Source organism: Hymenobacter elongatus (assembly GCF_004745955.1).
Taxonomy (GTDB): Bacteria; Bacteroidota; Bacteroidia; order Cytophagales; family Hymenobacteraceae; genus Hymenobacter; species Hymenobacter elongatus.
Window position 1 is genome coordinate 1 of the sequence record NZ_SRLD01000032.1, and the last position, 57671, is coordinate 57671.

Sequence of the window (57671 nt, forward strand, 5' to 3'; positions counted from 1 at the left end):
TGTGTGGCGGAACGCAACGCCCGGGGAGCAACAGTCAACTGGCAATTCGCGCTCGATAAGGCGCGGGAGAAACTCACCCGCCACTACCAAAAGGTTTGTTCGAAAAACTCTCCTGACTAAGCACTAGTATGAAAAAGCTTCTCGTGTCCACTGTAGTGCTGGGCGTTGTTGCGCTGTTGGTTTTCTTCTGGTTTCGGGTGGCGGCCCCGGTCCGCCCGCGTTCCGCTGCATCCATCCCCGACGCCGTGATGATGGCCTTTGAGCAAACCTACCCCAACGCCCGCGCCGTGCGGTGGACACGGGAAAGCGGGCAGTTTGAAGCAGAGTTTAACGACGGGGCGACTGAGAAAAAAACCTGGCTCATGTTTACGGCCGCGGGTGCGGTTACCGAGACCGAAGTCGAGATTGACCCGGCCCAGCTGCCGGCCCCGATTGGCACCCGCCTGAATACCTACTACAAAGGCTACGCCGTCACCGAAGCAGCCATCATCAAGCCCGACAGCGGCGGCACGATTTACGAGGCCGAGATTACGCAGGGCACCACCAAGCGCGACGTCGACGTGTACCTGCGGGCCGACGGCACCGAGGTAAGCAACACCGAAACCAAAAAAGCCGACGGCTCGGGTCTGTAGCGCACCTCCCTTAGCTGAGCCGGCTGTCCAAGCTGTGTTGTGGCCTTTTTGTCGGATTAAAGCTGCGCTTAACACGCCCCCAGGGCTCATTCAGAATTGCTTCAGAAACGTCCCGTAACCTTGTGCGTATTGCCGCTTCATGCCTTCTTCATCTCTGTGTTTAGTGCTATTCACCGGAGATTAAAAAGGCATCAAAAATGAGTTGAGCCCGGCACCTGAATCAACAGTCCTATCTCCTGGCCCATGATACAGCAGCCGCACGCACTTTTTTCGTTGCACCAACACCCGTTGCCGTGACCGTTACCCCCCCGAATCACCCCCTTGTTCCCCTGACCATCCTGCCCCGCTGGCGTGGCCTCTGGCTGCTGGCGCTGCCCCTGCTGCTGGCCGGATGCGTGAGCACCAAATCCTCCTACACCCGCGACCAGGTGGCCCGGCGTCTCAAGGCGCGCAGCGGCTATGAGATGGGCGCGGCCCGCGCCGCCAACGCACCTTCTCCCGCGCTGCCCAACCTGCAGGATGGCCTGAGCGAGGACGAAACCGTGAACCTGGCCCTCACCCGCAACCCCGCCTTTCAGGCCGACCTGAGTACGTTGGCCCTGGCCCAGGCCGACTTGCAGGACGCCGGCCTGCTGGCCAACCCCGTGCTGACGGGCGTGACGGCCTACGGTACCTCGCCCGTGTTCCTGGCCCTGAACTTTGCCTCCGACCTGCTCTGGCAGCGCCCCGGCCGGGTGGGCGCCGCCCAGCTCGAAACCCAGCGCGTGGCCGAAAGCTTGGTGAGCCGCGGCCTGCTCGTGAGCCGCGACGCCCAGCTGTCCTACGCTGATATTACGCTGGCCGATGAGCGGCTGCGCATCGCCCGCGAGGGCATTACGATGCGGGCCGAGGTGGCGCGCATCGTGCGCGACCGTTACCGGGTGGGCGAGGCCAGCGAGCTGGAAACCGTGGCCCCCAGCGCCGACTCGCTGCGCGCCGTGGACGACTTCTACCGCGCCCGGCGCGACGACCAAGTGGCCCGCCTGCGCCTGCTGGCCACGCTCGGGTTGGATTCGGTTAATGCCGATTCGCTGCGGTTTGCGCCCGCGCCCGCCGCGGCCGTTTCCGTGCCGCCGCTGCGCACGCTGCTGGATTCGGCCTACGCCGCCCGGCCCGATTTGTGGGCCGCCCGCATCGGCATCGAGGGCATCGGCAAGCGGCTGAAGTGGGAACGGAGCCGGGTGTTTTCGTTCGTGCTCTCGCTGAATGCCCGCCTTAATGACCCCAACCCGGTGCACCTGGCGCCGGGAGCGGCTATCGGCCTGCCCATCTTCAACCGCAACCAGGGCCGCATCTCGCGGGTGAAAGCGGAACTGGAACAGGCCTCCTGGCAGTACCTGGCTTTGCGCCAGACCGTGAACCTGGACGTGCGCGAAGCCTTCGCTCAGTACGAGCAGGCCACCCAGAGCGTGGCCTTGTGGGAGCGCAGCTACCTGCCCAGCCTGAGCGACGCGCTGCGTCGCTCCACCAACGCCTTCATCAACGGCGACTTTCCCTACGTGCAGGTGGCCGAAACCACCCGCCAGCTGCTCGACGCCCAGCAGCGCGCCGCCGACGCCCGCGCCGACCAGCGCCGGGCCCTGGCCCGGCTGCGCTACGCCGTGGGCGGCCGCTTCTAATCCTCTTTCGCCTTCTTAGCTATGCACCCACCCAAGTTTATCGCAACCCTGCTGGCCGCTTCCCGCCCCCTTTCGCTGGTCGGGCTGCTCGGCCTGGCCGCCTGCGGCAAAGAAGAAAAGCCGAAGGCCATCAGCCCTGCCGAGGTCGAAAACCCGGTCAAGGAATCGGAGCTCACCACCGTGACCATCACCGCCGACGCGGAAAAGCGCCTGGGCATCAAAACCGTGGCCATCAAAACCGACAACGTGCAGGCCACCCGCGAAGTAGGCGGCGAAATCCAGGCCGTGCCGGGCCAGGCCGTGACCATTGTGGCGCCCGTGCAGGGCACGCTGCGCGGCGGGGCCGGCATTACCGCCGGCCAGCGCGTGCGCCAGGGCCAGACGCTGTATAGCTTGGTGCCGCTGCCGGCCGAGCGCGACCTGCTCACCCTCGACCAGGGCACGGCCCAGTCGCGCACTCAGCTGCAGGTAGCCCAGGCCCGCTTGAGCCGCGCCGAGGAGCTGCTGGCCGACCGCGCCGGCAGCGTACGGGCCCGCGACGATGCCCGCGCCGACGTGGCCCTGGCCCAACGCGCCCTGGCCGACGCCCGCGCCCGGCAGGGAGCCCTGAACGGCAACACCGGCGGCGGCCAGGCCCTGCCCATCAAAGCCCCGCTCAGCGGGGTGGTGCAGCGCGTCACCGTGGCCCCCGGCTCGGTGGTAACGGCCAATACGGTGCTGGTGGAACTGGCCGCACTCAACAAGGTGTGGGTGCGCGTGCCCCTGTTCGTGGGCGACTTGCGCCGCCTGGGTAAGGACCAAGCGGTAACCGTGCGCCCGCTTAACGGCGGGGCCTCGCGCCAGGGTCGGCCGGTGGAAGCGCCCTTACTCGGAGCCACCGCCGGCACGGGCACGGCCGATGTGTTCTTTGAAATTGATAACGCCGACGAAGCCTTCCGCCCCGGCGAGCGGGTGGCCGTGGACGTGACGCTGGGCAACGCGGCCAGCGGCGCTACGAATGGCGCCACAGGAGCCGCGGCCAGCACGCCGGCGTTGACCATCCCGGCTGCCGCGCTGCTCTACGATGCCTCGGGCGGGCAGTGGGTGTACGTGCGCACCAAGCCCTTGCAGTACACCCGCCTGCGGGTGGAAGTGCAGCGGGCGGTGGGCGACCAAATCGTCATCTCCCGGGGCGTGAAAGCCGGCGCGGAAGTCGTGACCGACGGCGCGGCGGAATTATTCGGAACTGAATTTGGCGGTAGCCACTAATCCAATGGGTGAATGAGCGAATGGCTGAATGGGTGAATGCTCTACTGGAGGCATTTCCCCATTCGCCCATTCGCCCATTCGCTCATTCACCCATTGACTTATGAAGTGGATAATAGAATCGGCGCTGCGGCTGCGGCTGGTAGTCGTCATCCTGTTCGGGGTGCTGCTGGTAGCGGGCCTGCAGGTGGTGCGCAACACGCCGCTGGACGTGTTTCCGGAGTTTGCGCCGCCCTACGTGGAAGTGCAGACCGAAGCGCCCGGCCTGAGCACGGCCGAGGTGGAAGCCCTGGTGAGCGTGCCGCTGGAAAACGCGCTGAACGGCACGCCCGACGTCAAGAAAATCCGGTCCAAGTCGGTACTGGGGCTTTCGTCGGTGGTGCTGTATTTTCCGCAGGGCATCGACATTAACAACGCCCGGCAGGCGGTGCAGGAGCGGCTGGCGCGGGTGGCGCCCACGCTGCCCGGCGTGGCCCGCCCCCCGGTGATGCTCTCGCCGCTCTCGTCCACGAGCCGGGTGCTGAAAATCGGCATTACGTCGGACAGCCTCACGCAGGTGGAAATGACGACGCTGGCCCGCTGGAGCATCCGCCCGCGCCTGATGGCCGTGCCCGGTGTGGCCAACGTGGCCATCTGGGGCCAGCGCGACCGGCAATTACAAGTACTGGTAAACCCCGAGCAGCTGCGTACGCTGGGCCTCACGCTGGCCGAGGTAGAGAAGGCTGCGGCCGACGCCACCACGCTGGCCGGCGGCGGGTTCATCGACTCGCCCAACCAGCGCCTGGCCGTGTCGCAAAGCTCGGCCATCCAGACCGCCGCCGATTTGGCCCAAATGCCCGTGACGTTTCGCAACGGCGTGAGCCTCAAGCTGGGCGAGGTGGCGCAGGTAGTGGAAGGCTTCCCCGCGCCCATCGGCGATGCCGTCATCAACGACGTCCCGGGCCTGCTGCTCATCGTGGAAAAGCAGCCCGGCGCCAACACCCTGGAGGTGACGCGGCAGGTGGAAGCTGCGCTGAACGCCATGCGCCCCGGCTTGAAAGGGCTGGAAATCGACTCGACCATCTTCCGCCCCGCGACCTTCATCGAAATGTCGCTGAGCAACCTCAACAAGTCGCTGCTTATCGGCTGCGTGCTGGTGGTGCTGGTGCTGCTGTTCTTCCTCTACGAGTGGCGCACGGCGCTTATAAGTGCGCTGGCCTTGCCGACTTCCCTCATCGCGGCGGCACTGGCGCTGCGCTACTCCGGCAAAACCATCGACACGATGGTGCTGGCCGGCCTCATTATCGCCCTGGGCGAAGTGGTGGACGACGCCATCATCGACGTGGAAAACATCATGCGCCGGCTGCGGCTGAATAAGGAAGCGGGCTCGCCCAAAACGGCGTTTGCGGTGGTGTACGAGGCCAGCATGGAGGTGCGCTCGGCCGTGATTTACGGCTCGGTTATCGTGGCGCTGGTACTGCTGCCTATTTTTCTGTTGCCGGGTTTGTCGGGGGCATTTTTCCAGCCGCTGGCCTTTGCCTACGTGCTGGCTATTCTGGCTTCCCTGTTCGTGGCCCTTACGCTCACGCCCGCGCTGGCGCTGCTGCTGCTGCCCAAGGCCGCCGAAAAGGCATCGAAGGATGCGCCGGTGGTGGCCTGGCTCAAGCGGCACTACGCCCGGCTGCTGCCCGGCCTGCTGGCCCGGCCCAAGCGCGTGGCCTGGTCGCTGACTACGGTGGCGGTAGTATCGATGCTGCTGGTGCCGTTTTTCGGCCAGGAATTCCTGCCCAACTTCAAGGAATACGACTTCCTGATGCACTGGGTGGAGAAGCCCGGCACCTCGCTGCAGGCCATGTCGCGCATCACGGTGCGGGCCAGCAAGGAGCTGCGCGCCATTCCGGGTGTACGCAACTTCGGCGCCCACATCGGCCGGGCCGAGGTTGCCGATGAGGTGGTGGGCCCGAACTTCACCGAGCTGTGGATTTCCGTCGACCCTAAAGTAGACTACGAGGCCACGGTGGCCAAAATCCAGACCGTGGTGGACGGCTACCCCGGCCTCTACCGCGACCTGCTGACCTACCTGCGCGAGCGAATCAAAGAGGTGCTCACCGGCACGTCGGCCACCATCGTGGTGCGCATCTTCGGCCCCGACCTTGACCAGCTTTACACCAAAGCCAAGGAAGTAGGCAGTAAGCTTGAAGGCGTGGAGGGCGTGGTCGACCTGAAGGTGCAGCAGCAAACCCTGGTGCCGCAGATTCAGGTGAAAATCAAGCCCGAGGCTGCCGCCCGCTTCGGCCTGAACCCCGGCACCGTGCTCCAGGCCATCAGCACGCTGGTAAAGGGCCGCAAGGTGGGCGAAATCTACCAGGAGCAGAAGATTTTCGACGTGGCCGTGTGGGGTCAGCCGGCGGTGCGCTCCGACTTCGGGGCCGTGCGCGAGCTGCTCATCGGCCTGCCCGGCGGCGGGGCCGTGCCGCTCAAAGAGGTGGCCGACGTGCGCATCGTGCCCACGCCCAACGAAATCACCCGCGAAGCCTCCTCCCGCCGCATCGACGTGACACTGAACGTGCGCGGCCGCGACCTGGGCTCGGTGGCCCGCGACGTGCAGGCGCAGGTCGACGGCGTGGCCTTCGGCAACGGCTACCACCCCGAAATCCTGGGCGAATACGCCGAGCGGCAGGCCTCCCAAAACCGCATGCTGAGTTTGGTGCTGCTCTCGCTCGTCGGCATCTTCCTGGTACTCTACACCGACTTTGGCACCGTGCGGCTGGCCGTGCTGGGGCTGCTGAGCTTGTTCTTTGCCGTGTCGGGCTGCCTGCTGGCGGCGTTTCTCACGGGTGGCGTGCTGTCGCTGGGCTCCATCGTGGGCTTTATCACGGTGCTGGGCGTGGCGGCCCGCAACAGCATCATGCTCGTCAGCCACTACCAGCATTTGGAGCGCGAGGAGGGGATGCCGTTCAGCAAAGAGCTGATTATCCGCGGCTCGCTGGAGCGGGTGTCGCCCATCATCATGACGGCCCTGACGTCGGTACTGGCGCTGCTGCCCATCATCCTGGCCGGCAACGAGCCAGGCTCGGAAATCGAGCACCCCATGTCGGTGGTGATTCTGGGCGGCGTCATCACCTCCACGGTGTTGAATTTGCTGGGGATGCCAGCCTTGTACTGGGCGTTCGGGCGCAAGGCGGGCGCGGGGCCAGAGGCGGCTGAACCAGCTATTGCCTAGCTGACCGAACTGTAACGCCACTGCCTGCAGTACGAAAAGAGCGGGCTCTATACGGTTGCGCGCCGGCCAGAGGGACTGTCGGCCCGTTTGAGTAGAAGGGTTCACTTTATTCACTCGTACCATGTGGTGGCACTACGCCTTGCTTTCCGCCCTGTTTGCGGCCCTGACCGCCGTGCTGGCCAAGATTGGCATCAAAGGCGTCGACTCTAACCTGGCTACGGCCGTGCGCACGGCCGTGGTGCTGGTGCTGGCTTGGGGCATTGTGTATTTTAGGGGTGGGCTGGCCGACCTGCATACCCTCACCCGCACTAACCTGGTGTTTCTGGGCTTGTCGGGACTGGCAACTGGTTTGTCGTGGATATTCTATTTCAAGGCCCTGCAAATGGGCACCGTTTCGCAGGTAGCGCCGGTAGACAAGCTCAGCGTGGCGCTGGCCATTGGCCTTTCGGTGGTATTTCTGGGCGAGCGGCTGACCTGGCAGACCGGCGTGGGCGCGGGGCTCATCATCGCCGGCACGCTGGTGCTTATCTGGAAATAGAATACCTGCCCTTGCACTGGTGGTGGCGGCAAGAAGCAAAAAGCATTCATCAGATTTTCCACAGAATCTGGTGGCTTCTTTGTTCTTCGCTGCCCTTAAACTTACCCCATGAAGCTGCTGCTGGTAGAAGACGAAGAAGCCCTGCGACTCACCCTGGTCGATTCGCTGCGGCAGGGCGGGTACGTGGTGGAGGTGGCCGCTAACTTCACTCAGGCCTATGAGAAAATCAAGCTCTACCAGTACGACTGTGTGCTGGTGGATTTGACGCTGCCCGACGGCGACGGGCTGGACCTGGTGCGCACGCTTAAAGCCGACGGTTCGCCGGCCGGGGTGCTGGTGCTCACCGCCCGCGACGGCCTCGACGACCGGGTGCAGGGCCTGGACCTGGGCGCCGACGACTACCTGGTCAAGCCGTTTCACCTCTCCGAACTCAACGCCCGGCTGCGGGCGCTGCTCCGGCGGCGGCAGTTCCAGGGCCAGCACCACATCGTATTCCGCGACCTGCTGGTATGGCCCGAGCTGGCCGAAGTATACGTGAGCGGGGCGCCGCTTACGCTCACCCGCAAAGAGTACGATTTGCTGCTGTATTTTCTGGCCAATCCCGGGCGCCTGCTCACCAAGGAGGCCGTGGCCGAGCACCTGTGCGGCGACCAGGTAGACGCGGCCGACTCGTTCGACTTTATCTACACCCACATGAAAAACCTGCGCAAAAAGCTACAGGAGAAAGGCGCCGACGGGTATATCCGCACCCTATACGGGGTGGGCTACAAGCTCAGCACCGAATAATACTTACCCTGCCTGTTCCTACTGCATGAAGCTGCTCGCCGCCACTACCCGCTACTACCTGCGCCTCACGGTGGGCCTGTTTGCGCTGGCCAGCGGGCTGCTCTACCTGGGCTTCGACTGGGCGCTGCGCAACGAGGTGGAGGAGCTGCTCTATAACCGCCAGCTGCATATCCAAAAGCAGGTGGCCCGCGGCCTGGCGCTGCCCGCGCCCGCGTTTGCCGACAACCTCGACCGCAGCCGGCGGCCCCAGCCGCTGGGCTTCTCCGATACCCTGCTGCTGGACCCGGTAGAGGACGAGCTGGTCCCTTACCGCCAGCTCACTTTCCGGCTGCCACCGGCCAAGGCGGCCAGCGCGCCGGAGTGGGTGACGCTGCGCAAGTCGCTCGTCGAAACCGAGGACGTGCTGGGCGTGGTGGTGGGCGTGCTGGTGGTGGTGCTGGCGCTGCTGCTGGGCGGGGTGGTGGCCCTCAACCACTGGCTGGCCCGCCGCCTCTGGGCCCCGTTTCAGCACACCCTGGCCACGCTGCGGGGCTACGATTTGCAGCGCCACCAGCCCCTGGCGTTGCCCACGCCCACCATCGACGAGTTTGGGGAGTTGAACCAGGCTCTTAACACCCTGAGCGAGCGGCTGGTGCGCGACTACGAGAGCCTGCGCCAGTTCACGGAAAACGCGGCCCACGAAACCCAGACCCCGCTGGCCATCATCCAGGCCAAGCTGGAGCAGCTGCTGCAGGCCCCGGCGCTGCAGGACGACGAGCAGCTGGCCACCCTAGTCGGCGACGCCTGGAGCGGCACCCAGCGCCTCTCGCGCCTGCACCAGTCGCTGACCTTGCTCACCCGCCTCGAAAACCACCAGTTTGCCCCCGCCCAGGCCGTGCCCGTGCAGCTGGACCAGCTGTTGCGCGACCGGGTGGCGCTGCTGGAGCCGCTGCTCGAAGCCCGCCAGGTGCTGCTGACCCTGCACGCGGACCCGCCGCTGCCGCCGCTCGTCCTGCACCCCGGCCTAGCCGACTCGCTGCTGCAGAACCTGCTGCATAACGCCATCAAGCACAACCACCCCGGCGGCCGGGTGGACGTGCTGCTCAACCGCCGGATGCTGGAAATCAGCAATACCGGGCCGGCGTTAACGGGGGACCCGGCGCAGTTTTTCGAGCGGTTCCGCAAGCACAACGCCGCCTCCGACTCGCCGGGCCTGGGCCTGAGCATCGCCCAGCATATTTGCGCCTACTACGGCTTTGGCATTGAGTACGCCTTTACCCAAGTCGGCAACCGCCACACCCTGCGCGTGCAGTTTACCTAAGCTAGGCTTTAGCCTTCCTCCCCCGAGCGCCTTCGCCCATGGCTGAGCAGCTGCTTTTTGCCGACCAAAACAATACAAGCACCTGCAGGCTACGCCGCCATTACCGTGCAAACCGCGCCGTCCAGCGTTTCGCTGGCTGGCCTTGCCGGCCCATCCCACGCCGCCCGCATGGCTTGGTGCTGCAGTTCCTCCACCACCTGCGCGTACCGCATCGTATTCTGAATCTTGGCGTGGCCCATCACGCGCTGCAACACCGTCACCGGCATCCCGCGCAGCAAGCTTTGCACCGCGAACGTGTGGCGGGCCGTGTGCATCGTCACCAGCTCGTGCAGCGGGACGGCCGTTTTCACCACCTGCCCGCCGGCCGTGCTTACTACTTCCACCGGCCGCGATGACCCTGCCAGCTGCGTTATTTTCTTCAAATACCGGTTCATCGGCTGATTGGCCAGCACCGGTAGCAGCCGCGCCCCGTCAAATTGCCGTTCCGGCGTCGCATACCGGTCCAGTATCTCCGCCGCCAGTCGGCTCAAGTAGATGCTCACCGTTGCCCGCGTCTTGGTCTGTATGAGCCTCAACACCCGGTCCCCGTCACCATTCGCTCCTAGCAAATGCAGGTTGCCGGCGTGCAGCGCCGCCACGTCAGAGTAGCGCAAGCCCGTGTAGCAGCAAAACAAGAACACGTCCCGCGCCGGCTCTAAAGTCTTCGAGAGCTTCACCGCCACCAGCGCCGCAAGGTCCGCCCCGGTCAGGTACGTTTTAGCCTGGTCCGTATACTTCACCTCCAAGCGCTTCAATTCCAGCCCGAGCGTTAGCCCGCGCTCATCCTGCGCATGTCGCAAAAACGTCTTCAGGTCCTTCAGCAACGTGTACACCCCATTGGCCGATAAGCCGCAGCCTGCCCGCAAGTGGCTCACGTAGTCGTCGTGCACCGCTGAGGTATAGCCAGCCAGTAGCAGCCCGTTGCGCCGGGTCTTTTCCAAGAAAGTCTCCAGGTGGTTACACGCCGTTTTGTAGTGCCGAAACGTGTGAAAGGCGTACCCCCGCCCGGCCAGCACGTCCCGAAATTCCGTGAACCGGGCCACGAGCGTAGGCTCCTCCTTCACCACCACGGCCGCCGGATTCACTGCCTCACGCATCAGGGCCACGCTCGGCGCGACGTTAGCCGTCCGTAACTCCCGGTATTTGTCCTCCAGCCGCCGCACCAGGGCCTGTAGCCCCAGGTTGGCCGAGGTGAAGCCTGGAAATGAGCGCCGGAATTCCTGTTCCTTCTCGTTCCACTGCCGCGGCTCACACCGCTCCTTGGTCGAGCAGCGCCACCGCAGCCCATCGAAGTACGCCGATACATAGACCGGCACCGTGCCCGCCTTATCCTGCTTATCATGCCGCAGCTCAAACACAACTTTCATAAGACTTCAAAAAAAGAGGTGGCGCAGGAGGTGGCGTAAACCCATTGGTAAGTCCAGGTATTAGCGCTGGTAAATCCGATTTGGGCTGAACGCAAAAAAGCCTCAAAAAATGCATCTGCGAACAGACTTACAGCTTTTGAGGCTTGATTATGGTAGAGAAATTAACCTCTACAAGTACCCGGAGCCGGAATCGAACCGGCATATCTCTCGATATCGGTGTTTGAGACCGACGCGTCTACCAGTTCCGCCATCCGGGCGTATTCCGTTCCCACAACTCAGGAACGGGTTGCAAACTTAGTGAGACTTTCGTGAATACGCAACAAATACCGCTTTTTGAGATAATACGTCCGAATCTGCTGTAATGCCTGCGGCCGGATATCGACCGGCAAGCCCTCATAACCAGCTAGAACTGGCGCAATGCCAGCGTCGAGCGTATCGGTTAGGGCTTGGGTTTCCTGCTCCACGCGCTGGGTAGCGGCTGGGTCAGGCTCAACCTCCAGCTCCATAAGCTGCTCATTCAGTTCCATTACTTCCATCAGAAAGTCGGCGGGAAGCTCTTGCTTTCCTTCTTCCAGCAAGCCGTGTTGGTTCAGAATGTAAGCCATGCGCTGGTCAGCATCGGTCAGGGTGCGGTAGGCATTGGTATTGAGCGTGGCCAGGCGCAACATGTCCTGCTGGTGCTCGGAGCTGGCCGTGGCGTGAAAATCGGGGTGATATTCGCGGCTGAGAGCGTAATATTTACTCTTTAGCGTGGCAATATCGGGCAGAAAAGTTTGTGGTAGGTTGTAGAATTCGAAGTAGTCGCTGGTCATTAACATTGAGAAGTAGGCGAGGGGGAAGATATAAGCTCGGCACCTACCGGATATACGGAAAAAGCCACGGCCGGGGCGGCAAACAGCGCCTTAGTAGCCGGCCAGACCTGCCCAAATAGCTCCGACTGACGGTAGGCATTCAGAGCCGCTGCCGAATCCCAATGGCTGTAGGTGCAATAAATGTGCGGGGCATCCGCGTCTTGCCATAGCTCCAGGTGCTGGCAGCCAGGCATCTGCCGAATTTTGTCTTTCGAGGAATGAAAGATTTGCAGAAATTCCGGCAGGCGCTCGGGTAAGAAAGTCATGCGCACAACACGAGTCAGCATAAAGAGACAACTAAGAACTGATGGAAGTGGAAACCGAGCCTGCCATATTGGCTCTTTATGCTTAACATAATAAATATACTTAATAAAATCTCAGCATACAGCCTCTAGGGGCATTTTATGTGAATATAGTAGTTGCTACTAGCCTTCTACTGGGAAACGAATGTCGACCTGCGAATCGAAGTATAGGCCGAGCAACTCGGCGGCATGGCCCTGATTAACGCCGATGCATAGTCGGTCCTGACTATTAAAAATGCAGACTGCGTCACCGGGGTCAGCTGCCTGAAAATGAGCTACTATGTCGCGCACGGTTTCGCGGGCGAAATGAATGGTGCAGGGGCGGCCCCGGCCAATAACTTCCACCGCCGTGCGGCTGATATTGGTGATGAGGTTGCCGTAATGATCCACGTGAATAACGTGGCCGGTGATGCGGTTGTCTTGCAGGCGTAGCTGACGGTTCAACAGCTGGTACGATTCCGTAGCCACGGGTCCCAGATCTGTTAGTAGGCCGCCTTGGGCTACATGCACGGCCGCAGGGGCCAGCACATCGCGGGTGGGCGAGGAAGTGGACGGCGCGGGCAGGTGCACCAGCGCCTCGGGCTTGCCATCGGTGAGCAGCGTCAGCAGGCCATTATTGGCCGCCACGAAATAATGCCCCTCGAAGAGAGCGGCCTGCCAGCTGCCTTTGCCTTTCGCGCCGCCGTGGTCGTTGACGCCCACCAGATGCACAGTGCCCACCGGGAAGTCACGAAACACCGAATCGAGAACGTGCAGAGCGTGCGCGATGTTGAAGGGTTCGATGGCGTGGCTAATATCCAGCACTGGCTGCGCGGGGGCCAGCTGCATGATCCGCGCTTTTACTGCCGCTACATAATGGTCGCGGTAGCCAAAGTCGGACAGAAACGTAATCAGCCCCATGCCGGAATTTCTCAGTTCTTCGTACTATTGTTTACCCTGTCTAGGGGCGGCAAAAGTAGGCGATTTGGCCCGAACCAGCGCCGCTTTGGCTTGCATCATTTTCTAACTCTCTCAGCTTAAAAGCACCTACAGTTTGGTCGAGAAAATCATCACGCTCGAAAACGTCTCTCTTGTCGACTTCCTCGGACCCGACAACCAGAACATTCGCCAGTTGGCCGCGGCTTTCCCCGGCAGCAAAATTATTTCGCGCGGCAACGAAATCAAGATTCAGGGACAGACGCCCATTATTGCCAGGATCAACGAAATCCTGTCGTCTATGATTGAACATTATCACCAGTTCGGGCAAATTACCGACAAAACCGTTTCTCAGTACCTGGCTGCCGCTGATGATGAGCAGGAGGAGCGCCAGATTGCCATGACCTCGCCCGCCGACGTCATCATCTTTGGCGCTAAGGGCGGTGTTATTAAAGCCAAAACACCCAACCAGCAGAAGCTGGTGGACGCGGTGATGAAGAACGACCTGGTGTTTGCTCTGGGGCCAGCCGGCACCGGCAAAACATATATTTCGGTAGCGCTGGCCGTGCGGGCGTTGAAAAATAAGGAGGTCAAGAAAATCATCATTTCCCGCCCCGTGGTGGAAGCAGGCGAAAATCTGGGCTTCCTGCCCGGCGACATGAAGGAGAAAGTCGACCCTTATCTGCGGCCCATCTATGACGCTCTGGAAGACATGATTCCGGCCGAAAAACTGAAGTTCTACCAAGAGAATAAAATCATTGAAATTGCTCCGCTGGCCTATATGCGCGGCCGGACGCTCAACAATGCCTTTGTGCTGCTCGACGAAGCCCAAAATACCACGCCTTCGCAGCTAAAGATGTTTTTGACTCGGATGGGGCCCATGGCCAAAGTGATGGTGAACGGCGACCGAAGCCAGATTGACCTCCCGACCAAGCAGAAATCGGGGCTAATGCAGGCCCTGGATATCCTTAAGGATGTGCGCGGTATCGGCTACGTCGAGATGACTGCCGAGGATGTGGTGCGTCACCGTCTGGTGAAGGAAATAGTAGTGGCGTACGACCGTTACGATGCCAAGGAACAGCACGACCAAGCCAACCGGCCCGTGCGCGAGGCCCGGCAGTACCGGCCCAACCCTACGCAGGCTCCCGACCCGGCCCGCCACCCCGATGCCCGCCCCGAGGACGACGGCATGAAGGATTTGCCAATCAACCACGAGCAGGAGTTGTAGGCTGGGTGTTGGTTCTGAAAGTTGAAGTGTATAGAAGAGCCACCGGCGTTGCGGGTGGTTCTTCTGTTTCCCGGCCGCTGGCTTTTCTTTGTTCTTCACTTATTCTGCCTGCGCGCAGGCATCGCTACCCATGATTACCGCTGAGCCCGTTTACGACCTGCGCGACCTCGACGCCGCCTTTACTATTCGCGAAACTGTATTCGTCCATGAGCAGGGCGTGCCTGCCGATGCCGAATACGACCTGCACGACCGCACCGACGCGCATCATTACCTGGCTCGCACAGCCGATGGTACGCCCTGCGGGGCTGCCCGCTGGCGGACTACTGACATCGGGGTAAAGCTGGAGCGCTTTGCGGTACTGGAAGGATTTCGTAATCAAGCCGTGGGTAGTATACTGCTCAAGCGGGTGCTGGAGGATGTGCAGAATGCCGATCCTGGTGCCCTTGTGTACCTCAATGCTCAACTACGTGCCATCCCCTTCTACGAGCGGCACGGCTTCTCAAAAGTCGGTGACCAGTTTACCGAGTGTGACATTGAGCACTTCAAGATGGTATGGAACAAGCTGTAGGGGGATGGCTGAGGACTTAACCAGTACCGCCAACCGGTGGCTGAAAACCTGGCTGCCAGTTGTCGGTGCTTTCGTTCTGGTTCCGGTGTATGGCTTAAATGCCCTGGGTGGAAGTATCGGCCAAGGCCTGCTGCTGGGGCTGACTGCCCGTCAGATCATCAAGCGGGAAGGCGAGGTCGGTAGAACTACCGCGGCTACCTGGCTCTTTCTGTTGGTAGTTCTCATTTTGGTGCCTTTGTCAGGGATGATGTGGCTTATTGCTGACTGGAGTATCTAGGCCAGAACATATTCCGGGAGCTAAGGCACGCAACTACAGATTAGTTTGAGTATACTTGGTGTGGTAATAATTATTGTTAATATTCAAGCTATTCCGGTTATGATACAATGGGCTCCTTACGCATTTGTACGTCTGTTTCTGGCGCTGGCGGCTGGCGTACTGACGTATCTGTATGTTGGTTCGGGCCTCCCAGATTTGCGCGGGGTGCTGGCTGGTAGTAGCCTGGTGTTCATTTTTTTGCACATATGGAGCCGCCGTCAGCCCACGCCCGGTCCCACCGATGCCACGGGTCTGCTGGCCATGCTCTGCCTGTATATAGCCGGCCTCACGCTCACCCAGCAGGCTACCGAAACGCGCCGGCCGGAGCACCTAAGCCAACTGGCAGGATCCATCGAGCTCTACCGGGCCGTGGTCGACGACTATACCGTGACGCGCCCTGCCACCTACGCCACTACGGTGCGGGTGTCGGCAGTACGCATCGCGGGGCGGTGGCAGCCGGCACTAGGTGGCATTCGGGTGTCGGTGCCGCGCGACTCCGGCGTGGCCGCGCCGCGCTACGGCGACATCTGGCTGGTACGGGGCGGACCGGCTCTGGCCAAAGCGCCACTCAACCCCGGCGAGTTTGACTACCGGCGCTACCTGAGCTACCACCAGATCTATCATCAGCAGTTCGTTCATGCCGATCAATACCGGGCAATTGGTTTTCGGCCGCCGGTTTACCTGAAAGCCATCAGTATGCGGGCGGCGCGGGTGCTGGATGGCGTGTTTCGGCAGTATGTGGGCAGCAAGCGGGAATATGCGCTGGCCTCGGCGCTGGTGCTGGGCATCAAGGACGAAGTAGACCAGGATACGAAGCAGGCCTACGCCAACACCGGCACTACGCACATCATGGCCGTGTCGGGGTTGCAGGTGGGCTTGATGTTTACGCTCGTGACGTGGCTATTAAGCCGATTTTTTGGTGGCACGCCGGGCTTTCGTTATTGGTCGGCGGCCGTGGGGCTGCTTGTTATTTGGAGCTACGCGTTTCTGACGGGCTTGTCGGCGTCGGTGCTGCGGGCTGCCGTCATGTTCAGCTTCATTATTGTGGCCCGCGCTACGGGTCGGCAGAGTAACATGTACAATACGCTGGCGGTAGCCGCTTTTTGCCTGCTCTGCTACGACCCCTATCTGCTGGCCGACGTCGGGTTTCAGCTCAGCTTTCTGGCCGTATTGAGCATTGTGTATTTGCAGCCTCAGATTGCGGGGTGGCTTGATTTTAAGGACAAGGCCGCGGCCCGCATTCGGCCTTGGCAGTCGAAGCAGGTGCAGTGGCTGTGGAAAGCTGCGGGCAGGGCCACCGACTGGGTCTGGCAGGCTACCGCGCTTTCGTTGGCGGCTCAGGTCGCCACGTTTCCGTTGGGCCTGTTTTATTTTCATCAGTTTCCGCTCAGCTTTTTAGCTTCCAACCTGGTAGCGGTTCCCATTTCTTCGCTCGCCGTATTCGTGGGGCTGGGGCTGCTGGTGGCCAAGGGTGTAGTAGCATTGCTGGGCCTGTTCATGCCAGTTTCGGTTCTGAACGGGCTTGAATGGCTGCCCAGGGTCATTGCCTGGGTGTTCGAACACATGATCTGGATGTTCAACGAATACATCTTCTTAATTGGTCGGGCTATGCCCGGGGCACTCATTACCGGTATCCACGTCACGCCTCCGCAGGCCTGGCTGATTTTTGCAATCATTCTGGCGCTGCTCACCTTCAAAGCCCTGAAACGGCTGCCGTGGCTGGGAGTCGCCTGCGCGCTCATGGCCCTGTTTGCCGGGAGCCGCGTGTGGGCGGCGCGGGCCCTCACTACCGACGAGGAGCTGATAATTTACAGTATTCCGCGCCGGTCGGTGTGTGGGTTCTGGCAGGGCGCAGTGGCCCATATCGTCACCGCCGACTCGCTGCCACTCTCTGAAACCGAGCGCACCTACCGCATTGTGCCGGGCACCATTCTGCGCGAAGCCCGGCAGGTTACTTACCATGTGGGCTGGCAGCAGGCCCCCATACCAACGGCCCAGCCAACGCCGCACGTAGCCGTAGCGGTGTGGCGTGGCATCCGGCTGGCATTTGTAAGTGGAAAAGTGGATGGTGCCCGTGCGGCCAGTCCCGTAGATGTGGTGGTGCTGCGGCGTAATGCCTGGGTGAAACCCCATGAGCTAGAGCAGCTATTCGGGAAAAAAGCGCGGGTTATTTTCGATTCTTCCTGTAAATCCTGGTACGTGCTCCGGCAGGATTCTGTGCTGCAAAAGGCTGGCTTTCAGACGCATGATGTTACGAGTCGGGGCGCGTTCGTCATGCGGCCCCGTCTGCTGGTAGGCCCGGCGGAGGCACTGGTCGAAACCGAATAGGGCGCACCTTCGGTATATAGTTTATTTACCGCACCATTTTTGTTACGTTTGGTCAGGTCCCAACGTCATCCTGTTTTCGCTCCGCGTCATTTTTTAGGCGTATAGCACTGCCTCTCACTGCTTTGCAACGATCGTCATGGATAATATGCCCACTCAGGAGCTGGAAGCGCTTCGCTACATCCGCTACGAATCCCGTGATGCTATCGGCTACATCACCCTCAACCGCCCCGATAAGCGCAATGCCCTCAGCTACGATGTCGTGTCGGAGCTGAAGCAGGCCTTTGAGTTTGCCGAAGAAGATGAAACGTGCAAAGTAATCGTGTTGCGGGCGGAAGGAGCCGTTTTCTGTGCTGGGGCCGACCTAGGCTATATTCAGGAGCTGCAGGGGTTTGGCTACACCGATAACCTAGCCGACTCGACCCACCTGATGCAGCTGTTTCACCAGATCTACACCCTCAAAAAGGTAGTTATCGGGCAGGTGCAGGGCCACGCGCTGGCCGGGGGCTGTGGCCTGGCCACTATCTGCGACTTCGCTTTTGCCGTGCCCGAGGCCAAATTTGGCTACACGGAAGTTAAAATCGGCTTTCTGCCCGCTATTGTCAGTGTGTTTCTGGTGCGCAAAATAGGGGAGGCACGCACCAAGCAGTTGCTGCTCACCGGCGACGTTATTACGGCACAGGCCGCCGCCGATTTCGGACTGGTGACGTTTCTGGTCCCGAAAGAGGAACTGGCCGACCAGGTCTACCAGTTTGCCCGCCGCTTGTGCGTAGAAAACTCGGGGCAAAGCATGGAACTGACCAAGGAGATGCTGGCCCGCATTCCGGAAATGCCTTTGGAAGATAGCCTACGCTACGCCGCCCAAATGAACGCCGAAGCGCGCGGCTCGCTCGATTGCCGCCGTGGTATCGCCGCTTTCCTCAATAAGGAAAAAATCACTTGGGATAATTAGTGGCCGCTGGTCGGAAGGCCGTTTCAAAGCCCGGAAAGTTGATTCTGCGAAAATGTTCTGACCTTGCGGCCAGAACATTTTCGCCTTTAGAAGGCTTTGTGTTTCAATCAGGCACGACGTGTACCGTCTTTTATTCAAGTAATTTTTCCCGCATGACAACGCTGGCAGCCGTGGTCGTCACGACGGCTACTTTTCTGGGAATGGAGTTCGTGGCGTGGTTTATGCACAAATTCGTGCTGCACGGCGCGCTGTGGTTTCTGCATCGTTCCCATCATGTGCGGCATCCGCACCACTTGGAGCGCAACGATTTTTTCTTTCTGTTTTATGGAGCCCTGTCGATGCTGGGCATCATATACGGCTCGGCTGACAAGGACTGGCGCTTTTGGGTTGGTATCGGTATTGCCGCCTACGGCACGGTCTATTTCTTTGTGCACGATGTGCTGATTCACGGGCGGCTGCGCTTCTGGCGCAAGTCGGGCAATACCTATCTGCGGGCCCTGAACATGGCCCATAAGATGCATCACAAGGCCACGGGCCGCGACGGCTCCGAGGAATTCGGGATGTTGTGGGTGTCGGCCAAGTATTTCGCTCTGGCGCAGCGCAAACCCGCCCCGGTGCGCCGGAAAAAAGATCTTTCAGCCTCATCGAATTCGTAGGGAGCAGCAGCGTGGGACAGTTTTCGATCAGTGACCTGGAAAATATTTCCGGTATTAAGGCGCATACCATCCGCATGTGGGAGCAGCGCTACAGCATTCTGCAGCCAGTGCGCACCCACACTAATATCCGGACTTATAGCGACGACGACCTGCGCCGCTTGCTCAACGTTGCTACCCTGTGCGGGCAAGGGCATCGGATTTCGAAAGTGGCCCGCTTGAGCGAGCAGGAGCTAGGGGCCGCCGTTATTGCCTGCCACACTGATCCGCACGACTATGCGCGGCAGGTGAATACGCTGCTGGCCGCGACGTTGGAAATGGATGAGCCGCAACTCAATACGTTGCTGAACAGCGCTATCAAACAGCTCGGCTTCGAAGAGGCCATTATGCAGGTTGGGTATCCGTTTCTGCAGCGCATCGGTATTTTGTGGCAGGCCGGCAGCATGAATCCGGCGCAAGAGCATCTGGTAACAAACCTGATCCGGCAGAAAATTATAGCCGCCACCGATACGCTCACGCCGGTACTGCCGAGCAAGTCGCGCCGCTGGGTGCTGTTTTTGCCGGAAGGAGAATTGCACGAGCTGGCTTTGTTGTTTATGAACTATGCACTGCGGGCGCGGGCTTACCATGTCTTATATCTGGGACAGAACATGCCGCAGCAGGAGCTGCAAGCTGTTTGCAAAGTATACCAGCCCCATACCGTGTGTACCGTACTGACCGCTGTGCCGGAGCGGAGCCAGGTGCAGGCCTATATTAATGAGTTGGCGGAGCGTTGCGTGGGTTCTACGCTAGTCCTTTATGGCTCGCTGATGGCCGCCCAAGATTTGGTCTTGCCTGCCAGCGTCAGCAACCCGCGTTTGATGACTGACTTCCTGTCTTTCATAGAAACTGTCAGTCCTTCGCAAAAAGAGTAAAAAAATATCAGGACCCCAGAAAGCAGAAACGCCGTCCATCAGGGCGGCGTTTCTGCTTTCTGGAGGTTGGGCTTAGCTGGTTTCAACCGGTAGAAAAGCCTGTTGACCTTCCAATACCATCTGCAAGCCGAATTTATTGGAAAAACTGGTCCTGATACCCAGGCGGGTTGTACCTTAGTTGGGTAAATGATGTAGAGACATTAATAGTAGCTAGCTAAGAAAAGTTCTTATCTGGCTTAGCCATAACTCAAAACTTCTCGTATATTTGTTTAACCTTTTGCCACGAAAAGCTAAACAGTATGACCTCTTTGGAATTCACCGATCAAGTACAAAAGATTTCTTACTCCCTAAAGCCCGTGGCCATGAACCTGACCCGCGACGCTGACGATGCTAAGGACCTAGTACAGGAAACCCTGCTCAAAGCCATGTTAAACAAGGACAAGTTCAAGGCAGGCACCAACCTGAAGGCGTGGTTGTACACCATCATGCGCAACACCTTCATCAACAACTACAACAAGATTACCAAGCGCAATAGCAATATTGACAGCACGGAGTACTTCCAGTATTTCAATACCGACGAAAACTACATTACCCACAACGGAGCAACTTCCGACTTCGTCGTAACGGACATCAACGAGGCCATTGCCGGTCTGTCAGCTGACTACCGGACGCCGTTCATGATGTATTATATCGGCTACAAGTACCTCGAAATTGCCGAGAAGCTGCAGATTCCTATCGGTACGGTGAAAAACCGGATTCACATTGCCCGCAAAGAGTTGAAAGACGCTCTCAAAGTTTACGCTCCTGGTGTATAGGGAATAGGGAGAACATGACCACGCCCGAGCGTAATACGGCCCACAAACGACGAAGCTATAGCTTCGTCGTTTGTGGGCCGTAGTTTTTGTAGGTCAAACAGGATGCAGGCGTTCAGGCGCGGCCATGCCAACAGTCAGGGGCCGACCTGAGGCTGAAAACTGGCGTAACGATGTGGCGGCAAGTAGTGCCTGATGCTTAAACCGCTGGTTGGCGCCATTGAGTGGCCCAATTTAGGAATAGAAACACGTTGGGCCTGAAGCGGGCAGTATCCGCTGCGAGTTCCAGAAGCTCTGATTGGTACGCCGCAATTCTTCAAACGTAGCAAGTAGTTAGCACAACAAATCGGTAGCCCAAGCCAAGTTGCTGCTGCAAGCATCGGGGTTGCTATATCAGCTGGATTAATATCTGGGTTACGCTTCGCTAAACGTTCTAGGGCGTGTGGACAGCAAGAAAAAAGGCCGTCATGCTGAGCGAAGTCGAAGCATCTCGCGTGCTGCCGTAGGAGTAGTAATCTGACGACCGCACGCGAGATGCTTCGACTTCGCTCAGCATGACGTTCAAAAGCATTCAGGACTGCTTTTTCGATTACTGTCCACACGCCCTAGAGAAGGTGGGTTTGTACGTGAATAATTGAGGAAAATTGGTTTTTGATGACGGGAGCCGGGCTTTTACTGGGCGTTTTCCGGCGTCTCGTGGCTGGCTGGGCGGCAGGTCGGGAGCGAAGGTGTAAAACAAAGTCGGGAGTGGGTTTGTAGCTTGCTGCCAACTTCAGCCCTGCACCATTGAATTCCCCAACTGCTTCCCAACACGTTATTGTTATCGGAGCCGGCTTTGCCGGCCTCTCGGCTGCCACTTCGCTGGCCCAGCGCGGCTACCGCGTTACGCTGCTCGAGAAGAATGAAGGCCCCGGTGGCCGGGCGCGCGTATTTCAGGCCGAGGGCTTCACCTTCGACATGGGCCCGAGCTGGTACTGGATGCCCGATGTATTCGAGAAGTATTTTGCCCGCTTCGGCCGCTCCGTTTCCGATTATTACGAGTTGCTACGGCTGGACCCGTCATATCAGGTTGTTTTCGGCCCCGGGGATGCGGTGGATATTCCGGCTAAGATGGCCGAGCTCCGGCAGCTGTTTGAGCATTACGAGCCCGGTAGTGCCGTGCGTCTGGATGAGTTTCTCAAGCAGGCAGCCTACAAGTATGAAGTCGGTATCAACCGGCTGGTGTACGCGCCGAGCCGCTCGCTGCTGGAGTTTGCCGACCCCAAGCTGCTGCTGGACATGGTGCGCATGGATGTGCTGCAGAGCATGCACAAGCACGTACGCCGCTTTTTTACGCACCCGAAGCTGTTGCAACTGGTCGAGTTTCCGATTCTGTTCCTGGGTGCTACTTCCCAGAACACGCCGGCGCTGTACTCGTTGATGAATTACGCCGACCTCGCGTTGGGAACCTGGTATCCGAAAGGCGGCATGCACCAGATTGTGCGGGGCATGGTGCAGCTGGCCCAAGAGCAAGGCGTGACGCTGGAATACAACCAGGAAGTGCAGGAAATAGTGGTCGAAAACGGTCGGGCCACGGGCGTGCAGACGGCCGCCGGGTTTCGGGCCGCTGATGTGGTAGTGGCCGGAGCCGACTATCACCACGCCGAGCAGCACCTGCTGAAACCTGCATATCGGCACTACGACGAAGCCTATTGGGACAAGCGCACCATGGCCCCGTCGTCATTGCTGTTTTATCTGGGCGTAAATAAGTGCCTGCCCAAGCTGCGCCACCACAACTTGTTTTTTGACGAGGACTTTCAACAGCACGCCCACGAGATATACGAGCAGCCGCAGTGGCCCAGCAAGCCGTTGTTTTACGCCTCGGCCCCGTCGAAAACCGACCCGAGCGTAGCGCCCGAAGGCTGCGAAAACTTGTTTTTGCTCGTGCCCGTGGCCCCCGACCTGGCGGATCCGGAAGAAACGCGGGAACGGTACTACCACCAGATCATGGACCGGCTGGAGCAGCACGTGGGCGAGAATATCCGCGACTCGGTCGTGTTCAAGCGCAGCTACGCGCACCGCGACTTTGTGGCCGACTACCACAGCTACAAGGGCAATGCCTACGGCCTGGCCAACACGCTACGGCAAACGGCTATTCTGAAACCGACGCTGAAAAGCAAAAAGGTTAGCAATCTGTATTTTACGGGCCAGCTCACAGTGCCTGGTCCGGGGGTGCCACCTTCACTTATTTCGGGGCAGGTAGTGGCCGGTGAGGTAGAGAAGGAGCAAGGCTTGGCTCGAAAGTAACTACCCTACACACTGCCCCCAAACTACCCTGACCTGCTCGCCGCACTGAAACCCGCAGCCGTTGAGTCGGTTATCAAGCCATACCTTCTAGTGAGTCACTCTGAGCAGTATTGCCGTAAGCTCCTGTGGTTGGACGCTTTTTCCTCCTGATTCTAATTCGCTTCCCTTGGATCACGTAGCCCTCTTCGATCGTACCAGCTTGGCTTGCAGTAAGCTGATTACCAAGCGCTATAGCACGTCTTTCACCCTTGGCATCCGCACGCTCGACGCCCGGTTTCACCTGCCGGTATATGCCGTGTATGGTTTTGTGCGCTGGGCCGACGAAATCGTGGACACGTTTCATGAGCATGACAAGGCCGCGTTGTTCGCCGATTTCAAGCGGCATACCGACGAGGCGCTGGCCACAGGATTGAGTATGAACCCGGTGCTGCACTCTTTTCAACTCATGGTGCGCCGCTACGGCATCGACCGGGAGTATATCGATGCGTTTCTGAAGAGCATGGAAATGGATCTGGAAGACCGCAATTACCAGCAGTCGATGTACGAGGAGTACATCTATGGTTCGGCCGAAGTGGTGGGGCTGATGTGTCTGCGTATTTTCTGCGAAGGCGACACCGCCATGTTTGAGCGCCTGCGTGAGCCGGCCCGGCGGCTGGGCTCGGCCTTCCAGAAGGTGAATTTCCTGCGCGATATTCAATCTGACTACGAGGAGCGGGGCCGCGTTTATTTCCCTGGCGTGGTATATGAGCGGTTTAACGATGCCACGAAGCGCGAAATTGAAGCCGATATCCGGGCTGATTTTGAAGCGGGCTACGCCGGCATTGTGCAGCTGCCCCAGGCGGCGCGCCTGGGCGTATACTTGGCCTACGTGTACTACTTGAAGCTTTTTCACAAGATCCGGCAGCTGCCGGCGGCACGAATATTGGGAGAGCGGGTGCGCGTGCCCGACAATACCAAGCTGTTGTTGTTAATGGGTTCGTACTTTCGCTACCGCCTCCGGGCTATCTGACCACGAACTTTCCACCGCGTGAAGCGTATCCTGCTATTCCTTTTTCCGCTTGTTTTCCTCCTTTCCGCTGTGCCCGCTACTTCCCCCTACCACCTGCCCACCCTTCGCCGCCACTACGAGCAAGCCGCCGCCGACAAAGACGCGGGAGAGAAGTTCTACAAGCTCATGGCCGACTACAACGACAAGAATGCCGTGGTGCTGGGCTACAAAGGGGCCGCCGAAGCCATCCGGGCCCGCGACGCGTCGATGTTCAACAAGCTAACCTACGTGCAGGCCGCCAGCCGCACCTTCGACCAGGCCGTGGCTCTGGACCCGGCCAATGCGGAGGTCCGGTTCCTGCGTTTCAGCGTTGAAACCAACCTGCCTTCGTTCCTGGGGCTGAGCCAACACGTGGACGAAGACCGACAGCTGCTGGTCCAAACGCTGCTGAAGCACCCCAAATCGGGGCTAGACACGGAGGCATTCGAAACAGTGCGGGGCTTTTTGGTCAACCGCAGCCATGTCAGCGAAGCTGAGGCGCAACAGCTGGCCCGCATCGGCAGTTGAGTAATGCCAATACTCTGCAACTCACAAAAAGAGTCGTGCCCCGATCCGCACGGCTCTTTTTTGTTGAACACAGAAAGACAGTGTTTAAAACAAAATTGCACCTGCCGGGTACTGTTAGCATACATACAATGGAGCACCGATAAACAGCGAAAACTGGATACGCGCTGTGAATTAGGCTGAACGTTACTCTTGCGTCCACCAAGGCCACAGTAAAATCTACGGGTAGGGGCCAACCGTCCGCACCTGATATCTCGTATCTTCTGCGCCCCACGAAGCCCACCTATAACTTTCTGCCCGCTTCCTTGGTTTCCGATTTATGCCGCACCACCTGAGCGTCCGTATCGACCCCAATTCCGGTTTTTGCTTCGGCGTTATCTATGCCATTCAGATGGCGGAAGACATTCTGGATGAACAAGGCTACCTCTACTGCCTTGGCGACATCGTGCACAACGACGAGGAGGTGCAGCGGCTGGAGCAGCGCGGTCTGCGCATCATCGACTACGACGCCTTTGCCCAACTACGCGACGAAAAGGTGCTGATAAGGGCCCACGGCGAGCCACCTGCCACCTATCAGATGGCCTTGCAAAACGATCTGACCCTCATCGATGCGTCGTGCCCGGTGGTGCTGAAGCTGCAGAACCGCATCAAGACCAGCTACGACAAAAAGGAGCGAATTTTCATCTATGGCAAGCACGGGCACGCTGAAGTGCGCGGCCTGCTGGGCCAGACCAGCGGCAATGCTGTTGTGTTTGAAAGCCTGGATGAGCTATTAGGTCATGAGCTACCCGCCAATATTACCCTCTACAGCCAGACGACTAAAAGTACCAGTAGCTTCTACCGCATCAAGGGTGAGCTGGAGGAGCGAGGCTACCAGATAAATGCCAACGACACGATTTGCCGCCAGGTAAGCAACCGCGACAAAGATCTGCGCGTTTTTGCCGCGCAATTCGACCAGATTGTGTTTGTATCGGGCACTAAGAGCAGCAACGGCAAAGTGCTTTATCAGGTGTGCAGGGATACAAATCCGCAGACGCACTTTATTTCCAACGTCGAGCAACTTCAGGCCGCGTGGTTCGAATCCGGGCAAACCGTTGGTATTTGCGGCGCTACCAGCACGCCCATGTGGCTCATGGAGCAAGTGCGTGAGGCCCTGATTAGACTGTAGCTGGCCTTGCGCACCGTTTTACCCTGCCGATGCACATCGAAAACCTGCCGTTTGGCGTAACTACCTGGGCCAACGTACCAGCCGAGCAACACCCGGGCCTGATGGGCGTAGCCACATGGCGCACCCGGCAGTTTGGGCCGGTTCGGGTGCGCATAGTGGAGTACAGCGCTGGGTATCTGGCGGATCATTGGTGCCAGAAAGGACATTTTCTGTTGGTTCTGGAAGGGCAGCTGGAAACCGAGCTGGCCGATGGGCGGCGTTTCACGCTGGCTCCGGGCATGAGCTATCAGGTAGCCGATGGTGCCGAACCTCACCGCTCCGTAACAGAATCGGGGGCGAAACTATTCATCGTTGATTAGCAAGTGGTCAGTACAAACAGGAGCATACTAGAGCCGTTGGTTCCCACTGCGTTGCGGGTCACTCCGGCTCCGTTGGGCAACAAGGGCGTCGCGTCGGCGCTGCTTATCATGACGGCCTGGCTGGCCCTGCTCACGTTTCTACTAGCGGTGTATCGTCCCGATTGGCAAACGCCCTGGCCTTACCTGCTAATGCTGATGCAAATGCATTTGTACACGGGCCTATTCATTACGGCCCACGATGCCATGCACGGCGTGGTAAGCGCCAATAAGCGCCTGAATACTGCGCTGGGTACGGTTGGTGCCTTCCTTTTTGCTTACAACTGGTACCCTCGCCTGTTGCCCAAGCACCACCAGCACCACCGGCACGTAGCCACCCCCGATGACCCCGACTACCATAACGGTCAGCACCCGGGGTTTTTGCCCTGGCTGTTGCGCTTCGCGCTGAACTACGTGACGTGGTGGCAGATAGCGCTCATGGCTCTGACGTACAATCTGCTCAAGCTGGCTTTTCCGATGGTTAATGTCATTGCCTTCTGGATGGTGCCGGCTGTGCTGGCGACGATGCAGCTGTTTTTCTTTGGCACCTACCTGCCCCACCGTGGCGAGCATGCCGACGACAACCTCCACAAGTCTCGCACCCAGCTGCGGCATCATGTGTGGGGCTTCGTGAGCTGCTATTTTTTTGGCTACCACTACGAGCACCACGACCAGCCGTATCTGCCGTGGTGGCGCCTGTGGCGCACGAAAGAAACAGGCCAATAAAGAGAGTGCTGCTTGGTTGCGGCCAAAGGAATATCGAAAGCCGTTCGTCGAGGCAACTTAAACACGGAATGTGTCTATATTCAGCCTTCTCAACCTGCCGTTGAGTTGCTGGCTAGCTCATGACGACGCGTTTCTCTCTGTTCCGTGCACATATCCAACTTGCTCTGGCCCTGCTGGTTGGTGGGCTGGTCATGCCGACGGAAGCAACTGCGGTTCGGGCTGCCAACCACGCCATTTACACGTCGTTTGCGGTAGCCGAGGAAGAATTCTTGCTCACTAACCGGCCTGTGCCGCTTAATCTGGAAGCACGCTTACGGTACGGGCAGCGGCTGCTGCAAGAAGCCATAAAAAGCAGAAGCCTGAGCAAGCAGGCTGTTGGGCACCGCGTTATGGCCTCTGCCTACCAGGAGCTGCGGCAGTATAACCAGTCCGTACTCCATTTTCAGACGGCGCTGCGCCTACATCAGCAGCTGCGTAACACACGCAATGCCACGGTAGACATGCTGCATCTGGGCGGGGTGCTGCTCAGCCGTGGCGATACTGCACAGGCACGCACCACCTACCAGGGCGCGTTGCGGGGTTTCACGCAAACTCAGTCGGCGGCGGGTGCGGCGCACGTGTATGGACGCCTGGGAACTCTCTATGGCCACCAGCACGACTGGGCGCAGGCATTAACCAGCCAATCCAGGGCGCTCCACGAGTGGCAACAGCTTCGGGATTATGCGCATGTTGCCGTTTCTCTCAACGCTATTGGCACGGTGTATTTTCAGCAGCGGCAGTACAGCCGGGCACTGTTTTACCTACGTAAGGCCATGGGTGTGGCAAGCGCAACGGATAGTCTGCCGCTGAGCGAGAGTCAGGCTGGTATTGGGCGGGTATATCAGGCGCTCGGCAACCAGATAATGGCACTGACCAGTTTCAACCAAGCCGAGCAGCTATTTCCGCGCACGGGCGCGGCTCTGCAACATGCTCAGCTGTGGCAAGCTATTGCGGCCACCCACAATTCGTTAGGAAATCGGGCGGCAGCTGAGCGTGCTTTGCGCCAAGGCTTGCCGCTTGCGCGGCGCAGTGGCTCCAAAACGCAGTTGAGTGCGATGTACCAGGCGCTAGCCGCTGGTTATCGGACGACGGGCGAGTATAAGCTGTCGTTGGAGGCCATGACGCGGTTTGCGCAGCTACAGGACAGCGTTTTTGCCGAGGAGCGCTCCGCGCAGGTGGCGGAGCTTCGCACGCGCTACGAGACGGAAAAAAAGGAGCGCGAGATTCAGCTGCTAATCAAAGATCGTCAGATTCAGGAGGCCAACCTGCGGCAACAAACAGTGATGCGCAACGCGCTGGCTGCTGGCGCTTTACTTCTCCTGGTCATCATTGGGGTGCTCTACCGGGGACGGCGGCAACAGAAGCGCATCAATAGGCTGCTGGAGCGTAAGAATGCGGCCATCAATCGGCAAAAAGAAGAATTGGGCCGGCTCAATCGAACCAAGGATACCCTGTTTTCGGTCATCTCACACGACTTACGGAGCCCGCTCAGCTCCTTATATTCCTTGCTCAACCTACTGAATATGGGAGCATTGTCGCCCGAGCGCCTGGCTTTGCATTCTGCCCGACTGACCAGGGGCCTGAACAGCACCTTGCTGCTACTCGATAACCTGCTGAACTGGTCGGCGGCTCAAATGAAAGACGACACGATTCGGCCTGAGCGCCTGCGTTTGGATGCACTGGTGGAAGAAGCTCTGGCTTTGCTGTTGGGAGATGCTGAGCGCAAAAGTATTCTGTTGCTCAATCAATTACAGGTTCCTACGCTGGTCCGGGCCGATGTGAACATGACGCGGTTGATTCTGCGCAATTTATTAGGCAATGCCATCAAGTTTACCCCCGAGGGCGGAACCGTGACCGTACTAGGTGCGCTACAAGGCGCAACGTGGGTCATTTCCGTGCAGGATACGGGCATTGGCATTCAGGTGGCCGACCGGGACAAGGTATTCGGGAAGGCGGGCCCGTTTTCTACGCTGGGCACGGCCCACGAAAAGGGTACCGGCCTGGGCCTGCAGCTCTGCCAGGATTTTGTAGTGCGCAATGGCGGACAACTTACGTTCATCAGTCAGGTGGGCCAGGGCACTACTTTCCGCTTTTCGCTGCCCGTTGCTACCACTCCTGCGGCCGAAGCCCATCAGGACAGCTTCGCTACTGCGGCTGCTGCCGCCGAATAAGTGAGCGGTTGACAATTCGCTCCGTTACTCGTTCCCGGTAGGTTTGCCCCAGCGGCAGTGCGTGGCCGCTCACCCGCACTTCTAAGTTACTCACCGAATCGATGCGGGCCGTGTTGACCAGATAGGAGCGGTGGGTGCGCACGAACAGGCCCGGCGGCAGCTGCTCTTCAATATTTTTAAGATTGACCAGCGTGAGATGGGTGCGGCCGTCAGCAGTGTTGATTTTGGTGAAGTCCTTCAGGGCTTCGATATACAGCACCTCCCGGTAGTGAAGGCGCACGAACTGCGCATCGGTGCGAATAAAAAAGGAGCCCCAGCCCGAAAGAATATCCTGGTTGCCATCGTTCTCAACCAGGTTAGTCCGCAGAATGCCAGCTATTTTATTCACAGCCTTCAGAAACCGGTCGAGCGAGATAGGCTTGAGCAAAAAGTCGATAACATCCAGATTGAAGCCTTCCATAGCGTACTGCGGAAAGGATGTCATCAGCACTACCAGCGGCGGGTGTTGCAGCGACCGTACCAGATCCAGGCCGCTGAGGTGCGGCATGGTCACGTCTGAGAACAGGACTTGCACATCATGGTGCATCAGGTAGCGGTGGGCATCCAGCGGGTCGGTGAAGGCCGCTTTCACATCCAGCACATCAGTCATGGCTACGTAAGCTTGCAGCAAATCCAGCACCAGCGGATCATCATCGAGCAGCAAACAGCTAATCTTCATAAGAGCGTAGTTTTCGGATGGGCAGATGGTGAATATAAAAAGGATAAATTGATTTGTGCTATTTATTATGGGAAGAAATCAATATTAGGCCAAAAAACTACCAGCTTCCATCTACTTTTGGCTGGGGTTGCTATACTTTAAGCCCTTAGTACTAATAGGTTTACATACCTTTTAAGGAATAGCGCCCCTGTGTCAATCCCCGGGCGTCGCCTGTTCTTATCTCGCGCATGATTGCTGCCGCCAACATACCTGCTTGTAATGAAACGCTTGACCAGTACTTCCGTCGCGGCCCTGCCGCCCGTGGTTCTGGGGGTAGAGCTCACCATAGCTAACCACCAGGGCCTGCGCCAATCGCTCCGATCCACTTTTGGCCTGAATACCCGCGCCATTAACCTGCGCATTGACCCCAGCATGGATTTGATTTATCTCTGTGAATCTACGCTGCCCAGCTCGTTGCCCTGCCTGTCCAGCCTCACCCGGCCGGGGGTGGTGGCGGTTATGCTGCGCTCCGTTCGGCTGGAGTGGCACCCCGAAACCACCCACCCGATTGGCCGGGGCACGCCTACGCTGGCCGCACTGGAAAGCGGTAGTTGTTTTCTGACTGCCAACGGCCGCAAGGTCTCCATTGCCTCGTTCTCCAGTCGCCATGTGCATCCTACCCGCATTGTGATGGAAGCCCAGGGCCGGCCCAACCTGCTGGAGTATCTCCGGGCCGACAGCTTTACGCTGGAAATTTCCGGCACCAACCGTCGCCGTCTGGTCCGTCCGCTGGCCTTCAGCGCCGTTCTGGAATTTGACGAGCAAATGGCCCCGGGAGCCCATGCCTAAGCTGGGTTCCGTGATGAATAGTAGCCAGCAGGACACAAAAACGAAAAAAGCCGACTCTAACGAGCCGGCTTTTTATGCAGAAAAATCCTGAAGTAAGACGCTGATTTACTGTCCGCCGCCGGTGTGTATGGCGTTGGTTTTCTTGCAGCAGTCGGGTAGCCGGTCGTAGGCCCGCTTCTCCGCTACTTGGTTGTCGGCATCGTAGCCGGTACGCTGCACGGCGGTGCGCAACTCGGCGGGCGAGGTTTTATCGGGCCGGTAGGCTACGGTCAGCACCTGGCTTGGCACGTCCAGAACGGCTTGCTGCACTCCTTTTTCGTAGGCCATGGCTTTTTCCAGCCGTGTTTTACACATATCACACACGGCCGAAGTTTTTACCTGGAACTGCTCGGTAGCCGTGCCTTTGGCTTTGGCTACGGGCGCAGTCTGCGCATACGTGAGCTGGGCGGTAAGCAACACCAGGGCCGAGAGGAACAACGATTTCAGCGTATACATAAGTCGGGATGAGAGAAAGTGAAACGAGAAAAGGAGGCTGAACGGCGCAACCCGGCATTCGGCTAACAAAGAGCTTGCCGGAAGAAGTGCCGATGACTATTCGATTGTAAAGCGGAAGCCGGCGTAGGTGAGTCGGCCGTAGGTGGGGCCCCAAACCATGGCCGCGTCGAAGTTGGGGCCAAACGGGTCCGTCGCGCCGGCAATAGGAGTGGGCTGCCGGTAGTTCGTCAGGTTTTCGACGCCGGCATACAGCTCCAGCCGCTTGAAGGCGCGCGTTACCTGGCCATTGAGTAGCGCATAGCGGGGCGCGTAGTTCAGACCCGGGGCGCCCGCGCCGTGGCCATGTCCCTCGCTACCGGGGGTGTAGGCCAGAGGGCGCTGCCCAAACCACTGCATCGTTAGGTCGGCGCGCCATTTGTCGAAGGCCGTAGCATAGCCCACGTTGGCAAACAGCCGGTGACGCGGCGTCAGAGCCCTGGGCAGCAGCTCGCCGACGTAGCTGGTGCGCACGTCCAGGAACTTATAAGCGGCCTTGGCTTGCAGGCCTTTTATTGGCTCGACCTGAATTTCAGTCTGGAAGCTGCGGGAAAAAGACCGTCCGCCGGGCTCCAGATTGCCGATTTGCAGCACTCGGGGCGACGAATAGGCATCGGCCACTACCTGATTCTGAAACTCCGTGTGGTAGTAGTCGGCTACGAGCGTGGCCGGGTGGCCCGCCACCGTGAAATACTGTGTAACGCTGCCGCCCACGTTCCAGGCCCGCTCGGGCCGTAGGTTGCTGGCAACCGAGAATTCGCGGGAGCTAACCAGCATACCCGCGTTTTCGGCAATCGGGTTGGCGGTCCGGAAGCCGGTGCCCGCCGCCAGCCGCAGCACCGTGTTGGCCGTGGCGTCATACTTCACATTGAAGCGCGGCGTCAGCACCCAGCCATACAGATTATGCCAGTCCGTTCGAACCCCGCCCACCAGCGTCAGGTTGCGGGCATTCTGGTAGGTATATTCTGCAAAAGCGCCCGGTACCCGCTCGAAGCGGGTGGGGTGCTCACGCTGGTAGCGCTCTGCCTCCGACTCCGACAAATAGATGAATCCATCCTTATATACTTCGCGGTAATCATCGTGCAAGTAGCTCAGGCCCACGCGGTAAGTGTGAGCCGTGGTGCCTAGTACGCTCTGAAACAGCAGCGTAGCGAGGCCCGTGCGCTGCTTGCCGTCATAAGTGCGGATACCATACCTGGAGTCGAACGCGTGGCTGGTGCCGCTCAATAGTAGGCCCAGGCTCTGGTAGGGCCGGCCGGGCCAGGTGTAGGAGGTTTTGGAAAACCCCGTATACCGGTCGGTGGTGAGCGTGGTGCCATAGGCGGTGGTAGTGGGCGCGTCCTGCCGGAAATCAACCTGGCCGCCTTCCCGTGTTTCGCGCAGCGCCCCCAGGCCCACTTCATGCACGATGCCCGTACCGGATTTGTATTTCCACTTATTGAAGAGATTATACTGCGTAGCCAGCGGCAAATCCAAAAATCCGTCCTTGTTGCGGTCCACGCGGTGGCCAAGGTGGTCGGTGTGCAGTAAGAGTGCCGTACTGAGCTTGGCCGAAGTCTGCGCCGATAAGTTGAGGTTGAGGTCAGATTTCCCCAGGTCATTGCCGTACGCGTTGAACAGGAGGCGTTCGGCTTTGTCGGGGTCTTTCAGGCGCACGTTTACCTGGCCCGCAATGCTTTCGTAGCCATTCACCACCGAGCCCATGCCTTTGATGATATCGATGCTCTCGATCCAGGTGCCGGCCAGGTAGCTTAGGCGGTAGGGCGTCGACAGGCCCCGCAGGGCGGGTAGGTTGTCGACTGTGAGCAGGGAATAGGCGCCATCAAGGCCCAGCAGCTGAATCTGTTTGGCCCCCGATACGGCATCGGTCGTTGAAACCTCTACGGCCGCGTTTGTCTCGAAGCTTTCCGCCAGGTTGCAGCACGCCGATTTGGTTAGGTCGCGGCTGGTAATTACTTGGGTATTGGTGGGCGTGAGGGAGGAGTAAGCCGGGGCTCTTTCCTCAATTTTTACCTCGCCCAGCGTCACGGAGCGCCGCAAGCCGACGCGTACAAACGCCTGGTCGGTGGCCCCGATGGTAAGCGTATCGGCCCTGAAGCCCAGGGCGCTGATGATAAGATGGCTGGCTGAACCCCGAGCGGGCCGCACCAGCATGAATTTGCCGCTGGCATCGGTGCTGACGCCGGAGCTGGGTACCTCCAGCCAGCGCACTACTACGCCCGGTAGCGGCGAGGTGGCCCCGGCATCCGTGACCTGGCCCTGCACGGGCAAAATAACGTCGGTTTGGGCGAAGGCTGCGAAGCTGCTCAGCAGACAGCCGAGAACGGCAGCAAACCGCCGCCCGAAGAAAGGTTGCATATAGTCAGCAAGTTAGAACTCTTCCAAAAGAAAAAAAGGCCTGTACTGGCCCACGCCGCTTATGCAGCAACGCCGGAAGAATCTACACCTGCCAGGTGCAGACAAAAGTCAATAATACCCGGCCCGCCCGGGGTGGGGGCGAGGCGTCGCTGGCGTGCCAAGCGGCGCTGGACGAGGTAGAAGGAGCGGCTGGGAAAATGAGCTCGTACGCTGCCAAATACCACACCGGCGACACCTGTGGCAGCAGGAGCTTAGTTGGGTCGGAATGACGAGCCGCTGCCTCCAGCTTATGAAAATGCGCCCCAAACTCGCAGCAAGCCTTCTGTAGGCGTGCCGCCCCCGGTGCTCCAGGCACGGCTCCCTCCGATACGGAAGGGCATTGATGCTGGGCCGCACTGAAAATAATAGAAGCCGTGCTCCGCCCACTGATAGTACAGCTATGCGACTGCACTGTGAGCCCCACCGACGAGGTGAGAATCAGCAGGGCCAGGAAGGCGCTGAACAGTCGATGTATGCGGGTGGGTTTCACGGCTGTAAAGGTACTAAGCGCTTGGCAGAGCACCGTGCAGAATTGGGTGGCGAATAGTGTAGGATGAGGGCTGGAAACAGTAGCCAGTTCTGGGAAGGGGCGGCTTCCGTGGTGGAGAATCGCCAAGCTGCCATTTTGGCAAAGTCGCTTTCAGATGCCATCTGACTGACGGGAAGAAAAGCGTAATAGTGGATATAAAGTCTGTTGATTGGCCAAAAAAACCGCTTTTTACGTAGTGGTAGAAAATGGTAAATCGTGGTTGGCTTTTCGGGGGCATTGCGTACTTTTGTTATCATCCCTTACCAGTGCTTGGTTAGCAACCCCTGCATCCATGAACCTTCTCTCCGGCGAATATGAGTGCAAGCTGGATCCGAAAGGGCGCCTGGTGCTGCCGGCCAAGGTGAAAGGTAACCTGCCGGAAGCTTCCGGCAATCAACTGGTGCTGGTGCGTGGGTTCGAGCCTTGTCTGGTGTTGTATCCGCGCGAATCGTGGCGTGTGATTCATGATAAGGTCATGGCGCTGGATGAGTTCAATGAGGAATACCGGCAATTTCAGCGTAACTTTTTTCGGGGAATGACGGAAGTCGAGCTCGATACTATTGGCCGCTTTATGCTGCCTCGCACCATGCTGCGCTACGCCGGCATCGAGAAGGAAGCCATTATCGTAGGCCTGGGTAACCGGTGTGAAATCTGGGACCCCGAGAAGTACGATGAGTTCCTGATTAAAGACCAGCAGAGCTTTTCTAAGCTGGCTCAGAAATTTTTATCCACTGAAGCACCGCCCGTCAGCGGCCCCCTTGCCGCATGAGCGCCGACTACCAGAACGATACCGACTACCACCGCCCCGTGATGCTGACCGAGTGCCTCGCCGCGCTCGACCTGCGCCCCGCCGGCCGCTACGTGGACGTGACTTTCGGTGGCGGCGGCCACTCGGCCCGCATGCTGGAACACCTGACCACGGGCCACCTCTACAGCTTCGATCAGGACGCCGACGCCGAGCAGGAAGCTGTGCAGCTGGCCCGCCCGCAGTTCACTTTCATCCGGGCCAATTTCCGGGACCTGCACGCCGAACTGGAGCAGCGCGGTGTGCTGCCCGTCGATGGCCTGCTGGCTGATCTGGGCGTGTCGTCGCACCAATTCGACACGCCGGAGCGCGGCTTTAGCACCCGCTTCGATGGCCCCCTGGACATGCGCATGGACCCCGAAGGTAACCGCACGGCCGCCGACGTGGTGAACGACTACCCGGAGGCCGAGCTACACCGCATTTTCGGTATGTACGGCGAAGTCACGAATGCCCGCACACTGGCCCGCACGCTGACTGCGGCGCGGCGCGGCCAAGCCATACAAACGATAGGAGCGCTCAAAAAGGCTATTGCCCCGTGTATGCCGCGCGGCAAAGAGAACAAGTATCTGGCCCAGGTATTTCAGGCGTTGCGTATTGAAGTGAACGATGAAATGGCGGCTCTGCAGGAAATGCTGCTGCAAACGGCGCAGGTGCTGCGGCCCGGTGGCCGGCTGGTGGTAATGTCGTACCACTCGCTGGAAGACCGGCTGGTGAAGAACTTCATGGCAAAAGGCCGCTTCTTCGGCGAAGCTGAGAAAGACCTTTTCGGCCATACCCACACGCCGTTTGAGGTGCTCACCCGCAAGCCCGTCGAGGCTTCGGCCGATGAAGTGGCGCTGAATAGCCGGGCCCGGTCGGCCAAGTTGCGCATCGCAGTGCGCAGCGACGAGTGAAACCGGGAACTGGCCGGTTCTTTGTGCCGCGCCACCGTTGCTGACTAGTTGATTCATTAGCACCAAAACGGCAACCTCCGTTTCCTCGCCCGAGATTTTGGCTACCAATACCCTCAAACCCGTCGCCCCTACGCCGCCCCGCGCCAACGTGCCCCGGGAGGTGACGCCGCTGCCGGCCGCTGCCGCGCCAGAGCCGCTGCCCACGCCAGAGCCGGCCCCCGCGCCGCGCGCGCCGAAGCGTGAAAAAGAAGCTCCGCGCAGTACGTGGAGCGTGTTCACGCTGCTCGACCGGCTCACGAGCGTCGACAGTATTTTTCGGGAAGGCCTACCGGTGCAATATCTGCCGCACCTGCTGTTCGTGATGTTTCTGACGCTGGTGTACATAGGCAACACGCACTGGGGCTACCGCATGAACCGCAGTATTCAGAAGCTGAAGCTGGAAACCGAGGACCTGCGCGCCGACTACACGACGCTCAAATCGGACTATATGGAAGCCAGCAAGCAAAGCGAGGTGGCCCGCAAAGTAGCGGCTTATGGCCTGGTGGAAAGCTCCTCGCCGCCGTTCCGCATCACGGTGCCCGCCGGCCGCCTCGATGAGGCCGAGCTGGATATGATACCCGTCGTAACGGCCGACTCGATGGCCGCTCGGGCCGCTGCCGACTCTACGGCCGTGGCCGACTCCCTGCGGCTGGCGGCTCTGGCCGGTGCTAATCACTCGTCAACTACCAAGAAATCACCCAACCCTTCCTCCCAAAATCATGAAAGGAAGCGTTAAGAAATCCATTGTTACCCGCGTTCGGCTGGCGTTTTTGGGCGTTTGCCTGTTTTCGTGCGCCATTATGTGGAAGGTGTCGCGCATTCAGTTCAAGGAGGGCGACAAATGGCGGGCCCTGGAGCAGGAGCGGCGCATCGTGTACCAGCCCGTATTTGCCACCCGTGGCAATATCTACTCCGATAATGAAAGCATTATGGCCACCTCGCTGCCCTTCTTTCGGGTGGCCTGGGACCCCAGCGTGGTAGAGGACAAGACGTTTAAAGGGGGCGTCGATTCGCTGTCGTTGCTGCTGTCGCGCTTTTTCGGCGACCGAAGCCCGCAGGAATACCGCCGCAAGCTGACCGACGCGAAAAAGTCGAAGGCTCAGGTGCGTTACCTGCGCCTCAATTCCCGGCAGATCAACTACCAGGAAAAGAAGATGCTGGCGCAGTGGCCCATTTTTCGGGCCGGTAAGAATAAGGGCGGCGTGCTGTTCGAGAAAGTCGACAAGCGTTTCCGGCCTTTTGGGGGCCTGGCGCAGCGTACCATTGGCTTTCTGAACGAGGACAAGAATGGGGCAGGTCTGGAGTTTACCTATAACCGCCACCTGGCGGGCAAAGACGGGGAAGCCCTGTTTGAGCGCCTGCCCGGCGGCAACAAGCCGATATACGACGGCACGGAAGTAAAGCCGCAGCCCGGCTACGACGTGAAAACCACGCTCGATATCAACTTGCAGGACGTGGCCGAAAACGCGTTGTACAAGTCGCTGGTCGACAATAGCGCTCAATATGGCTGCGTGATTCTGATGGAAGTGCAGACCGGCGAAATCAAGGCCGTGGCCAATCTGGGCAAGGTGGCCGATGGCGTATACCGCGAAGATTACAACTACGCCATTGCCGACCAGGGCCGCACCGAGCCGGGCTCTACCTTCAAGCTGGCCTCGATGATGGCGCTGCTGGAAGACAACCCCGACCTCTCGCTCGATGACACGGTAAACACGGGCCGGTCGGGCTCGATGCGCATTGCGGGAGCCGTGAAAACGGATACCCACGCCTACGGGCGGCTGTCGGTGAAGCAGGTGATTGAGAATTCCTCCAACATTGGGGTAGCGAAGCTCATCAACGACCATTTCTCCTCCGACCCGAACAAATACACCGATTACCTGAAGAAATTCGGACTCGATAAGCCGCTGGGTTTCCAGATGGCGGGCGAGGCCCGGCCCTACGTGAAAGACCCGACCGACCGGTCGTGGAGCCGCACCTCGCTCAGTACCATGTGCATTGGCTACGAGCTGAAGCTGGCCCCGCTGCAAACGCTGGCTTTCTACAACGCTATTGCCAACGGCGGCGTGAAGGTGCAGCCTATGATTGTGAAGGAAATAAAGCAGGCCGACAAGGTGCTGGAGCGCTTCGAGCCCAAGGTGCTGATTCCTAAAATCTGCTCGGACGAAACGCTGCTTAAGCTGCGCGCCATGCTGGAAGGCGTAGTGCTGGAAGGCACGGCCCGGGCCATCAAAACGGCAGACTACGCCATAGCGGGCAAAACCGGCACGGCCTGGAAGTTTAAGAATGGCCAGTATACCAAGCAGTATTCAACCAGCTTCTGCGGCTATTTTCCGGCCGACAACCCCAAGTACAGCTGCATCGTGGTTGTCGATTCGCCGAAAGGGGCCAACTGGTCGGGGGCGCAGGTAGCGGCTCCTATCTTCCGCGAAGTGGCCGACAAAGCCATGGCCCGCGACATAGCCAGCCAGCGGCCCCTGCTGGCCCGGGCACCGGTGAACAAGGCCAAAGTACCTTTTGTGCGGGCTGGCCTGCAGGATGAGCTGACGCTGGTGTGCCAGAAGTTAGGCGTAAGTACCCATTCTCAGGCCCCGGGCGACGACTGGGTGCGAGCCAATTCGGCCGATTCTAATACGAATGCCGTGGACTGGAAGCCGGTGGCCGTGCGCCCCGGCCGCGTACCCGACGTGACAGGCCTCACCTTGCGCGACGCCTTGTTTCTGCTCGAAAACCGGGGCTTGCGGGTGAAAGCCGTGGGCACGGGCCGGGTGCGGCTGCAATCAGTAGCGGCCGGTAGTGGTATCCGCCGGGGTACGGTTGTGACGTTGGCCCTGGAACCGATTGGGGCCAGGTCGGCGGCGGCACCCAAAGCTCTGCCCGCCCCCGCGCCGACACAACTCACCGAAAATAAATTGATTACGGCCGTGGAGCTGGACGAAGCCAAACGCATTAAGATGCTGAAAGCAAAACGGCTGGCCCAGTACCGGCTAACGCAGCAAGCGGCCAAACGCTCGGAAACGGCCAAACCCAAAGCCTGACCTCACATAGCTCTTGCCCGCCGGGCAAATCAGGAAATTAGTTGAACACCATCGAAAAAGCGGGTTTCCCGCTTCCCCATCTGCTTGACCACCGCCCATAATCTTTCGCACTTTCTTTCGGAGCTGCTCGCCGACGTAGCCGTGCGCGCCCACCTAGGCCCCACCGACGCCACAGTGCACAGCCTGACCCTGGACTCGCGCCAGGCTACGGCCGGTACGGTGTTCTTTGCGTTGCGCGGTGCCCAAACCGACGGCCACCAGTTTGTGGCAAAAGCCGTGGCCCAAGGCGCAACGGTGATTGTGTGCGAAGAGCTGCCCGCCGAACCGGATGCCGCCACCACGTATGTGCAGGTAGCCGACAGCGCCGAGGCTATGGCCTACATGGCGGCAACGTTCTATGGCCATCCATCACGGCAGCTGCAGTTGGTGGGCATCACGGGTACCAACGGCAAAACTACCTGCGCGACGGTACTGCACAGGCTGTTTCGGGAGCTGGGCTACCATGTGGGCCTGCTGAGCACGGTGCAGAACCAGATTGACGAGCAGGTGATTCCGGCCACGCACACCACGCCCGATGCTATCCGGCTGAATGAGCTACTGGCCCGGATGGTGAAAGCCGGGTGCACCTACACCTTTATGGAAGTCAGCTCCCACGCTGTGGTGCAGCACCGCGTTACGGGCCTGCACTTTGCGGGCGGCGTGTTTACCAACCTCACCCACGACCACCTTGACTACCACGGTACTTTCGATAACTATCTGAAAGCAAAAAAGAGCTTCTTCGATAGCCTCGGTAAGAAAGCTTTTGCCCTGACCAACGCTGACGACAAGCGGGGCCCGGTGATGCTGCAAAACACGGCTGCCCGCCGCGAAACCTACTCGCTGCGTGGTCCGGCTACGTATCGGGCACGCCTGATTGAAAACGCCGTGCACGGCCTGCACCTCGATGTAGACGGACGCGACGTGCAGTTTCGACTTATCGGTGTATTCAATGCCTACAACCTGCTGGCCGTGTATGGCACGGCCGTGCTGCTGGGCGAGGAGCCGCTGGAAGTGCTAACCGTACTATCGGGTCTGACCTCGGCACCAGGCCGCTTCGAGCCAATTCTGGCCCAGAAAACGCGCATTACCGGTATCGTGGACTACGCCCACACGCCCGATGCGCTGGAAAACGTGCTCGACACCATTGCCGATATTCGCCAGCCCAGCCAGCAGGTAATTACGGTGGTGGGCTGCGGTGGCAACCGCGACGCGGCCAAACGCCCGGTTATGGCCAATCTGGCCTGCAAGGGCTCCAGCCGCGTGGTGCTCACCTCCGACAACCCGCGCTTCGAAGACCCCAACGATATTCTGGCCCAGATGCAGGCCGGCGTCCAGGCCGCTGACTTGGGCAAAGTTCTCACCATTGCCGACCGGCGCGAGGCCATCAAAACGGCCGTAGCCCTGGCCCAACCCGGTGATATTGTGCTGGTGGCGGGCAAAGGCCACGAGAACTACCAGGAAATTAAGGGCGTCAAGAATGACTTTGACGATAAAAAAGTGCTGCAGGAAATGTTCGATCTGCTGGGAAAATGAAAAAAGCCACCCGAACGTCATGCTGAGCGAAGTCGAAGCATCTCTACCGCTTCGTTGTAGTGGCATCTGATTACCATTGCGGTAGAGATGCTTCGACTTCGCTCAGCATGACGTTCGGATGTTTTCCTGACTACTAGAAAATCTGCAAAAACACAACAGTTGCCCAACCCCAAAAAAGCTAAACCTTTGCAGCTTGGAATAACTCCGCCCAAGACTCGCTGACCCCCGCGCCCATGCTTTATTACCTTTTTGACTTTCTCGATAAGCATTACAATCTGCCAGGCGCGGGCGTGTTCCAGTTTATCTCGTTTCGGGCGGCTATGGCTGTCATTACCTCGCTCATCATTGCGCAGCTATTCGGGGCCCGCCTCATTCGGGTGCTGCAGAAGAAGCAAGTAGGGGAGAGTATCCGCGACTTGGGCTTGCAGGGGCAAATGGAAAAGAAAGGCACGCCTACCATGGGCGGCCTCATTATTCTGCTGGCCATTCTGGTGCCGGTGCTGCTGTTTGCCAAACTCGATAATATCTACATCGTGCTCATGATTCTCAGCACGGTGTGGCTGGGCCTCATTGGCTTTCTGGACGACTACATCAAGGTATTCCAGAAAAATAAGGAAGGCCTGAGCGGCCGCTTCAAGGTGCTGGGCCAGATTGGCTTGGGTATTACCGTGGGCTGGGTGCTGTTTTTCAGCAAAGACGTAACCGTGCGTCAGTATTTACTGCCCAACGGTCAGCTTTCGGCCGTGGATGCCAGCACCGTGTACCAGGACGTGAAGCTGATGATTACGACCATCCCGTTTGCCAAAAATAACGAGCTGAACTACGGCAACCTGTTTGCCTACGCCGGCCCGTTTTTCAACGGCCTCTACAGCTTCCTCTATATTCCCATCGTCATTCTCATCATCACGGCCGTGAGCAATGGGGCCAACCTCACCGATGGCCTCGATGGGCTGGCGGCGGGTACTTCGGCCATTATCGGCGTCACGCTGGCCATTTTTGCCTTTGTGAGTGGCAACGCCCTGCTGGCCGACTACCTGGATATCATGTTTATTCCCAATTCCGGGGAGCTGGTAATCTTCTGTACTGCTTTTGTGGGGGCCTGCATTGGCTTTCTGTGGTACAATAGCTACCCGGCCCAGGTTTTTATGGGCGACACCGGCTCTTTGGCCATTGGCGGCATTATTGCCGTTCTGGCGCTCATCGTGCGCAAGGAGCTGCTGATACCGGTGCTCTGCGGCGTATTCCTGATTGAAAGTCTGTCGGTGATGCTACAAGTGGGCTGGTTCAAGTACACGAAGCGCAAGTACGGCGAAGGCCGTCGCCTGCTGCGCATGTCGCCGCTGCACCATCACTACCAGAAGCTAGGCTACCACGAGTCCAAAATCGTGTCGCGCTTCTGGATTGCGGGCATCATGCTGGCCATTTTCACGCTAGTAACGCTCAAGCTGCGCTAACCTGTAGAACTCAGAAGTCGGCGCTTAGCACTTCGGCTTTTGGGATGGTACTTCTTCTCCTGTCTGCGTTCTACGCTTTACGTTCTCACGTATCATGTCTACCAAAATCGTCATTCTCGGAGCTGCGGAAAGTGGAGTAGGGGCCGCGCTGCTGGCGCAGGCCAAAGGCTACACCGTTTTCGTTTCGGACAAAAGCCCGATTCAGCCTATCTATAAGGAGAAGCTTACCAAAGCCGGAATCCGCTTTGAGGAGGGGGCGCACACGCTGGAAGAGATTCTGACGGCCGACGAGGTGGTGAAAAGCCCCGGCATTCCGGAAAAGGCCCCAGTGATTCAGGCGCTGCGCGACAAGCAGATTCCGGTGATTTCCGAAATCGAGCTGGCCGGCCGCTACACCAAGGCCAAGTGCATCTGCATCACGGGCACCAACGGCAAGACCACCACCACGCTGCTCACCTACCACTTGCTGAAGGAAGCCGGCTATAGCGTCGGGCTGGCCGGCAATGTGGGCTACAGCTTCGCCGAGCAGGTAATTGACGACCAATTCGAGTACTACGTCATCGAATTGAGCAGCTTCCAGCTCGACGACACAACGCACTTTCAACCCTGGATTGCGGTGCTGCTCAACATCACGCCCGACCACCTTGACCGCTACGGCTATTCGCTGGAAAACTATGCCATGGCCAAGCTGCGCATTGTGCGCAATCAGGACAGCACCGGCTACTTTGTGTATAACGCTGACGATGAGAATATCCAGCGCTATTTCAAGGCGGCGCTGCGGCCGGTGCAGCAGTTTCCTTTCAGCCTGCACCACCGCCCCGACTATCAGCTGGCCGGCTACTACGTGCAGGAAAACGAGGTGTGCGTGGATATGCAGCCCGGCTACTACAGCAAAACGGAAAAGGTAAATACGGCCAGCTCGCCCCTCATCGGGCAGCACAACCGCCAGAATACGCTGGCCGCCGTGCTGTGCGCCCGCATTGCCGGCCTCACCGCCGCCCAGATTGAAAGCGCCCTGGCTACCTTCCGCAACGCCGACCACCGCCTGCAGCCCGTAGGCGAAATCAACGGGGCCCGGTTCATCAACGACAGCAAGGCCACCAACGTGGAAGCCGCCTGGTACGCGCTGGATGGCCTGCGCCAGCCCATCATCTGGATTGCCGGCGGCACCGACAAAGGCAACGACTACACCAGCCTGCTGCCGCTGGCTACGAGCCGGGTGAAAGCGCTGATTTGCCTGGGCATCGACAACGAAAAGCTCAAAGCCAGTTTCACCGGCATCGTGCCGCACCTGGAGGAAACCCAGAGTATGGAAGCCGCTGTGCGCCGCGGGGCCGCGCTGGCCCAGCCCGGCGACGTGGTGCTGCTCTCGCCCTGCTGCGCCTCGTTCGACTTGTTCAAAAACTACGAGGACCGCGGCCGGCAGTTTGCCCAGGCGGTAGCAAAACTGATGGATGAAAACTAATCGTCGCACTACTTTCAGCACGACGAACGACTACTAACGGCCTTCCCCATGGACCCGATCAAAACCTGGCTGCAGCGGAATCTGAAAGGTGACCCCATTCTGTGGGCCATCGTGATTCTGTTTTCCCTGATCAGCATTGCAGTGGTGTACTCGGCTACGGGCACGCTGGCGTACAAGAAGATGAGCGGCAACACCGAGTATTTCCTCTTCAAGCACACCAGCCTGATTGTGGTCGGCCTGGGCTTCATGTGGCTGGCCCACCGCATCGACTACCGCTACTATTCGCGCATTTCGCTGTATGCCCTGCTGATTTCGGTGCCCTTGCTGCTGTTTACCTTTTTCATGGGGTCCAACATCAACGAGGCCTCGCGCTGGCTCACCATTCCGGTAGTCAACCAAACCTTTCAGCCCTCCGACTTGGCTAAGCTGGCCCTGATTTCGCACCTGGCCAGCATGCTCAGTCGCCGCCAGCAGCACGTCAACGACTTCAAAGCCACGCTATTACCCGTTATGATCTGGGTTGGGGTTATCTGCGGCCTCATCATTCTGACCAATGCTTCCACCGCCTTGCTGCTGTTTGCCACCTGCCTGCTGTTGATGTTCATTGGCCGCGTGCCGCTCAAGCAAATGGCCGTCATGGTGGCTATTGGGGCCGTGGTGGGCGGTATTGGTCTGGCCTCGGGGCAGCGTTTCAAAACGGTGCAGTCGCGCATCGAGAACTTCACCGACAAGACCAAGCCGGTGCCTTTTCAGCTCGAGCACAGCTACATAGCCATTGCCACGGGCGGTATCACGGGCAAAGGCCCCGGCCAGAGTACCGAGCGTAACATCCTGCCCCACCCGTATTCCGATTTCATCTACGCCGTTATTATTGAGGAATATGGTCTGGCCGGGGGCGCTTTCGTGCTGTTTCTCTACTTGGCCTTCCTCTATCGAGGACTAAAAACGGTGATGAACAGCTACGGCGCCTTCGGCGGGCTACTCTCGGCGGGGCTGGCCTTTAGCTTAGTCTTGCAGGCCATGGTGAACATGGGCGTGGCCGTGGGGTTGGGCCCGATTACTGGTTTGCCGCTGCCACTGCTGAGTATGGGCGGCACCTCCCTGATTTTCACCGGTATCAGCATCGGCATTATTCTCAGCGTGAGCCGTGGCGAGCGGGAAGTGCGCCCCATGACCGGCGAGCCCGACGACACCATCCGGATTCCGAAGAAAACCGCCTACGCGTAGTGATGAGGTGGTGAGTAGGGAAGCCAAGCGCAAAACAGCGTATAGCTTTTCTAGTCCCCGCATCTCCTTTCATTGTTTCATTTCCCCTCCGAGTGCCCAAAGCAATTATCTATAGCGCCTCTTCTCAGCCCCGGCCCTACCGCGTGATTATCAGCGGTGGTGGCACGGGCGGGCACATATTTCCGGCTGTGGCTATTGCCAATGAGTTGCGCCGCCGCCAGCCGGAGGCCGAAATCCTGTTTGTGGGTGCCAATGGCCGCATGGAAATGACCCGCGTGCCCGAAGCCGGCTACCAGATCGTGGGTCTCGATATCAGCGGCTTGCAGCGTCGCCTGACGCCCCAGAACTTATTGTTTCCGGTACGAGTGTTTCGCTCGGTGCGTAAAGCTGGAAAGCTCCTCCAGGACTTTAAGCCCGATGCCGTGGTGGGGGTTGGTGGCTATGCCTCGGCTCCGGTGCTGCTGGCCGCCACCTCGCGCAATATTCCCTCCCTGATTCAGGAGCAGAACTCATACGCGGGCCTGGTCAATAAGCTGCTCAGCCGCCGCGTCGATAAGATTTGCGTGGCCTACGAGGGCATGGGAAAATTCTTTCCCGCCGATAAACTCGTGCTGACCGGCAACCCCGTGCGCACTGAAATTGCCAGCAGCAGCCGGGCCGAGGCCCAGGCGTTTTTTGGCCTTTCGCCCATCAAAAGAACTTTGCTGGTGGTGGGAGGCAGTCTGGGTGCCCGCACCCTGAACGAGGCCACGGCCGCCGCGCTGCCGCTGCTGCGGGCCGCCGGTATTCAGCTGCTGTGGCAAACCGGAAAGCTGTATTACCCCAAAGCAGCTGCCGAAGCCGCGCCTTTCGCCGCCGACCGGCTGCAAGCGCTGGAATTTGTGCAGCGCATGGACCTCGCCTACGCCGCCGCCGATGTAGTCATCAGCCGCGCCGGGGCCTTGTCGGTGTCGGAGCTGTGCCTGACGGGCAAGCCCAGCATTCTGGTGCCTTCGCCCAACGTAGCGGAAGATCATCAAACCAAAAACGCTAGGGCTCTGGTCGAAAAAGACGCGGCACTGCTCGTTTCCGACGCCGATGCCCAGGCGCAGCTCTACGACGAAGTCCTGCGCCTGCTCAGCGACCCGGCCCGGCAGCAGCAGCTTAGCCACAACATCAGTCAGCTGGCTTACCCCAATGCTACCACGGCCATCGTGGACGAACTTTTAGCCCTCATGGACCGCGCATGAATCCCGTAGCCGCATTTCCGAACGTCTATTTTTTGGGTATTGGGGGCATCGGCATGTCGGCTCTGGCGCGCTGGTTTCAGGCCAACGGCCACCGCGTGAGCGGCTACGACAAAACCGTGACGCCCCTCACTGAAGCCCTGACTGCCGAAGGCATCCAAATTCATTACGACGATGCCGTAGCGAGCATTCCGGTGGAGGTGCGCGCTAACCGGGCCCAGACGCTGGTCGTGCTTACGCCCGCTATTCCTCAGGACCACCGGGAGTGGGCATGGCTGCGCGAGCAGGGCTACGATATTCGCAAGCGGAGCCAAGTGCTGGGGTTGCTCACGGCGGGCCACTATACCATTGCTGTAGCCGGTACGCACGGCAAAACCACCACCAGCAGCATGGTGGCGCATCTGTTGCACCACGCGGGTGTCAACTGCTCGGCTTTCCTGGGAGGCATTGCCGTGAATCTGGAGTCCAACTTGCTGCTGGCCCGGCCCGGCGACCCTCACGCGCCGGTGGTAGTAGAAGCCGACGAGTACGACCGCAGCTTCCTGACCCTGCACCCCGACATTGCCATCGTCACGAGCACCGATGCCGACCACCTCGACATTTATGGCAACAAGGAGGCGTTGGTCGATTCGTTTCGGCAGTTTGTGGCCCAGATTAAGCCCGGCGGTACGCTGATTCTCAACCACACCGCCGACCAGAGCATTGCCGAAGCCGTGGCGGAAGGCGTGCGGATTATCCGCTACGGCCTCTCGCCCGACCAAGGCCCCGAGCTGTATGCCGACCAAATCACCGCCCAGGGCCACCAGTTCCGCTTCGACCTGCACGGCCCGCTCGGCGATGTGCCGCAGCTGGCGCTTGCCGTGCCCGGCTACCACAACGTGGAAAACATGCTGGCCGCCTGCGTAGTTGCTCAGCTGCTGCAAGTAGGAGCGGAGCAGCTTCAGCGTGCCGTAGCAGCGTATCGGGGCGTAAAACGCCGGTTTGAGTTTATCGTCACGGCGGGGGAGAAGGTATACGTGGACGACTATGCCCACCACCCGCGGGAAATAGACGCCTTCCTACGCTCGGTACGCGCCCTGTATCCTGGTAAGCGCCTGCGGGTCGTATTTCAACCCCACCTGTTTACCCGCACCCGCGACTTTGCCCCTGGTTTTGCCGAGAGCCTGAGCTTGGCCGACGAAGTCGTAATGCTCGACATTTACCCGGCCCGCGAGCTGCCGCTGGAAGGGGTAACCTCCGAATTGATTTTGTCCCAAATAACGGCTCCCCAAAAATCGTTGCAAACCAAAGCCCAAGTCTTGGCTGCGGCCGAAGCAGACGATACTTTCGACGTATTGGCCACCGTCGGAGCGGGAGATATCGACCAGCTTGTTCCTCGGCTAAGGAATATTTTAGATATTCGCTGGAATGGAGCTGAAGCGTAAGGCCAATAACCTGATTTTTGCCACCGGGTGCCTCGTGCTGCTCTCCGGATTGGCCGTGTTTGCCGGTGTTCGGCAAGCCAGCCGCCCCGTGGGCGACGTTATCGTGACCATCGGCAACGAATTCAACAATTACTTCATCAGTGAGCGGGAAGTAACGGCTTTGCTGACGCGCAACGGCAACCAGCGTCTCGAAGGTGCCCACCCCGAAGACCTCGACCTGAAAGCCCTGGAAGCGCGCCTCAAGGCCCACAGCTTCGTGCGGGAGGCCCAGGTATACCGCGACTTGGCTGGCAACCTGCACGCCGACGTGCGCCAAAACCGCCCCATCGCCCGCCTCGTGCATGCCGACACCCGTCTCGACAGCTACCTCGATGCCGAAGGCAAGAAACTGCCGCTTTCGTCGTTGTTCACGGCGCGCGTGGTGCCGATTTCCCGGCTGGGTGGTGGGCCGCTGCAAGCTGGCTTTTTCCAAGATTCCACGGGGCATCACTACCTTGAGCTGTTGCGCTATATCGATGAGCATCCCTTCTGGCGGGCCCAGGTAGCGGAGGTATTTGTTGGGCCTAATGGCAAGGTTTCATTTACCCAGCAGGTAGGCGATCAGCGAATAGAATTTGGCTTTCCGGAGAATATTTCGGAAAAATTTGCGAAACTGATGGTATTTTACCGTCAAATTCCACCGGTCTTGGGCTGGGACACGTACCACCGCGTCAACGTTGAGTTCAAAGACCAGATCATCTGTGAATAAAGAATCCTTGCGCAAACGCCCGGAAACGGCGTTTTTCGCAGTAGAAATCCCTAGCAACCGCACCCCACTCGTCCTTTCTCCCCATGCAAAACGATAAGATTGTAGTCGGCCTCGACATAGGTACCACCAAAATCTGCGCCTTGGTTGGGCGCAAAAACGAGTTCGGCAAGCTCGAAATCCTGGGCATGGGCAAAGCTGTGTCGGAAGGTGTGGTACGCGGTATTGTGTCGAATATCGACAAGACGGTGGACGCTATCCGGAAGGCCATTCGGCAAGCCGAAGAACAGTCCGGAATCAATATTGGTGTCGTGAATGTGGGTATTGCCGGCCAGCACATCAAGAGCCTACAGCATAACGGTAGCATCACCCGCAATTCTGCCGAAACTGAAATTACCGTTGACGATGTAAATCGCCTTACCAACGATATGTACCGGCTGGTAACTCCGCCCGGCTCCGAAATCATCCACGTAATGCCCCAGGACTACAAGGTGGATTATGAGGAAGGCATCATGGACCCCGTGGGCATGTCGGGCGTGCGCCTGGAAGGCAACTTCCACATCATTACGGCCCAAAGCACGGCCATCAACAACATCAACAAGTGCGTCACCAAGGCCGGCCTGGAAATCGACAACCTGATTCTGGAGCCACTATCGTCGAGCATGTCGGTGCTGAGCGACGAGGAAAAAGAAGCCGGCGTGGCCCTGATTGACATTGGGGGCGGTACTACCGACTTGGCTATCTTCAAAGACGGCATCATCCGGCACGCGGCGGTACTGCCTTTTGGCGGCAACATCGTGACCAGTGACATCAAGCAAGGCTGCGCCGTGATGCAAAACCAGGCGGAGCAATTGAAAGTGAAATTCGGCAAAGCTATTGCCGAGGAAGCCTCCGACTACGAAATCGTGAGCATCCCCGGCCTGCGCGACCGAGCGCCCAAGGAAATTTCTCTTAAGAACCTGGCGCACATTATTGAGGCCCGGATGGAGGAAATCATCGAGCTGGTGTACGCCGAAATTCAGCGTACCGGCCACGGCGACAAGCTGGCGGCCGGCATCGTGCTGACCGGCGGCGGCTCGCAGCTCCAGAACCTGGTGCAGCTCACCGAGTATGTAACCGGCCTCGATACCCGCATCGGCTACCCCAACGAACACCTGGGCAAGAGCAAGATTGAAGCGGTGAAGTCGCCGATGTATGCTACCACTGTAGGCCTCGTGCTGGCCGGCTACCGCTCGATTGACGAGCGGGTGAGCCGCTCCTACGACGAGCCGGAAAATGCGTATCGTCCGGCTCCCGAGGTGCGGGCTACAATTTCCGTAGCGCCACAGCCAGCCGCTCAGCAGCCGGCCGCGCCGAAAAAGGCGTCTGGCGCGGGTAAGTTCTTCCAGGACATTATCAGTCGTACGAAAGGATTGCTGATTGACGATTTCGACGATAAGCAGTACTAACTCGTTTACCATTTACCCCTTATCAACTCGTCTTATGTAGGCCGAAGCCAGTGGGTTTTTGCAGAACAAATGACTGATAAGAGATGAATGCTACCTGTTAATTGAAGCAGAACTCATGTATAAATTTGATATTCCAGCGCAATCCAATTCCATCATCAAGGTGATTGGCGTCGGTGGGGGCGGCTCTAATGCCGTGAACCACATGTTCAGCCAAGGCATCAAGGACGTGGAATTCGTGATTTGCAACACGGACAAGCAGGCCCTGCACAGCAGCACGGTGCCTAATAAGCTGCAGATTGGCGTGGATCTGACTGAAGGCCTTGGTGCTGGTGCTAACCCCGAGCGGGGAAAGCAGGCCGCCATTGAGAGCCGGGAGCAGATCCGTGAATTGCTCAGCAACGGCACCAAGATGGTCTTCATCACGGCTGGTATGGGCGGTGGTACCGGCACTGGTGCGGCCCCTGTTATTGCCAAAGTTGCCAAGGAACTGGGCATTCTCACCGTGGGCATCGTGACGGCACCCTTCCTGTTTGAGGGCAAGAAAAAGCGTCAGCAGGCTGAACAGGGCATCAAAGAGCTCAGCGAAAACTGCGACACGGTGCTGGTGATTCTCAACGATAAGCTGCGCGAAATATTTGGCAACCTGCCGATCCGGGCCGCCTTCGCCAAAGCCGATAACGTGCTGAGCACGGCTGCTAAGTCTATTGCCGAAATTATTACCGTCACGAGCGAAGTCAACGTGGACTTTGAAGACGTAAAAACGGTGATGAAAGACTCGGGCGCGGCCGTAATGGGCAGCAGCATCACCGAGGGCGAAAACCGCGCCCGCCGCTCAGCGGAGGAGGCGCTGTCGTCGCCGCTGCTCAACAATACGGACATTCATGGGGCGCAGAAAATCCTGCTCTCCATCATGTCGGGCGACCAGGCCGAGCTGGAAATGGATGAGCTGACGGAAATTACGGAGTACATCCAGAACAAAGCAGGGCAGGACGCCGAGGTTATTTTCGGTCATGGCATCGACTCCACGCTGGGTCAGAGTATTCGGGTGACGGTAATTGCCACTGGCTTTGCCCGCGACGCGCACAACATCAGCACGGCCTACGGGCTGGACAAGTCGGAGCCCGAACCCGCAGCAGTTCCCGATCCGCAAATCAACATCTTTGATAAAGACCGGCAGGAGGCTTCGCCTACGCTGGTGGTTCCGTCGTTTGGTGTTCCTGTGCCGGCTGCCGCCGCGCCGGAGCCGCCCAAAGTGACCTTTGACCTCGAAACTTCCCCCTACACAGGCTATGTGCCTCCGGTAGCAGCTCCCGCTTCTCCGTCGCCCGAGCCCGTTGTGCTTCAGCAGTCGGTGCCAGTGCAACAGCCGGCTCGCCCGTCATTGGACGCCCGCTCCGAAGAGCGCCGCCGCCGTCTGGAAGGGTTAAGCAATGGCCTCACGAACGATGTTATTAAGGACCAGCTGGAAACGCCGGCGTATCTGCGGCGGCAGGTGAAGCTGGAAAATGTGGTGCCATCGAACGAGCGAAATATCTCGCGCTTCAACTTATCCGACGATAATGAGCTGCTTGGTGACAACCGCTTCCTGCACGATAACGTGGACTAAGCGCCTTTGTATTTTTTACACAGAAACGCCGCCCAGTAGCCACTGGGCGGCGTTTCTGTGTAAATACTGCTGAAATCAACTATCGAGCAGTAGCTGTGGAGGTGGAGTCCGGAGCTGTGGTGTGTATGGGGTCGGCCGACTCCCGGTCAGGGGAAAGGGTGCGCGAGGCTGTGGAATTGGAGGCAGAACACGCTGAGCACAGGGCCAGCAGGGCAATAAGCAATTTGCTTTTCATGGAATTTAGGAGAATAAACTGCTCCGGGAGCAGTAAGAAGAGTACTTCGGTACTGGAGGGTGGGAAAGGGCGTCCAGCGGCTAATACGTGCTGGATGTCAGGAGGTTCAGTGAAATTCGTCTGGGCCAAAACCCTAGTAGTGCCCTATTAGGGCATAAAGCGGGCAGAAAAGTGCTTACCAGCCGGTAAGGTGTAGTCACGAGGAGGGGGCTTCGGATTCTGCTTTCTCAGTTGGCTCACAGGCAGATAGTGCTAGCAAAGAAAATGCTGCCGCTAAGAGGCCAGCAGCCAAACGAGTAAAAGTGGACACCCGGAATTTGGTAGTGCTAGAGCAGATTTCAGGTTAGTGTACGTGGTAGCCACAATGGTCAAACCAGTTTTTCGCACCCAGCTCCGTTATCCAGTCGGCGGCGGCCTTGATGACGCTTTCCAGTACCTCTCGGGTGCGGGCCTGGGCCGTGCGCAGCCAGGTTTTGAGCTTGCTGAAGGCCAGTTCAATGGGATTAAAGTCGGGCGAGTAGGGCGGCAGGTACAGCAGGCGCGCTCCGCGAGCTTCGACGAGTTCGGCCAGCCCGGCCACTTTATGGGCCGGCAGGTTGTCGCGCACGACCACGTCGCCCGCCCGCAGCGTTGGCCCCAGCACCTGGCTCAGGTAGGCGGCAAAGACCTGTCCGTTGACGGCCCCGCTCACGGTCATGGCCGCCTGCAGACCGGTTGGGGTCAGCACGGCTACCAACGTCACGTTCGGTCCGCCGTGCAGCGGCGTGGCCTGGTGGGCGCGTTGCCCGCCCTCAGCGCGGGCGTAGCGGCGGCAATAGGTCAGGTTGGTGCTGGCCTCGTTCACGAACTTGAAACAGGTAAAATCCTCCGCTTGCAGGGCTTCCACAAAGGCACGCCGCAGCGCTACGACCTGCCGGGTGTCGCGTTCAGGGGCGTGGACGCTCTTTTTTTTCGCCGCCATCTCAGCGCCTGCACCGCCCGCCAAAGGGTCGATGGACTCACAGCCGGGCCGCCGATGGCGGCCAACCAAGTGCATAATTCTGCCAACGTGGCATCGGGCTCTTGGCGCAGGCACGCCCGCAATTCGTCCCGGGCCGCAACGTCCAAGTCGGGGGCGGGTCCGCTGCGTGGGGGCAGCGCCGCCACGCAGCCCGTGGTGCGCTGGCGGTGCAGCAGCTTTTCCACAAACGAAACCCAAACGCTGAACTGGGCCGCCACGGCAACCACCCTGCTGCCGGGCTGGCCACAGGCCCCCGCAACCCGCTTACGCAAATCAAGAGAATACGCTTTCATCCCCAGAAGATACGCCGAAACCCGTAGAGCATCCTGAAAACCGCTCTAGGTGATGGTTCAAGATATTGATTTCCGGCACAATACCAGTGCGGCGGGCATTGGTTTCGACGGCGCAACTTACCAGCCTGCTATCGGCAAGTCTAAACGCCACTGGTGCGGGTTTGCGTACTTTTGGACGATCATAGTTTTGCCAAGCTCTACCGCATGCACTTGCAACTACTTGCCCGCCTCTGGGCCGAATACCGGGTGTTATGCCTCTTCACTGCGCGGTGGGTAATTATCTGTACGGTGGTAGGCATCCTGGCCGGATCGGCATCGGCGGGCTTTCTGCTGGCCCTCGACTGGGTGACTGCGTGGCGGGAAACCCACCGCTGGATTATCATCTGTTTGCCGTTAGGAGGCTTGCTGGTGGGGCTGCTCTACTACTATCCGGGGCGGTCAGTCGAAGCTGGTAATAATCTGTTGCTCGACGAGATTCATCTGCCCCGCGCCGTGCTGCCACTGCGCATGGCGCCGCTGGTGTTGCTGGGCACACTGCTTACCCATCTTTTTGGGGGTTCCGCCGGGCGTGAGGGCACGGCCGTACAAATGGGCGGGGCGCTGGCCGACCAGCTGACGCGGTGGCTGCGCCTGCACCAGCGAGAAAGGAAGCTGCTGCTAATTGCCGGAATCAGCGCGGGCTTTGCGTCCGTTTTTGGTACTCCGCTGGCAGGAGCCGTATTTGGGCTGGAGGTGTTTCTGCTAGGCCGTCTGCGCTACGATGCCCTGCTGCCCAGTCTGCTGGCCGCCATCTGCGCCGACTGGGTAACGCGGGCCTGGGGCGTGGAGCATACCGCCTACCCGCTGCTACAGGCTCCCCCAATCACGGTAATTGGTGTGGCCAGTGCCGCGCTGGCGGGTATTCTGTTTGGCCTGAGCGCGCGGCTGTTCGTGGGCACTACGCACTGGGTAAGCAGCACCTTTAAGCGTTGGATTGCCTTTCCGCCGCTCCGGCCTATGGTGGGTGGTGCCGTTGTCGCGCTCGTGGTTTGGCTGTTGGGTACCACCGACTACATCGGACTGGGCATTCCAGTCATTACCCGTTCATTCGCGGAGCCGTTGCCGGTCTACGCTTTTGCGCTCAAGATCTTGCTGACCGCTCTCACCCTGGGAGCTGGCTTCAAAGGGGGAGAAGTAACCCCATTGTTTTTTGTGGGGGCCGCGCTCGGCAATGCGCTGGCTCCAGCGCTGCCTTTGACTATGCCCTTGCTGGCCGGCATGGGCTTCGTAGCGGTGTTCGCCGGGGCGGCCAATACGCCTCTTGCCTGCACCCTTATGGCTATGGAGCTATTTGGGCACGAATGCGGCTTGTATGCGGGCCTGGCGTGCGTGGTTAGCTACTTCTTTTCGGGGCACCGGGGTATATATGGGGCGCAGGTTATCGGGCAAAGCAAGCATGGCTTATGGGCGCGGCAGCAGGGCAAGCGCCTGCGCGACTTGCCCTAGCCTGCGGGCCAGCCGAAGAAGGCTCGCCTCGCGCCGTTCTTGCTTCGAGCCGGCTTAAGCTGTAACCAGCTGCATAGCCTGTTCCTTCAGGAGTTGCAGGTAGAGCGAGTTATCCAGTTCTCCATTGCTGAGTAGGTATTGGTCGAGGCCTGGCAGCCGCACGCGGGAAGGCAATACCGTTGTGCCCAGATAAAACAGGATGTCCGTTAAGTGGCTGAGGGCCAGAATACCACCCTGCGTACCGGCGCTGAGTCCCACTAAGGCTGCTGTTTTGCCCCGAATACCACCGGGGTATGGTAGCCCGTCGATAAACGCCTTGAGCACACCAGGCATAGAGCAGTTATACTCCGGCACGATGAATACCAGTTTGTCAGCGGCCTCGGCTTGTTGGGCTAGCTTATTGAAGGCCTCATGTTTGCCCATGTTACCATACAGGGCCGAAGTAGTAAAATCGGCAGGTAAGTCCGCTAGGTCAAGAATCTGATACGGCGTATCCAGTTCGTCGAGCAGGGTAGCGTAAATATTGGCGATACGACGGGCGCGTGAGCCCGGACGGTTGGTACCAGCAACGATGGTAATCATTCGGAAGGTCAGAAAAGGGAAGGGGCACGGATGTTTCGGCCATTAAACTAGCGCAGTAAGTCGGAAAAGACCCAAAAGGTTGTGGGCAGGTCCAAAAACAGCGTACGATTACTACACCAGCTACAAACAAAACGAGCGAAACGGCAGGCCGTTTCGCTCGTTCACTACGTCAAAGTACACCTCTACGACAGGTTATTCGACGTCGCTTTGGCATTCAGGAATTCACGATTCAGCAAGGCAATGTTTTCCAGCGAAATACCTACGGGGCATTCTGCGGCGCATGAACCAATGTTGGTGCAGGCACCGAAGCCTTCGATATCCATCTGGGCCACCATGTTTTCCACTCGGGTCTTGCGCTCTACATGGCCCTGGGGCAACAACGCCAGCTGCGAAATCTTGGCCGACACGAACAGCATAGCCGAGGCGTTTTTACAGGCCGCAACGCAGGCCCCGCACCCGATGCAGGTAGCAGCCTCAAACGCGCGGTCCGCAACGTCTTTCGGAATTGGAATTTCGTTGCCATCCGGCGCGCCGCCAGTGTTCACGCTCACGTAGCCACCCGCCTGAATGATACGGTCGAAAGCAGAGCGGTCAACGCTCAGATCTTTGTTGACCGGAAAGGCATTGGCCCGCCAAGGCTCGATAACGATTGTGTCGCCATCGGAGAATTTGCGCATGTGCAGCTGGCAGGTAGTGGTGCCCGTCTCCGGCCCGTGGGCGCGCCCGTTGATAAACAGGTTGCACGAGCCACAGATGCCTTCGCGGCAGTCGTGGTCGAAAGCTACGGGCTCGTCGCCGCGGCGTAGCAAGTCCTCGTTGAGGACGTCCAGCATCTCCAGAAACGACATTTCTGGGGAAATATCCTTCACTTGGTAATCCACCACACGGCCCTCAGCAGTGCGGTTTTTCTGCCGCCACACTTTGAGCGTGAGGTTCATCGGTTTGGCATTTGGGTTACTTCCAGCCATTGTAGGGGGAATTTTCAATGTTGAGTTTTAAACCTTGAATGGGCTACCGCCTGAACGAGAAAGGGTAGCGGGGCTTTGGGCTCCGCTACCACTTCAACATTCGACATCCAAAATTCAATATTACTTATAGCTACGCTGGGTCAGCTTCACGTTATCGAACTGCAGGCTTTCCTTATTTAGGACTTCTGGCTGATTGTCGCCCATGTACTGCCAGGCAGCCACGTAGGCGTAGTCGTCGTCGTTGCGCAAGGCTTCGCCTTCCGGCGTCTGGTATTCCTCGCGGAAGTGACCACCGCAGCTTTCGTTGCGGTCCAGGGCATCGTCCACCATTAGCTCACCTAGCTCAATAAAGTCGGCAACGCGGCCGGCTTTCTCCAGGGCTTGGTTCAACTCTTCGTTGGTGCCCACCAGCTTTAGGTCGCTCCAGAACTCCTTACGCAGCTTCTGAATTTCCTTCTTGGCGTGCGTCAAGCCTTCCTCACTACGGGCCATGCCGCAGTATTCCCACATGATGTGGCCCAAGTGCTTGTGGAAATCGTCGGGGGTGCGGGTGCCGTTGATGCTCAGGAATTTCTGAATCCGGGCACGTACTTCGGTTTCCGCTTCCGCAAAGGCCGGGTGCTCCGTCGTGACGGGTGTGGGAGGCGTTTGCGCCAGGTAATCGCCAATCGTGTACGGAATAACGAAGTAGCCATCAGCCAGGCCCTGCATCAGCGCCGAGGCCCCGAGGCGGTTGGCGCCGTGGTCGGAGAAGTTGCATTCGCCGGTAGCATAAAGGCCCGGTACTGTCGTTTGCAGGTTGTAATCTACCCACAGGCCGCCCATCGTGTAATGCACGGCAGGGTAGATGCGCATCGGCTGCTCATATGGATTCTCGCCCGTAATCTTGGCGTACATATCGAACAGGTTACCATACTTCTGGCTTACCGCATTGGCCCCAGTGCGCTGAATGATGTCGGCAAAGTCGAGGTATACGGCTAGGCCGCTGCTACCTACGCCCCGGCCTTCGTCGCACATCTGCTTGGCATTGCGCGAGGCTACGTCGCGTGGCACCAGGTTGCCGAAAGCGGGATATTTACGCTCCAGGAAGTAGTCGCGCTCTTCCTCCGGGATGTCGCTCACCCGGATTTCGCCTTTGCGCAGGCGCTCCGCAGTTGCTACTTCCTTCGGAACCCATACCCGGCCATCATTGCGCAGCGACTCCGACATAAGCGTCAGCTTCGACTGGTAATCGCCCGAAACAGGGATACAGGTGGGGTGAATCTGGGTAAAGCAGGGGTTGGCGAAGAAAGCACCTTTTTTGTGCGCACGCCACGCGGCGGTGGCGTTGCAATACTTGGCGTTAGTACTCAGGTAGAATACGTTGCCGTAGCCTCCCGTTGCCAGTACCACGGCGTGGGCCGAGTGCTGCTCAATCTTGCCGTCAATCAGGTTTCGGGTAATAATACCACGGGCTTTACCGTCTACTATTACTACGTCCAGCATTTCGGAGCGCGTGTAGAGCTTCACTTTGCCATAGGCTACCTGCCGGCTCAAAGCCGAGTAGGCACCCAGCAAGAGCTGCTGTCCGGTTTGGCCCCGGGCATAGAATGTACGGCTTACCTGCGCTCCACCGAATGAGCGGTTGGCCAAAAGGCCACCGTATTCGCGGGCGAAAGGCACGCCCTGCGCCACGCACTGGTCGATAATGCTAACCGACACCTGCGCCAGGCGGTAGACGTTGGCTTCGCGGGCCCGGTAGTCACCACCTTTTACAGTATCGTAGAAGAGACGGAAAATGGAGTCGCCGTCATTCTGATAATTTTTAGCGGCATTGATACCACCCTGTGCGGCGATGGAGTGCGCACGGCGGGGAGAATCATGGTAGGTAAACGCCTTCACGTTATAGCCCAACTCTGCCAGCGAAGCCGCAGCGGAGGCGCCTGCCAGGCCAGTGCCAACTACAATAACGTCGTACTTCCGCTTGTTGGACGGGTTAACCAGCTTGACGTTAAACTTATGCTTATCCCACTTTTCGGCCAAGGGCCCCTCGGGAATTTTGGAATCCAATGTCATCGGATGAACGAGGTTAGGGTTTATTTAAAAAAGTAGAAGTACAAAGGCATGGCAGCGAAACCGGCCGAAACCAGCACCGAGAAGCCGTAGCCAACGAGCTTAATAGCCGGGGTGTATTTGCGGTGGTTTAGTCCCAGCGTCTGGAAAGCACTGCGGAAGCCGTGAATCAGG

At 59.0% G+C, this 57671-nt stretch carries 51 protein-coding genes and 1 tRNA gene (1 of these 52 running past the window's edge); 37 read left to right on the plus strand and 15 right to left on the minus strand.

Annotated elements, in window-relative coordinates:
• Window positions 1-128: 128 nt before the first annotated feature.
• The 7 genes from E5J99_RS15175 to E5J99_RS15205 all read left to right on the plus strand — a co-directional run bounded on the left by E5J99_RS15175 (window position 129) and on the right by E5J99_RS15205 (window position 9361).
• The gene (locus E5J99_RS15175; RefSeq protein ID WP_135498664.1) at window positions 129-632 is read left to right on the plus strand and encodes a PepSY-like domain-containing protein; all 504 of its coding nucleotides are present in this window, start codon (window positions 129-131) and stop codon (window positions 630-632) included.
• Between the two features lie 293 nt (window positions 633-925).
• The gene (locus tag E5J99_RS15180; protein WP_135498665.1) at window positions 926-2290 is read left to right on the plus strand and encodes a TolC family protein; all 1365 of its coding nucleotides are present in this window, start codon (window positions 926-928) and stop codon (window positions 2288-2290) included.
• A 21-nt stretch (window positions 2291-2311) separates the two neighbouring features.
• Window positions 2312-3538 (plus strand): efflux RND transporter periplasmic adaptor subunit, encoded by a 1227-nt coding sequence (locus tag E5J99_RS15185; protein WP_135498666.1) that lies wholly within the window; start codon window positions 2312-2314, stop codon window positions 3536-3538.
• Window positions 3539-3638: 100 nt separating this feature from the next.
• The gene (locus tag E5J99_RS15190; RefSeq protein ID WP_135498667.1) at window positions 3639-6737 is read left to right on the plus strand and encodes an efflux RND transporter permease subunit; all 3099 of its coding nucleotides are present in this window, start codon (window positions 3639-3641) and stop codon (window positions 6735-6737) included.
• A gap of 121 nt (window positions 6738-6858) precedes the next feature.
• Entirely contained in the window at window positions 6859-7275 is a 417-nt protein-coding gene (locus E5J99_RS15195) for an EamA family transporter (protein WP_135498668.1), read from the plus strand.
• A gap of 108 nt (window positions 7276-7383) precedes the next feature.
• Window positions 7384-8061 carry a response regulator transcription factor gene (locus tag E5J99_RS15200; RefSeq protein WP_135498669.1) on the plus strand — a complete coding sequence of 226 codons (678 nt, stop codon included), beginning with the start codon at window positions 7384-7386 and terminating at the stop codon, window positions 8059-8061.
• Window positions 8062-8086: 25 nt separating this feature from the next.
• The gene (locus E5J99_RS15205) at window positions 8087-9361 is read left to right on the plus strand and encodes a sensor histidine kinase (protein WP_135498670.1); all 1275 of its coding nucleotides are present in this window, start codon (window positions 8087-8089) and stop codon (window positions 9359-9361) included.
• Window positions 9362-9450: 89 nt separating this feature from the next.
• Here E5J99_RS15205 and E5J99_RS15210 read toward each other — a convergent pair whose 3' ends face one another.
• The 5 genes from E5J99_RS15210 to E5J99_RS15230 all read right to left on the minus strand — a co-directional run bounded on the left by E5J99_RS15210 (window position 9451) and on the right by E5J99_RS15230 (window position 12820).
• Entirely contained in the window at window positions 9451-10767 is a 1317-nt protein-coding gene (locus E5J99_RS15210) for a site-specific integrase (RefSeq protein WP_135498671.1), read from the minus strand.
• Between the two features lie 175 nt (window positions 10768-10942).
• Window positions 10943-11024, minus strand: a tRNA-Leu gene (locus tag E5J99_RS15215).
• 18 nt (window positions 11025-11042) lie between these two features.
• The gene (hscB, locus tag E5J99_RS15220) at window positions 11043-11579 is read right to left on the minus strand and encodes a Fe-S protein assembly co-chaperone HscB (RefSeq protein WP_245319036.1); all 537 of its coding nucleotides are present in this window, start codon (window positions 11577-11579) and stop codon (window positions 11043-11045) included.
• Window positions 11579-11905 carry a putative quinol monooxygenase gene (locus E5J99_RS15225; RefSeq protein WP_135498673.1) on the minus strand — a complete coding sequence of 109 codons (327 nt, stop codon included), beginning with the start codon at window positions 11903-11905 and terminating at the stop codon, window positions 11579-11581. The genes hscB and E5J99_RS15225 overlap by 1 nt, the downstream gene beginning before the upstream one ends.
• A 138-nt stretch (window positions 11906-12043) precedes the next feature.
• Window positions 12044-12820, minus strand: coding sequence for an SAM hydrolase/SAM-dependent halogenase family protein (locus E5J99_RS15230; protein WP_135498674.1), 777 nt, complete (start codon window positions 12818-12820; stop codon window positions 12044-12046).
• Between the two features lie 133 nt (window positions 12821-12953).
• On the opposite strand from E5J99_RS15230, the gene E5J99_RS15235 reads away from it, so the two are divergent.
• From E5J99_RS15235 to E5J99_RS15305, 15 genes are all read left to right on the plus strand, one after another.
• Window positions 12954-14063: a PhoH family protein gene (locus tag E5J99_RS15235; RefSeq protein ID WP_135498675.1), complete on the plus strand. Its 1110-nt coding sequence runs from the start codon at window positions 12954-12956 to the stop codon at window positions 14061-14063.
• Between the two features lie 130 nt (window positions 14064-14193).
• The gene (locus E5J99_RS15240; RefSeq protein ID WP_135498676.1) at window positions 14194-14631 is read left to right on the plus strand and encodes a GNAT family N-acetyltransferase; all 438 of its coding nucleotides are present in this window, start codon (window positions 14194-14196) and stop codon (window positions 14629-14631) included.
• 4 nt (window positions 14632-14635) lie between these two features.
• Window positions 14636-14908, plus strand: a complete 273-nt coding sequence (locus E5J99_RS15245) for a hypothetical protein (protein WP_135498677.1) — start codon at window positions 14636-14638, stop codon at window positions 14906-14908.
• A gap of 99 nt (window positions 14909-15007) precedes the next feature.
• Window positions 15008-17275: a ComEC/Rec2 family competence protein gene (locus E5J99_RS15250; RefSeq protein WP_135498678.1), complete on the plus strand. Its 2268-nt coding sequence runs from the start codon at window positions 15008-15010 to the stop codon at window positions 17273-17275.
• 136 nt (window positions 17276-17411) lie between these two features.
• Window positions 17412-18224: an enoyl-CoA hydratase/isomerase family protein gene (locus tag E5J99_RS15255; RefSeq protein ID WP_135498679.1), complete on the plus strand. Its 813-nt coding sequence runs from the start codon at window positions 17412-17414 to the stop codon at window positions 18222-18224.
• Window positions 18225-18376: 152 nt separating this feature from the next.
• Window positions 18377-18880, plus strand: coding sequence for a sterol desaturase family protein (locus E5J99_RS15260; protein WP_135498680.1), 504 nt, complete (start codon window positions 18377-18379; stop codon window positions 18878-18880).
• Window positions 18881-18891: 11 nt separating this feature from the next.
• Window positions 18892-19791, plus strand: a complete 900-nt coding sequence (locus E5J99_RS15265) for a MerR family transcriptional regulator (protein ID WP_135498681.1) — start codon at window positions 18892-18894, stop codon at window positions 19789-19791.
• Between the two features lie 299 nt (window positions 19792-20090).
• Window positions 20091-20606, plus strand: coding sequence for a sigma-70 family RNA polymerase sigma factor (locus E5J99_RS15270; protein WP_135498682.1), 516 nt, complete (start codon window positions 20091-20093; stop codon window positions 20604-20606).
• Between the two features lie 783 nt (window positions 20607-21389).
• Window positions 21390-22889: a phytoene desaturase family protein gene (locus E5J99_RS15275; RefSeq protein WP_245319037.1), complete on the plus strand. Its 1500-nt coding sequence runs from the start codon at window positions 21390-21392 to the stop codon at window positions 22887-22889.
• Window positions 22890-23055: 166 nt separating this feature from the next.
• Window positions 23056-23898, plus strand: coding sequence for a phytoene/squalene synthase family protein (locus E5J99_RS15280; RefSeq protein WP_135498683.1), 843 nt, complete (start codon window positions 23056-23058; stop codon window positions 23896-23898).
• Between the two features lie 69 nt (window positions 23899-23967).
• Window positions 23968-24444 (plus strand): hypothetical protein, encoded by a 477-nt coding sequence (locus E5J99_RS15285; protein ID WP_135498684.1) that lies wholly within the window; start codon window positions 23968-23970, stop codon window positions 24442-24444.
• Window positions 24445-24760: 316 nt separating this feature from the next.
• Complete coding sequence (locus E5J99_RS15290) at window positions 24761-25609, plus strand: 4-hydroxy-3-methylbut-2-enyl diphosphate reductase (RefSeq protein ID WP_135498685.1); 849 nt, start codon at window positions 24761-24763, stop codon at window positions 25607-25609.
• Window positions 25610-25638: 29 nt separating this feature from the next.
• A complete protein-coding gene (locus tag E5J99_RS15295) occupies window positions 25639-25968 on the plus strand; it encodes a DHCW motif cupin fold protein (RefSeq protein WP_135498686.1) in 330 nt (109 codons plus the stop codon).
• 108 nt (window positions 25969-26076) lie between these two features.
• Window positions 26077-26730: a fatty acid desaturase gene (locus tag E5J99_RS15300; RefSeq protein WP_135498712.1), complete on the plus strand. Its 654-nt coding sequence runs from the start codon at window positions 26077-26079 to the stop codon at window positions 26728-26730.
• 119 nt (window positions 26731-26849) lie between these two features.
• The gene (locus tag E5J99_RS15305) at window positions 26850-28940 is read left to right on the plus strand and encodes an ATP-binding protein (protein ID WP_135498687.1); all 2091 of its coding nucleotides are present in this window, start codon (window positions 26850-26852) and stop codon (window positions 28938-28940) included.
• Here E5J99_RS15305 and E5J99_RS15310 read toward each other — a convergent pair.
• Complete coding sequence (locus E5J99_RS15310; RefSeq protein ID WP_135498688.1) at window positions 28915-29658, minus strand: LytR/AlgR family response regulator transcription factor; 744 nt, start codon at window positions 29656-29658, stop codon at window positions 28915-28917. The two genes, E5J99_RS15305 and E5J99_RS15310, sit on opposite strands and share 26 nt — an antisense overlap.
• 258 nt (window positions 29659-29916) lie before the next feature.
• On the opposite strand from E5J99_RS15310, the gene E5J99_RS15315 reads away from it, so the two are divergent.
• Complete coding sequence (locus tag E5J99_RS15315) at window positions 29917-30486, plus strand: hypothetical protein (protein WP_135498689.1); 570 nt, start codon at window positions 29917-29919, stop codon at window positions 30484-30486.
• Between the two features lie 105 nt (window positions 30487-30591).
• Here the strand turns inward: E5J99_RS15315 and E5J99_RS15320 are convergent, their stop codons facing one another.
• From E5J99_RS15320 to E5J99_RS15330, 3 genes are all read right to left on the minus strand, one after another.
• Entirely contained in the window at window positions 30592-30981 is a 390-nt protein-coding gene (locus E5J99_RS15320) for a heavy-metal-associated domain-containing protein (protein ID WP_135498690.1), read from the minus strand.
• A 96-nt stretch (window positions 30982-31077) separates the two neighbouring features.
• Entirely contained in the window at window positions 31078-33375 is a 2298-nt protein-coding gene (locus E5J99_RS15325; protein ID WP_135498691.1) for a TonB-dependent receptor, read from the minus strand.
• Window positions 33376-33457: 82 nt separating this feature from the next.
• Complete coding sequence (locus E5J99_RS15330; protein WP_135498692.1) at window positions 33458-33904, minus strand: HYC_CC_PP family protein; 447 nt, start codon at window positions 33902-33904, stop codon at window positions 33458-33460.
• A gap of 331 nt (window positions 33905-34235) precedes the next feature.
• On the opposite strand from E5J99_RS15330, the gene mraZ reads away from it, so the two are divergent.
• The 13 genes from mraZ to ftsZ all read left to right on the plus strand — a co-directional run bounded on the left by mraZ (window position 34236) and on the right by ftsZ (window position 50882).
• Window positions 34236-34712, plus strand: coding sequence for a division/cell wall cluster transcriptional repressor MraZ (gene mraZ / locus E5J99_RS15335; protein WP_135498693.1), 477 nt, complete (start codon window positions 34236-34238; stop codon window positions 34710-34712).
• Complete coding sequence (rsmH, locus tag E5J99_RS15340) at window positions 34709-35641, plus strand: 16S rRNA (cytosine(1402)-N(4))-methyltransferase RsmH (protein WP_135498694.1); 933 nt, start codon at window positions 34709-34711, stop codon at window positions 35639-35641. The genes mraZ and rsmH overlap by 4 nt, the downstream gene beginning before the upstream one ends.
• Before the next feature lie 97 nt (window positions 35642-35738).
• Entirely contained in the window at window positions 35739-36416 is a 678-nt protein-coding gene (locus tag E5J99_RS21630) for an FtsL-like putative cell division protein (RefSeq protein ID WP_210114459.1), read from the plus strand.
• Window positions 36400-38715: a penicillin-binding protein gene (locus E5J99_RS15350; protein WP_135498695.1), complete on the plus strand. Its 2316-nt coding sequence runs from the start codon at window positions 36400-36402 to the stop codon at window positions 38713-38715. The genes E5J99_RS21630 and E5J99_RS15350 overlap by 17 nt, the downstream gene beginning before the upstream one ends.
• 84 nt (window positions 38716-38799) lie before the next feature.
• Window positions 38800-40287: a UDP-N-acetylmuramoyl-L-alanyl-D-glutamate--2,6-diaminopimelate ligase gene (locus tag E5J99_RS15355; protein WP_394345952.1), complete on the plus strand. Its 1488-nt coding sequence runs from the start codon at window positions 38800-38802 to the stop codon at window positions 40285-40287.
• A gap of 233 nt (window positions 40288-40520) precedes the next feature.
• A complete protein-coding gene (mraY, locus tag E5J99_RS15360; protein ID WP_135498696.1) occupies window positions 40521-41741 on the plus strand; it encodes a phospho-N-acetylmuramoyl-pentapeptide-transferase in 1221 nt (406 codons plus the stop codon).
• A 94-nt stretch (window positions 41742-41835) separates the two neighbouring features.
• Entirely contained in the window at window positions 41836-43206 is a 1371-nt protein-coding gene (gene murD / locus E5J99_RS15365) for a UDP-N-acetylmuramoyl-L-alanine--D-glutamate ligase (RefSeq protein ID WP_135498697.1), read from the plus strand.
• 48 nt (window positions 43207-43254) lie between these two features.
• Window positions 43255-44433 (plus strand): FtsW/RodA/SpoVE family cell cycle protein, encoded by a 1179-nt coding sequence (locus E5J99_RS15370; protein ID WP_135498698.1) that lies wholly within the window; start codon window positions 43255-43257, stop codon window positions 44431-44433.
• Between the two features lie 92 nt (window positions 44434-44525).
• On the plus strand, window positions 44526-45662 hold the full coding sequence (murG, locus tag E5J99_RS15375; RefSeq protein ID WP_245319039.1) for an undecaprenyldiphospho-muramoylpentapeptide beta-N-acetylglucosaminyltransferase: 1137 nt from the start codon (window positions 44526-44528) through the stop codon (window positions 45660-45662).
• The gene (murC, locus tag E5J99_RS15380) at window positions 45659-47083 is read left to right on the plus strand and encodes a UDP-N-acetylmuramate--L-alanine ligase (RefSeq protein WP_135498699.1); all 1425 of its coding nucleotides are present in this window, start codon (window positions 45659-45661) and stop codon (window positions 47081-47083) included. Before murG ends, murC begins: the two co-directional genes overlap by 4 nt.
• Window positions 47067-47831 (plus strand): cell division protein FtsQ/DivIB, encoded by a 765-nt coding sequence (locus tag E5J99_RS15385; protein WP_135498700.1) that lies wholly within the window; start codon window positions 47067-47069, stop codon window positions 47829-47831. The genes murC and E5J99_RS15385 overlap by 17 nt, the downstream gene beginning before the upstream one ends.
• An 83-nt stretch (window positions 47832-47914) precedes the next feature.
• Window positions 47915-49276: a cell division protein FtsA gene (gene ftsA, locus E5J99_RS15390; protein ID WP_135498701.1), complete on the plus strand. Its 1362-nt coding sequence runs from the start codon at window positions 47915-47917 to the stop codon at window positions 49274-49276.
• A 115-nt stretch (window positions 49277-49391) separates the two neighbouring features.
• Window positions 49392-50882, plus strand: coding sequence for a cell division protein FtsZ (gene ftsZ, locus E5J99_RS15395; RefSeq protein ID WP_135498702.1), 1491 nt, complete (start codon window positions 49392-49394; stop codon window positions 50880-50882).
• Between the two features lie 578 nt (window positions 50883-51460).
• Here the strand turns inward: ftsZ and E5J99_RS15400 are convergent.
• Entirely contained in the window at window positions 51461-52078 is a 618-nt protein-coding gene (locus tag E5J99_RS15400; RefSeq protein WP_167852163.1) for an IS630 family transposase, read from the minus strand.
• Entirely contained in the window at window positions 52021-52410 is a 390-nt protein-coding gene (locus E5J99_RS21340) for a transposase (RefSeq protein WP_167852164.1), read from the minus strand. The genes E5J99_RS15400 and E5J99_RS21340 overlap by 58 nt, the downstream gene beginning before the upstream one ends.
• A 204-nt stretch (window positions 52411-52614) precedes the next feature.
• Here E5J99_RS21340 and E5J99_RS15405 point away from each other — a divergent pair, with 204 nt between their 5' ends.
• On the plus strand, window positions 52615-53895 hold the full coding sequence (locus tag E5J99_RS15405) for a voltage-gated chloride channel family protein (RefSeq protein WP_135498704.1): 1281 nt from the start codon (window positions 52615-52617) through the stop codon (window positions 53893-53895).
• Between the two features lie 54 nt (window positions 53896-53949).
• On the opposite strand, the gene E5J99_RS15410 is transcribed toward E5J99_RS15405, so the two are convergent.
• The 4 genes from E5J99_RS15410 to E5J99_RS15425 all read right to left on the minus strand — a co-directional run.
• Window positions 53950-54477 (minus strand): NADPH-dependent FMN reductase, encoded by a 528-nt coding sequence (locus E5J99_RS15410; protein WP_135498705.1) that lies wholly within the window; start codon window positions 54475-54477, stop codon window positions 53950-53952.
• A 182-nt stretch (window positions 54478-54659) separates the two neighbouring features.
• Window positions 54660-55415 (minus strand): succinate dehydrogenase/fumarate reductase iron-sulfur subunit, encoded by a 756-nt coding sequence (locus tag E5J99_RS15415; RefSeq protein ID WP_135498706.1) that lies wholly within the window; start codon window positions 55413-55415, stop codon window positions 54660-54662.
• Between the two features lie 150 nt (window positions 55416-55565).
• Window positions 55566-57500, minus strand: a complete 1935-nt coding sequence (locus E5J99_RS15420; RefSeq protein ID WP_135498707.1) for a fumarate reductase/succinate dehydrogenase flavoprotein subunit — start codon at window positions 57498-57500, stop codon at window positions 55566-55568.
• A gap of 20 nt (window positions 57501-57520) precedes the next feature.
• A protein-coding gene (locus tag E5J99_RS15425) for a succinate dehydrogenase cytochrome b subunit (RefSeq protein ID WP_135498708.1) crosses the window boundary here: on the minus strand, window positions 57521-57671 show its 3' portion. The gene runs 521 nt beyond the window's last position; the window shows 151 of its 672 coding nt (coding positions 522-672); its start codon lies off the right edge, out of view; the stop codon is at window positions 57521-57523.

Coding starts and splice junctions, on each gene's coding strand:
- E5J99_RS15175 (WP_135498664.1), top strand. CDS start 129: ATGAAAAAGCTTCTCGTGTCCACTGTAGTGCTGGGCGTTGTTGCGCTG.
- E5J99_RS15185 (WP_135498666.1), top strand. CDS start 2,312: ATGCACCCACCCAAGTTTATCGCAACCCTGCTGGCCGCTTCCCGCCCC.
- E5J99_RS15190 (WP_135498667.1), top strand. CDS start 3,639: ATGAAGTGGATAATAGAATCGGCGCTGCGGCTGCGGCTGGTAGTCGTC.
- E5J99_RS15195 (WP_135498668.1), top strand. CDS start 6,859: ATGTGGTGGCACTACGCCTTGCTTTCCGCCCTGTTTGCGGCCCTGACC.
- E5J99_RS15200 (WP_135498669.1), top strand. CDS start 7,384: ATGAAGCTGCTGCTGGTAGAAGACGAAGAAGCCCTGCGACTCACCCTG.
- E5J99_RS15205 (WP_135498670.1), top strand. CDS start 8,087: ATGAAGCTGCTCGCCGCCACTACCCGCTACTACCTGCGCCTCACGGTG.
- E5J99_RS15210 (WP_135498671.1), bottom strand. CDS start 10,767: ATGAAAGTTGTGTTTGAGCTGCGGCATGATAAGCAGGATAAGGCGGGC.
- hscB (WP_245319036.1), bottom strand. CDS start 11,579: ATGACCAGCGACTACTTCGAATTCTACAACCTACCACAAACTTTTCTG.
- E5J99_RS15225 (WP_135498673.1), bottom strand. CDS start 11,905: ATGCTGACTCGTGTTGTGCGCATGACTTTCTTACCCGAGCGCCTGCCG.
- E5J99_RS15230 (WP_135498674.1), bottom strand. CDS start 12,820: ATGGGGCTGATTACGTTTCTGTCCGACTTTGGCTACCGCGACCATTAT.
- E5J99_RS15240 (WP_135498676.1), top strand. CDS start 14,194: ATGATTACCGCTGAGCCCGTTTACGACCTGCGCGACCTCGACGCCGCC.
- E5J99_RS15245 (WP_135498677.1), top strand. CDS start 14,636: ATGGCTGAGGACTTAACCAGTACCGCCAACCGGTGGCTGAAAACCTGG.
- E5J99_RS15250 (WP_135498678.1), top strand. CDS start 15,008: ATGATACAATGGGCTCCTTACGCATTTGTACGTCTGTTTCTGGCGCTG.
- E5J99_RS15255 (WP_135498679.1), top strand. CDS start 17,412: ATGGATAATATGCCCACTCAGGAGCTGGAAGCGCTTCGCTACATCCGC.
- E5J99_RS15260 (WP_135498680.1), top strand. CDS start 18,377: ATGACAACGCTGGCAGCCGTGGTCGTCACGACGGCTACTTTTCTGGGA.
- E5J99_RS15270 (WP_135498682.1), top strand. CDS start 20,091: ATGACCTCTTTGGAATTCACCGATCAAGTACAAAAGATTTCTTACTCC.
- E5J99_RS15290 (WP_135498685.1), top strand. CDS start 24,761: ATGCCGCACCACCTGAGCGTCCGTATCGACCCCAATTCCGGTTTTTGC.
- E5J99_RS15295 (WP_135498686.1), top strand. CDS start 25,639: ATGCACATCGAAAACCTGCCGTTTGGCGTAACTACCTGGGCCAACGTA.
- E5J99_RS15300 (WP_135498712.1), top strand. CDS start 26,077: ATGACGGCCTGGCTGGCCCTGCTCACGTTTCTACTAGCGGTGTATCGT.
- E5J99_RS15305 (WP_135498687.1), top strand. CDS start 26,850: ATGACGACGCGTTTCTCTCTGTTCCGTGCACATATCCAACTTGCTCTG.
- E5J99_RS15310 (WP_135498688.1), bottom strand. CDS start 29,658: ATGAAGATTAGCTGTTTGCTGCTCGATGATGATCCGCTGGTGCTGGAT.
- E5J99_RS15315 (WP_135498689.1), top strand. CDS start 29,917: ATGAAACGCTTGACCAGTACTTCCGTCGCGGCCCTGCCGCCCGTGGTT.
- E5J99_RS15320 (WP_135498690.1), bottom strand. CDS start 30,981: ATGTATACGCTGAAATCGTTGTTCCTCTCGGCCCTGGTGTTGCTTACC.
- E5J99_RS15325 (WP_135498691.1), bottom strand. CDS start 33,375: ATGCAACCTTTCTTCGGGCGGCGGTTTGCTGCCGTTCTCGGCTGTCTG.
- mraZ (WP_135498693.1), top strand. CDS start 34,236: ATGAACCTTCTCTCCGGCGAATATGAGTGCAAGCTGGATCCGAAAGGG.
- rsmH (WP_135498694.1), top strand. CDS start 34,709: ATGAGCGCCGACTACCAGAACGATACCGACTACCACCGCCCCGTGATG.
- E5J99_RS15350 (WP_135498695.1), top strand. CDS start 36,400: ATGAAAGGAAGCGTTAAGAAATCCATTGTTACCCGCGTTCGGCTGGCG.
- mraY (WP_135498696.1), top strand. CDS start 40,521: ATGCTTTATTACCTTTTTGACTTTCTCGATAAGCATTACAATCTGCCA.
- murD (WP_135498697.1), top strand. CDS start 41,836: ATGTCTACCAAAATCGTCATTCTCGGAGCTGCGGAAAGTGGAGTAGGG.
- E5J99_RS15370 (WP_135498698.1), top strand. CDS start 43,255: ATGGACCCGATCAAAACCTGGCTGCAGCGGAATCTGAAAGGTGACCCC.
- murC (WP_135498699.1), top strand. CDS start 45,659: ATGAATCCCGTAGCCGCATTTCCGAACGTCTATTTTTTGGGTATTGGG.
- E5J99_RS15385 (WP_135498700.1), top strand. CDS start 47,067: ATGGAGCTGAAGCGTAAGGCCAATAACCTGATTTTTGCCACCGGGTGC.
- ftsA (WP_135498701.1), top strand. CDS start 47,915: ATGCAAAACGATAAGATTGTAGTCGGCCTCGACATAGGTACCACCAAA.
- ftsZ (WP_135498702.1), top strand. CDS start 49,392: ATGTATAAATTTGATATTCCAGCGCAATCCAATTCCATCATCAAGGTG.
- E5J99_RS15400 (WP_167852163.1), bottom strand. CDS start 52,078: ATGGCGGCGAAAAAAAAGAGCGTCCACGCCCCTGAACGCGACACCCGG.
- E5J99_RS21340 (WP_167852164.1), bottom strand. CDS start 52,410: ATGAAAGCGTATTCTCTTGATTTGCGTAAGCGGGTTGCGGGGGCCTGT.
- E5J99_RS15405 (WP_135498704.1), top strand. CDS start 52,615: ATGCACTTGCAACTACTTGCCCGCCTCTGGGCCGAATACCGGGTGTTA.
- E5J99_RS15410 (WP_135498705.1), bottom strand. CDS start 54,477: ATGATTACCATCGTTGCTGGTACCAACCGTCCGGGCTCACGCGCCCGT.
- E5J99_RS15415 (WP_135498706.1), bottom strand. CDS start 55,415: ATGAACCTCACGCTCAAAGTGTGGCGGCAGAAAAACCGCACTGCTGAG.
- E5J99_RS15420 (WP_135498707.1), bottom strand. CDS start 57,500: ATGACATTGGATTCCAAAATTCCCGAGGGGCCCTTGGCCGAAAAGTGG.